51 protein-coding genes and 1 pseudogene (1 of these 52 only partly in view) are annotated in these 56,115 nt (G+C 71.2%); 31 read left to right on the top strand and 21 right to left on the bottom strand.

Annotation, left to right across the window (positions count from 1 at the left end; all coding sequences use genetic code 11):
- The 4 genes in view from ACYVK3_RS10965 to ACYVK3_RS10950 are tightly spaced (at most 22 nt apart) and all read right to left on the bottom strand, a layout consistent with a single transcriptional unit that may run on beyond the window.
- Window positions 1-506, bottom strand: partial view of a Rossmann-fold NAD(P)-binding domain-containing protein gene (locus tag ACYVK3_RS10965; RefSeq protein ID WP_460497350.1) — the beginning only. Its footprint begins 526 nt before the window's first position; only the first 506 of its 1,032 coding nucleotides appear in the window; it begins with the start codon at window positions 504-506; its stop codon lies off the left edge, out of view.
- A 22-nt stretch (window positions 507-528) separates the two neighbouring features.
- Window positions 529-1,815 carry a hypothetical protein gene (locus ACYVK3_RS10960; protein WP_460497349.1) on the bottom strand — a complete coding sequence of 429 codons (1,287 nt, stop codon included), beginning with the start codon at window positions 1,813-1,815 and terminating at the stop codon, window positions 529-531.
- Window positions 1,812-3,035 (bottom strand): sensor histidine kinase, encoded by a 1,224-nt coding sequence (locus ACYVK3_RS10955; protein WP_460497348.1) that lies wholly within the window; start codon window positions 3,033-3,035, stop codon window positions 1,812-1,814. Before ACYVK3_RS10955 ends, ACYVK3_RS10960 begins: the two co-directional genes overlap by 4 nt.
- Window positions 3,035-3,724 (bottom strand): response regulator, encoded by a 690-nt coding sequence (locus ACYVK3_RS10950; protein WP_460497346.1) that lies wholly within the window; start codon window positions 3,722-3,724, stop codon window positions 3,035-3,037. Before ACYVK3_RS10950 ends, ACYVK3_RS10955 begins: the two co-directional genes overlap by 1 nt.
- 16 nt (window positions 3,725-3,740) lie before the next feature.
- On the opposite strand from ACYVK3_RS10950, the pseudogene ACYVK3_RS10945 reads away from it, so the two are divergent.
- From ACYVK3_RS10945 to ACYVK3_RS10930, 4 genes and pseudogenes are all read left to right on the top strand, one after another.
- Window positions 3,741-4,286, top strand: a pseudogene (locus ACYVK3_RS10945) (TIGR04282 family arsenosugar biosynthesis glycosyltransferase); the annotation flags it as partial.
- A 156-nt stretch (window positions 4,287-4,442) separates the two neighbouring features.
- Window positions 4,443-5,141, top strand: coding sequence for a glycosyltransferase family 2 protein (locus ACYVK3_RS10940; RefSeq protein ID WP_460497467.1), 699 nt, complete (start codon window positions 4,443-4,445; stop codon window positions 5,139-5,141).
- 10 nt (window positions 5,142-5,151) lie between these two features.
- On the top strand, window positions 5,152-5,943 hold the full coding sequence (locus tag ACYVK3_RS10935) for an MTAP family purine nucleoside phosphorylase (protein ID WP_460497345.1): 792 nt from the start codon (window positions 5,152-5,154) through the stop codon (window positions 5,941-5,943).
- A gap of 204 nt (window positions 5,944-6,147) precedes the next feature.
- Window positions 6,148-6,306: a hypothetical protein gene (locus ACYVK3_RS10930; protein ID WP_460497344.1), complete on the top strand. Its 159-nt coding sequence runs from the start codon at window positions 6,148-6,150 to the stop codon at window positions 6,304-6,306.
- Between the two features lie 92 nt (window positions 6,307-6,398).
- On the opposite strand, the gene ACYVK3_RS10925 is transcribed toward ACYVK3_RS10930, so the two are convergent.
- Entirely contained in the window at window positions 6,399-7,124 is a 726-nt protein-coding gene (locus tag ACYVK3_RS10925) for an SDR family oxidoreductase (RefSeq protein ID WP_460497343.1), read from the bottom strand.
- A gap of 82 nt (window positions 7,125-7,206) precedes the next feature.
- Here ACYVK3_RS10925 and ACYVK3_RS10920 point away from each other — a divergent pair, with 82 nt between their 5' ends.
- The 3 genes from ACYVK3_RS10920 to ACYVK3_RS10910 all read left to right on the top strand — a co-directional run bounded on the left by ACYVK3_RS10920 (window position 7,207) and on the right by ACYVK3_RS10910 (window position 9,823).
- Entirely contained in the window at window positions 7,207-8,190 is a 984-nt protein-coding gene (locus ACYVK3_RS10920) for a LysR family transcriptional regulator (protein WP_460497342.1), read from the top strand.
- A gap of 112 nt (window positions 8,191-8,302) precedes the next feature.
- Window positions 8,303-8,557, top strand: coding sequence for a hypothetical protein (locus ACYVK3_RS10915; RefSeq protein WP_460497341.1), 255 nt, complete (start codon window positions 8,303-8,305; stop codon window positions 8,555-8,557).
- Between the two features lie 147 nt (window positions 8,558-8,704).
- Window positions 8,705-9,823 carry a PQQ-dependent sugar dehydrogenase gene (locus ACYVK3_RS10910; RefSeq protein ID WP_460497340.1) on the top strand — a complete coding sequence of 373 codons (1,119 nt, stop codon included), beginning with the start codon at window positions 8,705-8,707 and terminating at the stop codon, window positions 9,821-9,823.
- A 21-nt stretch (window positions 9,824-9,844) separates the two neighbouring features.
- On the opposite strand, the gene ACYVK3_RS10905 is transcribed toward ACYVK3_RS10910, so the two are convergent.
- The 7 genes from ACYVK3_RS10905 to ACYVK3_RS10875 are packed head-to-tail and all read right to left on the bottom strand — an operon-like array spanning window position 9,845 to window position 17,519.
- A complete protein-coding gene (locus tag ACYVK3_RS10905; RefSeq protein WP_460497339.1) occupies window positions 9,845-10,846 on the bottom strand; it encodes a sugar phosphate isomerase/epimerase family protein in 1,002 nt (333 codons plus the stop codon).
- A 39-nt stretch (window positions 10,847-10,885) separates the two neighbouring features.
- On the bottom strand, window positions 10,886-11,728 hold the full coding sequence (locus tag ACYVK3_RS10900) for a sugar phosphate isomerase/epimerase family protein (RefSeq protein ID WP_460497338.1): 843 nt from the start codon (window positions 11,726-11,728) through the stop codon (window positions 10,886-10,888).
- Entirely contained in the window at window positions 11,725-12,915 is a 1,191-nt protein-coding gene (locus ACYVK3_RS10895; protein ID WP_460497466.1) for a substrate-binding domain-containing protein, read from the bottom strand. Before ACYVK3_RS10895 ends, ACYVK3_RS10900 begins: the two co-directional genes overlap by 4 nt.
- A gap of 26 nt (window positions 12,916-12,941) precedes the next feature.
- On the bottom strand, window positions 12,942-13,937 hold the full coding sequence (locus ACYVK3_RS10890; RefSeq protein WP_460497337.1) for an ABC transporter permease: 996 nt from the start codon (window positions 13,935-13,937) through the stop codon (window positions 12,942-12,944).
- Complete coding sequence (locus ACYVK3_RS10885) at window positions 13,934-14,941, bottom strand: ABC transporter permease (protein ID WP_460497336.1); 1,008 nt, start codon at window positions 14,939-14,941, stop codon at window positions 13,934-13,936. Before ACYVK3_RS10885 ends, ACYVK3_RS10890 begins: the two co-directional genes overlap by 4 nt.
- Window positions 14,938-16,425 (bottom strand): sugar ABC transporter ATP-binding protein, encoded by a 1,488-nt coding sequence (locus ACYVK3_RS10880; RefSeq protein WP_460497335.1) that lies wholly within the window; start codon window positions 16,423-16,425, stop codon window positions 14,938-14,940. Before ACYVK3_RS10880 ends, ACYVK3_RS10885 begins: the two co-directional genes overlap by 4 nt.
- Window positions 16,422-17,519, bottom strand: a complete 1,098-nt coding sequence (locus ACYVK3_RS10875) for a Gfo/Idh/MocA family protein (protein ID WP_460497334.1) — start codon at window positions 17,517-17,519, stop codon at window positions 16,422-16,424. Before ACYVK3_RS10875 ends, ACYVK3_RS10880 begins: the two co-directional genes overlap by 4 nt.
- Before the next feature lie 107 nt (window positions 17,520-17,626).
- Here ACYVK3_RS10875 and ACYVK3_RS10870 point away from each other — a divergent pair, with 107 nt between their 5' ends.
- The gene (locus ACYVK3_RS10870) at window positions 17,627-18,817 is read left to right on the top strand and encodes an ROK family transcriptional regulator (protein ID WP_460497333.1); all 1,191 of its coding nucleotides are present in this window, start codon (window positions 17,627-17,629) and stop codon (window positions 18,815-18,817) included.
- Window positions 18,818-18,863: 46 nt separating this feature from the next.
- Window positions 18,864-19,406 carry a DinB family protein gene (locus ACYVK3_RS10865; RefSeq protein ID WP_460497332.1) on the top strand — a complete coding sequence of 181 codons (543 nt, stop codon included), beginning with the start codon at window positions 18,864-18,866 and terminating at the stop codon, window positions 19,404-19,406.
- Window positions 19,407-19,461: 55 nt separating this feature from the next.
- Here ACYVK3_RS10865 and ACYVK3_RS10860 read toward each other — a convergent pair whose 3' ends face one another.
- Window positions 19,462-19,896 carry a DoxX family protein gene (locus tag ACYVK3_RS10860; protein ID WP_460497331.1) on the bottom strand — a complete coding sequence of 145 codons (435 nt, stop codon included), beginning with the start codon at window positions 19,894-19,896 and terminating at the stop codon, window positions 19,462-19,464.
- Window positions 19,897-20,088: 192 nt separating this feature from the next.
- Between ACYVK3_RS10860 and ACYVK3_RS10855 the strand changes: the two genes are divergently transcribed.
- The 15 genes from ACYVK3_RS10855 to ACYVK3_RS10785 all read left to right on the top strand — a co-directional run bounded on the left by ACYVK3_RS10855 (window position 20,089) and on the right by ACYVK3_RS10785 (window position 36,157).
- A complete protein-coding gene (locus ACYVK3_RS10855) occupies window positions 20,089-21,189 on the top strand; it encodes an FUSC family protein (protein WP_460497330.1) in 1,101 nt (366 codons plus the stop codon).
- Between the two features lie 95 nt (window positions 21,190-21,284).
- Window positions 21,285-21,701 carry a hypothetical protein gene (locus ACYVK3_RS10850; protein ID WP_460497329.1) on the top strand — a complete coding sequence of 139 codons (417 nt, stop codon included), beginning with the start codon at window positions 21,285-21,287 and terminating at the stop codon, window positions 21,699-21,701.
- A 48-nt stretch (window positions 21,702-21,749) separates the two neighbouring features.
- Window positions 21,750-21,974 (top strand): hypothetical protein, encoded by a 225-nt coding sequence (locus ACYVK3_RS10845; protein WP_460497328.1) that lies wholly within the window; start codon window positions 21,750-21,752, stop codon window positions 21,972-21,974.
- A gap of 200 nt (window positions 21,975-22,174) precedes the next feature.
- Window positions 22,175-24,370: a serine/threonine-protein kinase gene (locus tag ACYVK3_RS10840; protein WP_460497327.1), complete on the top strand. Its 2,196-nt coding sequence runs from the start codon at window positions 22,175-22,177 to the stop codon at window positions 24,368-24,370.
- 19 nt (window positions 24,371-24,389) lie between these two features.
- On the top strand, window positions 24,390-25,664 hold the full coding sequence (locus tag ACYVK3_RS10835; protein ID WP_460497326.1) for a vWA domain-containing protein: 1,275 nt from the start codon (window positions 24,390-24,392) through the stop codon (window positions 25,662-25,664).
- Complete coding sequence (locus ACYVK3_RS10830) at window positions 25,661-26,194, top strand: FHA domain-containing protein (RefSeq protein WP_460497325.1); 534 nt, start codon at window positions 25,661-25,663, stop codon at window positions 26,192-26,194. The genes ACYVK3_RS10835 and ACYVK3_RS10830 overlap by 4 nt, the downstream gene beginning before the upstream one ends.
- Window positions 26,191-27,582, top strand: coding sequence for a hypothetical protein (locus ACYVK3_RS10825; protein WP_460497324.1), 1,392 nt, complete (start codon window positions 26,191-26,193; stop codon window positions 27,580-27,582). The genes ACYVK3_RS10830 and ACYVK3_RS10825 overlap by 4 nt, the downstream gene beginning before the upstream one ends.
- The gene (locus ACYVK3_RS10820; protein WP_460497323.1) at window positions 27,579-28,424 is read left to right on the top strand and encodes a type 2 periplasmic-binding domain-containing protein; all 846 of its coding nucleotides are present in this window, start codon (window positions 27,579-27,581) and stop codon (window positions 28,422-28,424) included. The genes ACYVK3_RS10825 and ACYVK3_RS10820 overlap by 4 nt, the downstream gene beginning before the upstream one ends.
- The gene (locus ACYVK3_RS10815) at window positions 28,421-29,707 is read left to right on the top strand and encodes an MFS transporter (protein WP_460497322.1); all 1,287 of its coding nucleotides are present in this window, start codon (window positions 28,421-28,423) and stop codon (window positions 29,705-29,707) included. Before ACYVK3_RS10820 ends, ACYVK3_RS10815 begins: the two co-directional genes overlap by 4 nt.
- 60 nt (window positions 29,708-29,767) lie before the next feature.
- Entirely contained in the window at window positions 29,768-30,583 is an 816-nt protein-coding gene (locus ACYVK3_RS10810) for a siderophore-interacting protein (protein ID WP_460497321.1), read from the top strand.
- A gap of 61 nt (window positions 30,584-30,644) precedes the next feature.
- A complete protein-coding gene (gene macS, locus ACYVK3_RS10805) occupies window positions 30,645-31,778 on the top strand; it encodes an ATP-binding protein (protein WP_460497320.1) in 1,134 nt (377 codons plus the stop codon).
- Window positions 31,753-32,394, top strand: a complete 642-nt coding sequence (locus tag ACYVK3_RS10800; protein WP_460497319.1) for a transcriptional regulator — start codon at window positions 31,753-31,755, stop codon at window positions 32,392-32,394. Before macS ends, ACYVK3_RS10800 begins: the two co-directional genes overlap by 26 nt.
- 70 nt (window positions 32,395-32,464) lie before the next feature.
- Window positions 32,465-34,279 (top strand): 3-oxoacyl-[acyl-carrier-protein] synthase III C-terminal domain-containing protein, encoded by a 1,815-nt coding sequence (locus ACYVK3_RS10795; RefSeq protein ID WP_460497318.1) that lies wholly within the window; start codon window positions 32,465-32,467, stop codon window positions 34,277-34,279.
- Window positions 34,272-35,078 (top strand): DUF6999 family protein, encoded by an 807-nt coding sequence (locus ACYVK3_RS10790; RefSeq protein ID WP_460497317.1) that lies wholly within the window; start codon window positions 34,272-34,274, stop codon window positions 35,076-35,078. Before ACYVK3_RS10795 ends, ACYVK3_RS10790 begins: the two co-directional genes overlap by 8 nt.
- Window positions 35,079-35,155: 77 nt before the next feature.
- Entirely contained in the window at window positions 35,156-36,157 is a 1,002-nt protein-coding gene (locus tag ACYVK3_RS10785) for a 2-dehydropantoate 2-reductase (protein ID WP_460497316.1), read from the top strand.
- Window positions 36,158-36,173: 16 nt separating this feature from the next.
- Here ACYVK3_RS10785 and ACYVK3_RS10780 read toward each other — a convergent pair whose 3' ends face one another.
- The gene (locus ACYVK3_RS10780) at window positions 36,174-37,364 is read right to left on the bottom strand and encodes a sulfotransferase family protein (protein ID WP_460497315.1); all 1,191 of its coding nucleotides are present in this window, start codon (window positions 37,362-37,364) and stop codon (window positions 36,174-36,176) included.
- Window positions 37,365-37,724: 360 nt separating this feature from the next.
- Here ACYVK3_RS10780 and ACYVK3_RS10775 point away from each other — a divergent pair, with 360 nt between their 5' ends.
- The 3 genes from ACYVK3_RS10775 to ACYVK3_RS10765 all read left to right on the top strand — a co-directional run bounded on the left by ACYVK3_RS10775 (window position 37,725) and on the right by ACYVK3_RS10765 (window position 40,662).
- On the top strand, window positions 37,725-38,471 hold the full coding sequence (locus ACYVK3_RS10775; RefSeq protein WP_460497314.1) for a GOLPH3/VPS74 family protein: 747 nt from the start codon (window positions 37,725-37,727) through the stop codon (window positions 38,469-38,471).
- A gap of 116 nt (window positions 38,472-38,587) precedes the next feature.
- Window positions 38,588-40,036, top strand: a complete 1,449-nt coding sequence (locus ACYVK3_RS10770; protein ID WP_460497465.1) for an APC family permease — start codon at window positions 38,588-38,590, stop codon at window positions 40,034-40,036.
- On the top strand, window positions 40,033-40,662 hold the full coding sequence (locus tag ACYVK3_RS10765) for a GNAT family N-acetyltransferase (protein ID WP_460497313.1): 630 nt from the start codon (window positions 40,033-40,035) through the stop codon (window positions 40,660-40,662). Before ACYVK3_RS10770 ends, ACYVK3_RS10765 begins: the two co-directional genes overlap by 4 nt.
- Here ACYVK3_RS10765 and ACYVK3_RS10760 read toward each other — a convergent pair.
- Both ACYVK3_RS10760 and ACYVK3_RS10755 read right to left on the bottom strand, forming a co-directional pair.
- Window positions 40,647-41,402, bottom strand: coding sequence for a class I SAM-dependent methyltransferase (locus ACYVK3_RS10760; protein WP_460497312.1), 756 nt, complete (start codon window positions 41,400-41,402; stop codon window positions 40,647-40,649). The genes ACYVK3_RS10765 and ACYVK3_RS10760 overlap by 16 nt on opposite strands.
- Window positions 41,403-41,548: 146 nt before the next feature.
- A complete protein-coding gene (locus ACYVK3_RS10755) occupies window positions 41,549-41,734 on the bottom strand; it encodes a DUF1918 domain-containing protein (RefSeq protein ID WP_460497464.1) in 186 nt (61 codons plus the stop codon).
- Between the two features lie 237 nt (window positions 41,735-41,971).
- Between ACYVK3_RS10755 and ACYVK3_RS10750 the strand changes: the two genes are divergently transcribed.
- On the top strand, window positions 41,972-43,222 hold the full coding sequence (locus ACYVK3_RS10750) for an MFS transporter (RefSeq protein ID WP_460497311.1): 1,251 nt from the start codon (window positions 41,972-41,974) through the stop codon (window positions 43,220-43,222).
- Window positions 43,223-43,225: 3 nt separating this feature from the next.
- Window positions 43,226-44,989 carry an ABC transporter ATP-binding protein gene (locus ACYVK3_RS10745; RefSeq protein WP_460497310.1) on the top strand — a complete coding sequence of 588 codons (1,764 nt, stop codon included), beginning with the start codon at window positions 43,226-43,228 and terminating at the stop codon, window positions 44,987-44,989.
- A gap of 57 nt (window positions 44,990-45,046) precedes the next feature.
- On the opposite strand, the gene ACYVK3_RS10740 is transcribed toward ACYVK3_RS10745, so the two are convergent.
- The 4 genes from ACYVK3_RS10740 to ACYVK3_RS10725 form a co-directional block, all read right to left on the bottom strand.
- Window positions 45,047-46,405: a glycoside hydrolase family 1 protein gene (locus ACYVK3_RS10740; protein WP_460497309.1), complete on the bottom strand. Its 1,359-nt coding sequence runs from the start codon at window positions 46,403-46,405 to the stop codon at window positions 45,047-45,049.
- Between the two features lie 26 nt (window positions 46,406-46,431).
- On the bottom strand, window positions 46,432-47,535 hold the full coding sequence (locus ACYVK3_RS10735) for a carbohydrate ABC transporter permease (protein ID WP_460497308.1): 1,104 nt from the start codon (window positions 47,533-47,535) through the stop codon (window positions 46,432-46,434).
- Window positions 47,532-48,512 carry a carbohydrate ABC transporter permease gene (locus ACYVK3_RS10730; RefSeq protein ID WP_460497307.1) on the bottom strand — a complete coding sequence of 327 codons (981 nt, stop codon included), beginning with the start codon at window positions 48,510-48,512 and terminating at the stop codon, window positions 47,532-47,534. Before ACYVK3_RS10730 ends, ACYVK3_RS10735 begins: the two co-directional genes overlap by 4 nt.
- 81 nt (window positions 48,513-48,593) lie before the next feature.
- Complete coding sequence (locus ACYVK3_RS10725; RefSeq protein ID WP_460497306.1) at window positions 48,594-50,036, bottom strand: ABC transporter substrate-binding protein; 1,443 nt, start codon at window positions 50,034-50,036, stop codon at window positions 48,594-48,596.
- A 274-nt stretch (window positions 50,037-50,310) separates the two neighbouring features.
- Here ACYVK3_RS10725 and ACYVK3_RS10720 point away from each other — a divergent pair, with 274 nt between their 5' ends.
- Window positions 50,311-51,501, top strand: a complete 1,191-nt coding sequence (locus ACYVK3_RS10720; RefSeq protein WP_460497305.1) for an ROK family protein — start codon at window positions 50,311-50,313, stop codon at window positions 51,499-51,501.
- Between the two features lie 24 nt (window positions 51,502-51,525).
- Here ACYVK3_RS10720 and ACYVK3_RS10715 read toward each other — a convergent pair whose 3' ends face one another.
- A complete protein-coding gene (locus tag ACYVK3_RS10715) occupies window positions 51,526-53,421 on the bottom strand; it encodes an RICIN domain-containing protein (protein WP_460497304.1) in 1,896 nt (631 codons plus the stop codon).
- A gap of 541 nt (window positions 53,422-53,962) precedes the next feature.
- Between ACYVK3_RS10715 and ACYVK3_RS10710 the strand changes: the two genes are divergently transcribed.
- Window positions 53,963-56,115: rhamnogalacturonan lyase (locus tag ACYVK3_RS10710; RefSeq protein ID WP_460497303.1), on the top strand; the 2,153-nt coding region annotated here is incomplete at its 3' end.

Here is a 56,115-nt window from a genome sequence, read left to right as displayed (position 1 = left end):
TCCTCACGCACCGGTGCCCACGCGAGCTCGGCGCCGCAGCGCCCGCAGCGGGGTTCGAAGCGGCCGGCGTCGAGGTCGGCCCGCCGCCTCGGTTCGGCACGGACGTCGCCGTGCTCGGGGCAGCGGTAGCGGCCCTCGCCGTAGACGACCATGGAGGAGGCGACGACGAGGCGGCCGTCGAAGCCGCGCCGCCACAGCGCCCGCAGGAGGCTCGCCGTGCCGAGGTCGTTGTCGGCGACGTAGTCCGACACGTCGTCGAAGTCGACGCCGAGGCCGACGCGGGCGGCCTGGTGGCAGACGGCGTCGACGCCGTCGACGGCGCGGCGCACGGCCGCCTCGTCGGCGAGGTCGCCGACGATGAGCTCGGCGGCCTCGGGCAGGTGTTCGGGGGGCTCCTTGTGCGCGGCCAGGGAGTCGAGCACGACGACGTGGTCGCCGCGGGCGGCGAGCTGTTCGACGATCGGTCCGCCGATGAATCCGGCTCCGCCGGTCACGAGCACTCGCATGGCTTGCTGCCTTTCTTTCGGGTCACCACTGCACACGCAGCGCGGCGGCGAGGACGACGGCGACGGCCAGCTGGAGGGCCAGCCAGGCCCTCGGCCGGTTCAGGGCGCACCCGGCGAGCAGCACCAGGGGCATGAACGGCTGCCAGATCCGTTCGGTCTCGGACGAGGACATGCCCGAGAGGTCGGCGACGGCGACGGCGGCGAGGCAGGAGCCGACGACGATCCACATGCGCTTGTCGCGCAGCCGCGCGAGCGCGACGGCGGTCGCGGGTCCGAGGGCGAGCGCGAACACCGCCGGGTTGGCGATCAGGAAGTACCAGTAGCCGCGCACGGACGCCACACCCGCGTAGTAGCGCACGCGGGTTGCCCGCAGGCCTTCGAGCCACCAATAGCCCCACAGCAGCGGCGCGAGGACCACCAGGGCCGCGACGGCGCCTCCCGCGAGGAGCACGCCCCAGCGTCGGCGCCACACGGCGACGACGATGACCGGGATGGCCAGCAGCGCACTGGAGAACGACAGCATGAGCGCGGCCCCCGCCAGCAGGCCGCCGACCGCGGTCAGCCAGGCCGCGCGGGCGCCGGTCCGGTTCGTGGCCAGGACGAGGCAGGCGACGGCGGCGAGGGTGACGCCGCCGAAGACGATGTCGGCATTGGTGTGCCAGAACGCGGCCGGGGCGATCACGAGGAACGGCGCGGCCCGCCTCGCGAGCCGCTCGCCGGCCACGTCCCGGGCGATGGCCAGCGCCGCCGCGATGGCGGCGGCGACGGCGAGCATCGTGACGGTGTTCTCGAACAGGATGCCCCTCAGGCCGATCTGCGCGGCGGCCCACAGGAACAGCACCAGCCCGGGCGGGTGGGACTGCATGTGGACGGGAAAGGCCCCTTCGAGCTGGATCCCGGTGTATGTCTCCAGGAACGGCGCGACGCCGCCGGCGTCGTCGACGAAGTGGATCGGCTCGCCGTAGTGGTGGTGGAGGTCCTCCCAGGTGCCGGGGTGGGAGTGGGCGTGGGCGAGCGCGAGGCTCATCGCGACGCCGGCGAGGGCGGTGGCGGTGACGACCCAGCGCCATCGCCGGCGGGCGGCGATCGTCGGCAGGACCGCGATGAGGAGGGCGCCCACGGCGATCGGGACGAGCAGGCGGCTCTCCAGGTGCCATTCCCAGCGTCCGAACAGGGGCATCGCACCGAGTTTGAGGCCTTCCTCGGTGGCGGCGTCCTTGTACTGGCCGAGCAGCCACACCGCGGCGAGGAACAGCGCCCAAGCGGCGAGGACGGCGGCGTCCAGCGTCACCGTGCGGCGGTCCGTCACCGGTGCCCTCCGACCGGGAGGCGGACGGTGAAGCGGCACCCGCCGTCCCGGTTGGCGACCGAGACGGTGCCGTCGTGGGCCTCGATGAGTCCGCGGGTGATGGCGAGGCCGAGGCCGCCGCCGCGGTCGTCGCGCTGGCGGGCCTCGTCGCCGCGGAAGGCGATGTCGAACACGCGCGGCAGATCGGCGCCGGGGATGCCGCCGCATTGGTCGGTGACGTGGACGAGGGCCGCGTCACCGCGGCCGGCCGTCTCGATGACGACGGTGCCGCCGGCCGGTGTATGGCGGATGGCGTTCTCGAACAGGTTGTCGAGGGCGCGGCAGAACTCGCGGGCGGAGACCTCGACCGGCGGTGTGGCGCTGATGCGCTCTCGCAGGTCGACGCCCTTGAGTTCGGCGGCGACGCTGACGCCGGCCAGGGAGTCGGCGACGGCGTCGCACAGGTCGATCTTCTCGGCGCCGAGCCGCAGGGAGCCGCTGTGGATGCGGGAGAGTTCGAACAGGTCGTCGACGAGGGCGGTGAGGCGTTCGGCGTCGGTGCGGATCTGGGAGTGGTAGCGCTTGACGGTGGTGTCGTCGTCGACCACGTCGTCGTCGAGCGCTTCGGCCATCGCTCGGATCGTGGCGAGCGGGGCGCGCAGGTCGTGTGAGACCCAGGCGATGAGTTCGCGCCGTGAGGCCTCGAGGGCGCGTTCGCGGCGCTGCGACTCGTCGAGGCGGCGGGAGACGTCGGCGAGTTCGGCGGCGAGGACGGCCAGTTCGCCGGGGCCGGTGACGGCGGGGGCCAGCCCGGTGGTGATGCGGCCGTCGACGCCGACCATGGTGCGGGCGTAGGCGCCGACCTGTTTGGCGCCGGTGTCGATGTCGTCGCCGAGCTGCCAGGCCGCGCCGAGCGCGACGCCGGAGGCGACGATGAGGACGACGAAGAGGACCACCAGGTCGTGCAGGGAGATGAACATGGCCAGCGCGGCGGTGACGACGCCGGTGGCGGCGACGAGGACCGAGGACAGCGCCACGGTGAGGGTCTGCATGCGGGCGGGCCGGGTACGCAGCAGGCGCAGGACGACGCCCCCGATGAGACTGGCGACGGCGGAGGCGGCGGCGGCGATGGTGATGAGGATGGCGATGTCCCTGGCCGGGAAGTCGAAGGCGACGGCGATCGCTCCGGCCCCGAGGATCGCGATGAGCAGGAACAGCACGGAGCCGAGGTAGCGGCGCATCAGGCCTCCCAGCGGTAGCCGACGCCGCGGACGGTCTTGAGGTGGCGCGGGCGCGAGGCGTCGTCCTCGATCTTCTCGCGGAGGCGGCGGACGTGGACGGTGACGGTGGAGGTGTCGCCGATGCTCCAGCCCCACACGGTCTCCAGGAGCTCTTCGCGGCGGAAGGCCCGGCCGGGGTTGGTCAGGAAGCACACGAGCAGGTCGTATTCCTTGGTGGTGAGGGTGACGGGCTCGCCTTTGCGGCGCACCTCGTGTGCGAACGTGTCGATCTCGATGCCGCCGCCGGTGAGCAGTTCGGCGGCGCCGGCGACGGTGCCGGCGCGGCGCAGGACGGCGCGGACGCGCGCGGCGAGCTCGCGGGGCGAGAACGGCTTGGTGACGTAGTCGTCGGCGCCGAGGTCGAGGCCGGCGATGCGGTCGTTCTCCTCGCCGAGGGCGGTCAGCATGACCACGGGGATTGCGGTGGCCTGGCGCAGGCGGCTGCAGACCTCGAAGCCGTCCATGCCGGGCATCATCAGGTCGAGGACGACGAGGTCGGGCAGGGTGGCGAGGGCGCGCTGGAGGCCGGCGGCGCCGTCGGGCGCGTAGTCGACTTCGAAGCCTTCGCGGCGCAGGTAGCGGGCGACGACGTCGGCCAGGGCGGGATCGTCGTCGACGACCAGTACGCGCGGGTCGGCGTCGGAGCTCATGGAAGAAGGATGACCGATGGCGGACCGCCTCGTCATGCGTTGGACCAAGACTTTCGCATACCGTAAGATTTCCCGGCCCCGGCGGACCGGCCGGGTCAGTAGCATCGGCCCCATGCAGCGGACCCATCTGCTCGTTCTCGCGAAGGCGCCGGTCCCGGGCCGGGTCAAGACCAGGCTCGTGCCCCCGTTGAGCACTGTGGAGGCCGCCGCGGTGGCGGAGGCGGCGCTCGCCGACACCTTGGAGGCCGTCGCGGGGTGCGGGGCCGATCGGCGCCTCCTCGCGCTCGACGGCGAGCCGGGGCCGTGGCTGCCGGAGGGCTTCGAGGTCGTGGCGCAGGCCGAGGGGACGTTCAACGAGCGCCTGGCGGCGGCGTGGGCGTATGCGGGCGGGCCGGGACTCCAGATCGGCATGGACACGCCGCAGGTCACCGCGGAGCTGCTGGACGCCTCGCTGGCGGTGGTCGCCGGCGGCGAACGGGAGGCGGCGCTCGGATTGGCCGAGGACGGCGGCTGGTGGGCGCTCGGCATGGCCCGACCGCACCCCGAGGCGTTCGTGGACGTACCGATGAGCCGCGGCGACACCGGGCTGCTCCAGCGGCGGCGGTTGCACGCACTGGGACTGACCGTGGCGGAGCTGCCGGTACTGCGCGACCTCGACGACGCCGATGACGCGGTCGCGATCGCCGCGCTCGCGCCGGCGACGCGGACGGCGCGGCGGGTGCGGGCGCTGCTGCCGTCCCCGGCGGCGGCGGTGGACGTGGTCCTGCCGGTCCTCAACGAGCGCGAGGCGCTTCCATGGGTGCTGGAGCGGATGCCCGAGGGCTGCAGGCCGATCGTGGTCGACAACGGCTCGGAGGACGGCTCGGCTCGGCTCGCCGCGGAACTGGGCGCCGAGGTGGTGGCCGAGTCGCGGCGCGGTTTCGGCGCGGCCTGCTTCGCCGGGCTCACGGCGGCGACGGCGCCGGTCGTCGCGTTCATGGACTGCGACGCCTCGCTCGATCCGGGCGACCTGCGGGCGGTGTGCGAACCGGTGCTCGCCGGCGAGGCGGACCTGGTGCTGGGCGCGCGCGAGGCGGAGGCCGGGGCCCTGCCGGTGCACAGCCGCGTCGCGAACCGTTATCTCGCCGGGCGGGTGCGGCGGCTGTGCGGGGCGCACCTCACCGACATCGGGCCGATGCGCGCGGCGCGGCGCGAGGCCCTGCTGGAGCTGGGCATCGGCGACCGGCGCTCGGGTTGGCCTCTGGAGATGGTGCTGCGCGCCGGGCTCGCCGGGTGGCGGATCGCCGAGGTGCCGGTCCCCTACCGGGCGCGGGTCGGCAAAAGCAAGGTCACCGGCACCGTCGGTGGGACCGTCAAGGCCGTCAAGGACATGCGCGCCCAGCTCGCTCGGGCCCGCACGGCGGTGCGCGAACGATGAGGAGCAGCAGTTGCACGACCAGATCCGAGCCGACGTCGGCGTCTTCGGCGGCACCGGCTTCTACGCCTTCGCCGACGACGCCCGGACCGTGGCGCTCGAGACCCCGTGGGGCGCGCCTTCCGCGCCGGTCACCGTCGCCGCGTTCGAAGGCGGCGTACGTGTGGCGTTCCTGCCGAGGCACGGCACCGACCACCGCTTCCCGCCACACCGGGTCAACTACCGCGCCAACGTGGACGCGATGCGGCGGCTCGGGGTCCGTGCCCTGGTCTCGCCGTTCGCGGCCGGCTCCCTGCGGCCCGAGATCCGGCCCGGGGAGTTCGTCGTGGTCGACCAGGTCGTCGACCGGACGTGGGGACGGGCGTCGACGTTCTACGACGAGTTCGCGGACGGCCCGGTGCACACCCCGTTCGCCGAGCCGTACGACCGGCGGCTGCGCGGGGTGCTGCTGGAGGCGGCGGCCGAGGTCGGCGTGGCCGCCCACGACGGCGGCACGGTGGTGGTCGTCAACGGACCGAGGTTCTCCAGCCGCGCCGAGTCCGCGTGGCATCGGACCGCCGGGTGGCACGTGGTCAACATGACCCAGTCGCCGGAGGCGGCGCTCGCGGCCGAGGCGGGGATCCCGTTCGCGGGGATCGCGCTGGTCACCGACTACGACGCCGGGCTCGACGAGGACCCCGACATCGAGCCGGTGACCCAGGAGGCCGTGTTCGCGGTCTTCGAAGCGAACCTGGGCAAGGTCCGTCGGCTGTTGGCGGCGGCGATCCCGAAACTCGCGACTTTCGCAGATGAACCTCATATATAGGTGATTATCGATCTCTTTGGGCGATAGGATCCCCGTAGGTCAACGTGCTCGCCGCACATGTGGCGGGGAGGTGCCCGAAGGTGTCGGCGGCGCCCGGATCGAGGCGGCGGCCGCGGCGTCGATGTCGCCGGGCACGCTCACGGCCACCGCGGACCGCGGCAGCGGGCCGAACACGAGCTTCCGAACGCCGCCGAGGGGTCCAAGATGACACAACTGCAGGCAGTCCTCTATCTGATCGCGATCGTGCTGATCGCCGCGTCGGCGCTGCCGTTCCGCCGCGCCCGCGGCGTGAACCTCGCCCTGCTGGGCGCCGCGTTCGCCCTGCTGGCCTTCGCCCTTCCGACATTCAACGCCGTGCTGTAACCGCCTCCCGGCACCGGTCGAGAGACCGGTGCCGGCGTCTGCGGTGGGAGGCGGCACCGGCCCGCACCGCCACTCCCCCATGTCCCGCCGGATCACCAGGGGACGACGCCCTCCTCGTCGAAGAAGCCGCCGCGCGGTCCGTCATCCGGCAGGGTGGCGAGCCGGATGGCGATCGCGGCCCCTTGCTCGGGCGTCCGCGGCGCGTTGAAGCCGGTGAAGTCGGTCGCCACGTAGCCGGGGCAGGCGGCGTTCACGATGACGTTCGTGTCGGCGAGTCGGCGGGCGTACTGTGCCGTGACACTGTTGAGCATCGACTTCGACGATGCGTACGCCGCCATGATCGGGCCGGTCTGCAGCGTCAGCGAGCCCATATTGCTCGACATGTTGACGATGCGCGGGGAGGCCGCGCGGGCGAGCAGCGGGAGCATCGCGTTCGTCACCCGAACGACCCCGAACACGTTCGTGTCGAGGACGGTGCGGACGACATCGAGGTCGAGCGTCGTCGGGTCCTGTGCGCCACCGTCGGTTCGGCCGGCGATGCCGGCGTTGTTGACGAGCACGTCGAGCCGCCCCGCCTGCCGCTCGATGGCCGCCGCGGCCGCGGTGACGCTGTCGTCGGAGGTGACGTCGAGAGCGACCCCGAACGCGTCGACGCCTCCGGCGCGCAGACGCTCGACGGCCTCCTCCCGTCTGCCGTCGTCGCGCGCGCCCACGGCGACCGTGAAGCCGATCGCCCCCAGACCCTGTGCGATGGCGAAACCGATACCCTTGTTCGCGCCGGTGACCAGCGCCGTCTTCGTGTCATTCACCCGGTCCATGCTCCCGAGCCGCGCGCTCGTCGTCCAAGACCGATGCGGCACGCTGTGATACTCACCAGGTATCAGCCCGTATGCTGCTCACATGGACGATCTCGAGACCCGTGAGCTCCGGTATTTCGTGGCCGTCGCCGAGGAACTGCACTTCGGACGCGCCGCCGATCGGCTCGGCATCGCTCAGCCGCCGCTCTCGCGCGCGATCAGCCGCCTGGAGCGGCGGCTCGGCGTCCGGCTCCTTGACCGGGACCGTCGTGGCGTGGCGCTCACCGACGCCGGCAGAGTGCTCCTTCGGGAGGCCGGAGCGGCCCTCGACGCGGTCGCGGCCGCCGCGCGTCGGACGCGGCGCGCCGGGGATCCGCAGCGGCCGCTGGTGCTCGCGACCAAGGCCGGAGCCTCCCACGAGCTGCTGCGACGGCTCCTCGACACGCTTGCGAGCGAACCCGAGGCGGCATCGATCGACGTCCTCCTGTGCGAGGTCGGCGAGCAGGCGCGGCTGCTCCGCGACGGGAGCGCCGACGTGGCGCTCATGCATCGCCCGTTCGACGACCTCGCCGGGTTCGACACCGAGGACCTCTACGTCGAAGGTCAGGTCGCGATCCTTCCCGCCGGGCATCCGCTCGCGTCACGCGCTCAGCTCACACTGGCGGAGGTCCGCGACGTGCCCGACCTTCCGATGGCTCGATGGCCCCGGCTCGACGGCTCCTACCCGGAGGGGCCCGGCCCGGAGGTGCACACCCAGTCGCAGCTCGCTCAACTCGTGGCACTCGGCAGAACACTGCTGGTCATCCCCGCGTCCAGCCGCGCTTGGCAGTGGCCCGAACACGTCGCGGTGCCCGTCGTCGACGCGCCGAACGTCACCACGGTGATCGCATGGCCGTCAAGCAGTCGCTCTCAGGCTGTCGCATCGCTCGTCCGCTCGGCGGGCAGGCTCAGCGACACCATGCCGCAGTCGCCCGAGGGCCGTGTGCTCCTCGGCCGCGGAGCGCGCGGCGAGACTCCGACGCCGCGGCTCAATGGCGTCCGGGCCGGGGCGTCCGGACTCGAAGGCACGGACTCCACTGGCGCATGAGGACGGTCGTCACTGCTTGAATCCTGCGGTTTCCAATGCGATGGCCGCGGCCCTACGATGGTCGGTATTCGCCTGACACTCCGGCTCGAGATGGGGTTCCGCTGTGGGAGCGTTGCAGCCTTGGCATGTTGTCGTCCTGCTCCTCTGCCCGCTGTTCGTCACCGCGATCGTCGCGGTCCTCGCGTGGCTCGTGATCTATCTGATCCGCAGGTCGAAGCAGCCACCGGCACCGCCGTACGAGCGCGAGCAGGGTCAGGCTCCATATCCGCCGCACCACATGCCGTCCGGTCCCTCCGAGGAGCGTGGTGACGGGGCCACCGATTCCGGCGATGGCCCCGACGACGGATCGGACGACCGGGGCCGTTAGGCATCCCCATTGTCGGAGGCAGCGCTCGCCGACGTGTTCCCGGTGCTGCCCGCCGCCTCGCTCGGATCGCCGATAACAATTTTTTGATAGTGCCATTGTATATCAATGAAACATCTGTATTGTTATCAACGATAACAAGGAGGCACGATGAAGACCATCAGAGCAACGGCCGCGAGCCTGGCGCCAGCGGCCCTGGCATTGGCGCTGGCATTGAGCGCCTGCACGTCCGCCTCGGGGCCGCCGGAAGGCACCCCGACCCAGGAGCACCCGCCGCCCGAACCCGGAACGCTCACCGAACTCACCACCGGACTCGACTCACCTTGGGGGCTCGCCTTTCTGCCCGACGGCTCGGCTCTGGTCTCCTCCCGCCTGACCGGTGCGATCTCGCGCGTCCCGGCGGACGGCGGCGACGCCGAACTCGTCGGCACGGTTCCCGGGGTGGCGACGAGCAACGAAGGCGGCCTGCTCGGTCTGGCGACGTCGCCGGAGTTCGCGAGCGACCGCACCGTCTTCGCCTACGTCTCAGCCGCACCCACGAACCAGATCGTCGCCCTGCGCGTCGGCGAGGACTTCGAGTCGCTCACCCGGGAGCGAGTGCTGCTCGACGGCATCGAGACCGCCGACCGCCACCACGGCGGACGGCTCCGCATCGGCCCGGACGGGAACCTCTGGATCGGCACCGGCGACGCGTTCGAACCCGAGAACGCCGCCGACGACGCCTCACTGAACGGCAAGATCCTGCGAATCGGACTCGACGGCTCCATTCCCGACGACAATCCGTTCGGCGACGCCGTCTACTCCACCGGTCACCGCAACGTCCAGGGCATCACCTTCGGTCCGGACGGGACCGTCTACGCCTCCGAGCTGGGCCACCGCACCTGGGACGAGGTGAACGTGCTCGAGGCCGGCGCCGACTACGGCTGGCCGCAGACCGAGGGCGTCGAGGGCGACACCGGCCGCGAGCCGATCTTCACGATCCACCCCGACGACGCCTCGCCTTCGGGCGTGGCCTATGCCGACGGCTCGCTCTGGATGGGCGCGCTCGGCGGACAGCGCCTGTGGCAGCTGCCCGTCGACGGCCCCCAAGCGGCGGGCGACCCGATCGCTCACTATGTCGGCGAGTTCGGCCGCATCAGGACGGTCGAGCGCGCCCCCGACGGCGCACTGTGGCTGGTCACCTCGAACACCGACGGGGCGACCTGGGGCGGCACCGAACCGCGGCCGGGCGACGACCGCATCCTGCGCCTCGAACTCGCGGGCGACTGACCGAGGCCCGTCGCGGTCCGGTCAGTCGGAGCCGAAGGCGGCGTCGAAGGCCGACTGCGGCGGGTCGAAGGTCAATCCGCGCACGAAGGCGACCGCCTCGGCCGCGCCCCTGAGGCGGTCCATGCCCGCGTCCTCCCACTCGATCGAGATCGGACCGTCGTAGCCGATCGCGTTGAGCACGCGGAAGCAGTCCTCCCAGGGCACGTCGCCGTGGCCGGTGGAGACGAAGTCCCAGCCGCGCCTCGGGTCGCCCCACGGCAGGTGGGAGGACAGGCGGCCGTTGCGCCCGTCGAAGCGGCGGCGGGTGTCCTTGCAGTCGACGTGGTAGATCCGGTCGCGGAAGTCCCACAGGAACGCGGCCGGGTCGATGTCCTGCCAGACCATGTGGCTGGGGTCCCAGTTGAGGCCGAAGGCCTCGCGGTCGCCGACCGCTTCGAGCGCCCGCACCGTCGACCAGTAGTCGTAGGCGATCTCCGAAGGGTGGACCTCGTGGGCGAAGCGGACGCCGACCTCGTCGAAGACGTCCAGGATCGGGTTCCAGCGCGCGGCGAAGTCGTCGTAGCCGGCCGCGATGGTCGCCTCGGGGACCGGCGGGAACATCGCGACGTACTTCCAGATCGCCGAGCCGGTGAAGCCGACGACGGTGTCGACGCCGAGCCGCGCGGCCGCGCGGGCGGTCGCCCGCATCTCCTCGGCCGCGCGCCTGCGCACCCCTTCGGGATCGCCGTCGCCCCAGACGTGGGCGGGCACGATCGATTGGTGCCGCTGGTCGATCGGGTCGTCGCACACCGCCTGGCCGACGAGGTGGTTCGAGATGGCCCACAGGCCGAGCCCGTGCTCGTCGAGGAGGGCCTTGCGATCGGCCACGTAGTCGTCGTCGACGGCGGCCCGGCGGACGTCGAGGTGGTCGCCCCAGCAGGCGATCTCGAGTCCGTCGTAACCCCAGTCGGCGGCGAGGCGGCACAGCTCCTCGAAGGGCAGGTCCGCCCACTGGCCGGTGAACAGCGTGATGGGTCTCGGCATCGGTCAGGCTCCTCGGGTGGTTCGGGCCGATCGTTTCGGTCAAGGTTCCAGGCTTCTCAGGTAGCGCAGTCCGTCGACGGCGATGGCGTCCTGCGTGGGCGCCAAGGGCCGCCAGATCGAGGCGGCGGTGGCGATGGTGGCGTTGTGCGCGGTGAACGATTCGATCACCACCGGTCCGGTGTACCCCGCCCCGTCCAAGGCATCCAGGATGCCGGGCCAGTCGAGGTGATCGCGGCCCGGCGCGCCGCGGTCGTTGGCGCTGACCTGGACGTGGCCGATGCGCCCGGCCGCCCGCGCGATCGCGGCCGGGATGTCGGTCTCCTCGATGTTCATGTGGTAGACGTCCAGGGCCAGCGCGCACCCGGCCAGCCCGTCGAGCGCCTCCAGGGCCTGGTCGACGGTGTTGACCAGGCTGGTCTCGTAGCGGTTGAGCGGTTCGACGGCGATCGTGACGCCCCGTTCGGCGGCGTAGTCGGCCACCGGCGCGAGGTGCTCGCGCAGTTCTCGATAGGCGCCCGGCCGGTCCGCGATGCGCCAGGTGCGGCCGACGGAGGCGTACGCGGGGCCGGCGATGACCGGCGAGCCGACCCGGGCGGCGGCGTCGACCACGCGCCGCAGGTAGCGCTGCGTGCCCGCGACCTCGTCATCCGAGGCGGCGACGAGTTCGCGGCCCGGTCCCATGACGAGGACGACGGTGGCGTCGAGTCCGAGCCCGGCGAGCAGGTCCGCGGCGCGCGCGGGGTCCCAGTCGCCGGGGGCCTCGACGGGCAGTTCGATCGCGTCGAAGCCCCAGTCGCGCACGCGCACCGCGAGCCGGGCCAGGGCCTCGTCGTCGAGCGGCGAGGCCCAGACCCAGGTGTTGACGCCGATGCCGCGGGTCAACGGTCCCGCCAAGCGTCGGGGAAGCCGGGCAGGTCCTCGCCGCCGAACTTGGCGTAGTGGAGTGAGGGCATGTCGGCGTTGCGTTCGAGGTATTCGTCGAGGTCGGCCTCGGTGATCGGCTCTTGGGGCAGGACCCATTCGGCGGGCACCTGCTCGCCGTCCAGGATCATCGTTGCGGCCAGGACGGGCGTGCGCCACTGGAAGTTGGAGTAGACCGGGGCGACCGCGGTCATGCCGGTCTCCTTCCACTTGCGCATGAACGACAGCTCGTCCTCGCCGGTCATGACCGGGTAGGGCTGGCCGGCGTCCTCGAAGGCCTCGATGGCGGCCACGGCGCCGTCGCCGGCGTCCATCCAGATGCCGTCGACCTCGCCGCGCTGGAGGTATTGGGTGACGATGTTCTTGATCTCGGCGGCGTCGCCGCCGGTGAACTCGTCGCCGAGGATCTCCAGCTCGGAGTCGGCGAAGATCTCCTGGGCGGCGGCCCAGCGGTGCTCAAGGACGTCGACGCCGGGCAGGATGCGCAGGGCCAGGACGGTGGAGCCCGGTTCGAGGTTGTCGACGAGGAATTCGGCGGCGTCGGCGCCGAAGGCGTAGCCGCCGATCGGGTGGATGAAGGTGACGGCGCAGTCGGTGTTGACGCCGCGGTCGAACACGATCACCGGGATGCCGGAGTCGCAGGCCGCCTCGACGGCGGGCGTGAGCGTCGCGGTGGTGGACGGCGAGATGATGAGTGCGTCGCACTCCCCGGAGTCGATGAACGCCTGGATGTCGGAGATCTGCTGGTCGTCGTCGTCGGCGGCGTCGGAGTGGCGGAAGTCGCCGATCTGACCGGAGTCCTGGAGGACTTCGACCTGCTGCTGCATGGTGATCCAGCCGGTGACGCGCCACGGGTTGGAGACGGAGGCGTTCGAGAAGCACACGGTGGCGTCGCCCTCTTCGCGGGCGAACTCGGCGGTGTCGACCCATTCGGGCTCGATGGCCTGGAGCCAGGGCTGCTCGGGGTCGCCTTCGGGTTCGATCTCGCGCTGGGCGAGCTGTTCGGCGTAGTCGGCCTGGACGAACCATTCGTCGCCGCTGGATTCGGCGGTGGTCTCCTCCGATTGCGGGTCGTCTATCTCGTCGGTGGTGCAGCCGGTGGCCAGCAGCAGCCCGAGGGCTGCCGCGGAGGCGGCGGCGAGGCGCATGGTGTGCATGGTTCGGAACCTTCTTCTCATGAGGGAGTTACGGACGCGAGGGCGGGCCGGGTCCTGCGCCTGGCGGCGTAGGCCACGGCGGCGATGATGATGACGCCCTGCACCGTCGGCCGGAGCGTGGACGGGAGCGCCATCTGGTTGAACAGCGTGAACAGGGCTTCGATGGTCAGGGCGCCGGCCATGGCGGCGATGACGGCGCCCCGGCCGCCGCCGAGGACGACGCCGCCGAGGACGACCGCGGTGATGACGGTGAACTCCAGACCCTCGCCGACCTGGGCGCTGACGCCGGCGAAGCCGCCGATGAGGACTCCGGCGATCGTCGCCGACAATCCCGAGAGGACGAATGCGGCGGTCCGGACCGTGTTGACGCGGGCGCCGGAGCGTTCGGCGGCGAGGTCGTTGTCGCCGGTGGCCATGAGGATGCGCCCGAAGCGGGTGCGCATGAGCCACACGGCGGCCGCTCCGGCGGCGATCATGATGAGCAGCGCCCATGGGATCTGGCCGACGACGGGCACGCCCTCGATGCCGTGGCGCCCCGGTGTGCGGAAGGCCTCGGACAGGCTCCCGGTGGGGGCGCCGCCGGTCCACAGCCTGATGGCGCCGTACAGGACGAGCAGCATGCCGAGCGTGGTGATGAACGACTGGACCTTGAGGACGGTGGTGATGAGGCCGTTGACGAGGCCGACGCCGAGCCCGAACAGGAGCATGATGCCGAGGACGGGGAGGGTGTTGGCCTCCTCGCCGTCGATCAGGCGGGCGGCGATGACGACCTGGGCGCCGACGAGGGCCCCGACGCTGAGGTCGAAGTTGCCCGAGACGATGACGAAGTACTGGCCGGCGGCGAGGATCACCAGCGGTGCGGCCTGCTTGAGGAACGCCATGAGCGAGGGCCCCTCGAAGAAGCCGGGGTTGATCGCGAAGACCCAGGCGAAGATGGCGACGAGGAGCGCGAAGACGGTGCCGGTGCCGCCGCCGAAGAGCGCCGAGGCGGCGCTGCGCAGACGCTGCATCATGATCTCCCCTCGTCCGAGGCGGCGGCGAAGCGCGGCCGTCTGGCGGTGCGGTTGAGCTGGCGCCTGGCATAGATGGCGACGGCGGTGATGATGACCGCGCCGCGCAGCACGTCCTTGGCGAACGGGTTGACCTGCATGACGTTGAAGACGGTGTCGAGGACGGCGAGGATCGCGACGCCGGCGATGGTTCCCGCGATGCCGCCCTTGCCGCCGAGCAGGAGGGTGCCGCCGAGGACGACCGCGGCGATCGCGTCGAGCTCGTAGAGGTTGGTGTAGGCCTCGGCCGAGCCGGTGCCGAAGCGGGCGGCGAGCAGGAGCCCGGCGGCTCCGGCGCACATGGCGCACAGGATGTGCGCGGTGATGAGGGTGCGCCTGGTGCGGATGCCGGACATGCGGGCGACGTCGATGTTGCCGCCGACGGCGTACATGTGGTGGCCGGTCCTGGTGGCGCGCAGGAACCAGATGCCGGCCGCGGCGACGGCGAGCATGACGATGGCGGAGATGGGGATGAAGCCGATGCGTGTGTAGCCGAACTGCTGGAAGACGGTCGGCACGTCGCCGGCCGGTCCCCGGTACTCGGTGTCGAGGTAGCCCTTGATGATCAGGCCCATGCCGAGGGTCGCGATGAACGGGTTGACGCCGCCGAAGGTGACGATCGCACCGTTGGCCGCGCCGATGAGTCCCGAGACGGCCAGGACGGCCGCGATGGCGAACGGGATGCGGCCGACGTCGCCGTCCATGGTGGTCGCGGCGACCAGGCTGGAGAGGGCGGCGACGTAGCCGACGGACAGGTCCAGTGACCGGCACAGGATCACCAGGGTCATGCCGATGGCGAGGAAGCCGGTCAGGCTGGTGCGGGTGAACATGTCGACGAGGTTGCCGGTCGAGAAGAGGTTGCCGCCGTCGATGGCGACGGCGGCGCCGCCGAGTGCGACGACCCCGGCGAGCGCCAGGTAGATGAGCGCGGTGGTGTCGAGCCGGCGCGGCGCGGCGAGCGTGGTCATGCGCCGCTCCGTCCGGTGGCGTAGGCCATGACCTGCTGCTCGGTGGCGTCGGCGGGGAGCTCGCCGCAGACGCGCCCGTCGTGGAGGACGACGATGCGGTCGGCCAGGCCGATGAGCTCGATGAGCTCGGAGGTGATGAGCAGCACGGCGAGTCCCTCGGAGGCGAGGGAGCGGATGACCGAGTACAGCTTGTGCTTGGCGCCGACGTCGATGCCGCGCGTGGGCTCGTCGAGGATGATGACGCCCGGTTCGGCGGCGAGCCACTTGGCGACGACGACCTTCTGCTGGTTGCCGCCCGAGAGGTACTGGACCTCCTGGTCCTCGCCGCGGGCGACGAGGTCGAGGCTGGAGAGGATGCCGCTGACGCGGGCCAGGCGCCGCCTGGAGTGGACGCGGGCGTTGGCGTCGAGGACCATGCGGGCGTTGGCGCGCACCGATTGGTGCATGGCGAGCCCCTGGGCCTTGCGGTCCTCGGTGACCAGGGCGATCCCGGCGGCGATGGCCTTGCGGGGCCGGGTGATGCGCCGGACGCGCCCGTCGACGGCGACGGTGCCGCGCGTGAACGGCTCGATCCCGAAGACCGCCTCGGCGATCTCGGTGCGGCCCGAGCCCTGGAGTCCGGCGATGCCGACGATCTCGCCCGCCCGCACCTGGAGGTCGATGCCGTCGACCTGGGCGTTGCCGCCGCCGGCGATCTCCAGGCGGACCTGCCCGATGTCGGTGTCGGGCAGCCGCTCGGGGAAGACCGTCTCGATGCGGCGGCCGACCATCGCGGTGACGAGTTCGTCGGGGGTGATGTCGGCGGTGGCGACGCAGTCGACGCGGCGCCCGTCCTTGAGGATGGTGATCCGGTCGCACAGGTCGAAGATCTCGCGCAGCCGGTGGGAGACGTACAGGACGGCCACGCCCCGCTCCCGCAGCCGGTCGATGAGCCGGTACAGCAGCTCGACTTCGGCGTCGGCCAGTGCGGCGGTGGGCTCGTCCATGCAGATGAGGTCGGCGCCCTGGGAGAGGGCCTTCGCGATCTCGACGATCTGCTGGTGCGCGACCGACAGCGAGCCGGCCTTCGCGGTCGGGGCGAGGTCGGCGACGCCGAGGTCGGCGAGGATCTCGGCGGTCTGGGATCGCATGGCGCGCCGGTCGATGAAGCCGCGGCGGCGCGGCTCGCGTCCGAGGTGGATGTTCTCGGCGACGCTGAGGTCGGGCAGGAGGTTGAACTCCTGGAAGACCGTGGAGACGCCGGCGTGCTGGGCTTGGAGGGGGTGGGTGAAGGAGACGGCCCGGCCGCCCAGTTCGATGGTGCCGGCGTCGGCGGTGTGGACGCCGGCGAGGATCTTCATCAGCGTGGACTTGCCGGCGCCGTTCTCCCCCACCAGGGCGTGGACCTCGCCCGGCTCGACTGTGAGGTCCACGGAGGTCAGGACGGGGACGCCGAGGAAGGCCTTGTCGATGCCGCGCATGGCGAGCACCGGGGTGGTGGTCATCGGTCCACCTCCGCCCATTCGCGGGTGCGGGCGGACCGCTCGACGGCCTCGGCGATGCGCGTGGCGCGCAGGCCGTCGGCGAAGACCGGGAGGCCGTCGGGGGTCACTCCGGCGATCGCGGCGCGCGTGTCGGCGATGAAGTCGTTGAAGCAGTCCTGGTAGCCCTGGGCGTGGCCGGCGGGGACGCGGGCGAGGCGTGCGGCGTCGGGGCTGAGCGTGTCGGGGTCGCGCATGAGGACCGCGTTCGCGTCGCGGGCGCCGAGCCAGAGCGTCTCGGGCTGCTCCTGGTCGAAGGCGACGGTCGCCTCGGTGCCGGAGACCTCGAGGAAGAGGCGGTTCTTGCGTCCGGCGGAGACCTGGCTGACGACGGTGGTGCCGACCATGCCTCCTGCGGTCGCGAACTGGAGGGTGACGATGTCCTCGGTGGACACGTCGCGGCCGCCGCGGCGGCGGTTGGCGGTGGCGAGCTGGGCCGCCACGGCGGTGATGCGGTCGCCGGTGACGAACTCGAGCAGGTCGCACCAGTGGGAGCCGATGTCCCCGAAGGCGCGGAGGGCGCCGCCCTTGGCGGCGTCGACGCGCCAGTTGTCGTCGCCCGGGCGCAGCAGCCAGTCCTGGAGGTAGGACCCGTGGGCGAGGGTGAGGCGGCCGATCGCGCCGGCGGCGACGCGGGCGCGGGCCTCGCGGACCATCGGGTGGAAGCGGTAGACGAAGGGCACGGCGGCGACGACGCCCGCCGCGTTCGCGGCGTCGGTCATGGCGCGGGCGGTGGCGGCGTCGGTGGCGAGGGGCTTCTCGCACACGACGTGCTTGCCGGCCTCGATGGCGGCCAGGGCGAGCGGGGCGTGGAGGTGGTTCGGCGTGCAGATGTGGACGACGTCGGCGGCGGCGATGAGCTCGTCGGTGTCGTCGTAGACGGTCTCGGCCCGCAGCGACGCGGCGGCCTCGGCGGCCCGTTCGGGGGTCGAGCCCGAGATCCCGGTGATCTCGCCCCCGGCGACGGCGATCGCGTGGGAGTGGACCCGCCCCATGAAGCCGGTGCCGATGATGGCGGCCCGGTAGGTCGTCGGTCTGCTGATCGTGACTTGAGCCATACGCCGACCCTAGGCCAGACTTATGACGAAGCACAAGCAAAAGTTGTGCGATGTTATGAAATAGTGACGTTGTCAGCCCGATATATTCGGTGTGATTCACTGGTGATGTGACAGAAGATGCGACCGCGCCGCGCCGACCGGCCTCGACGCCGACCGGAGCCGGCACGCTGCTCCAGCTCCTGCGCGACGGCGCGCCCCGGACTCGATCGGAACTGTCCACCCTCACCGGCCTGGCCCGGTCCACGGTCACCGGGCGCATCGACGCCCTGCTCGCGGCCGGTCTGATCGCGCCGTCCGGGGAGACCGCCTCCACCGGCGGGCGCCCGCCCGCCACCTTCGCGTTCAATCCTTCGGCCCGCATCACCCTGGGCGCCGACCTCGGCGCCACCCACGCCCGGCTCGCCATCACCGACCTCGCCGGAAAGGCCCTGGCCGCCACCAACGCCGACCTCGACATCGCCCTCGGCCCCGAAGCGGTGCTCGACTGGGTGATCGACCACGGCCACAAGCTCCTCGACGAGGTCTCCCGTCCCGCGTCCGAGCTGCTCGGCATCGGCATCGGCCTGCCCGGCCCGGTCGAGCACTCCACCGGGCGCGCCGTGAATCCGCCGATCATGCCCGGCTGGGACGGCTTCGACGTCCCCGACTACGTCCAGGACCGCATCCGCGTCCCCGTCCTGGTCGACAACGACGTGAACATCATGGCGCTCGGCGAGCACTTCTCGGCCTGGTCCGACGACCAGCATCTGCTGTTCATCAAGGCCGCCACCGGCATCGGCTGCGGCATCATCGCCGGCGGCCGGGTCTACCGGGGCGCCCAGGGCGCGGCCGGCGACATGGGGCACATCAAGGTCTCCGGTGCCGACGCGCACTGCCGCTGCGGCAACACCGGCTGCCTCGAAGCGGTCGCCTCGGGTGCGGCCATCGCCGCGAAACTCACCGAGCAGGGCATCGACGCGCACGGGTCGCTCGACGTCGTCGAGCTCGCCCGCTCCGGCTCGGTCCCGGCACTGCGGCTCGTGCGCCAGGCCGGGCGCGACATCGGCGAGGTCCTCGCCGGGGCCGTCAACTTCTTCAACCCGTCGGTCATCGTGATCGGAGGTTCGCTCGCGCTGGCCGGCGACCATCTGATCGCCGGGGTGCGCGAGGTGATCTACCAGCGTTCGCTCCCCTTGGCCACCAGGCATCTGCGCATCGCGGCGGCCCGGACCGGGGAGAGCAGCGGGGCGATCGGGGCGGGCGTGATGGTCATCGAGCACGCCCTGCACCCCGACCGCCTCGACGCGATGCTGCGCTAGGCGAAGCGGACTTCCATGCGGGGGTGGGGATCGATACGATGCGGCCATGACCACTGAACGAGCCGAGCTCCTGAGCGTCCTGCGCGTCGCGACCAATCGGCTGGTCGCCGCGATCGGGCGCCTGTCCGAGGAGGAGGCACGCGAGCCCTCGCTCCTGCCGGGATGGACGCGCGGCCACGTCCTCACCCACGTCGCGCGCAACGCCGACGCCTTGAGGAACCTGCTCGACTGGGCGCGAACCGGGAGGGAGACGCCGGCCTACCGGAACGCCCGGGCGCGCGACGCCGACATCGAGGCCGGAGCCGACCGCTCGGTGGACGACCTGCGCGACGACGTCGCCGAAACCGCCGAGGCGTTCGCGGCCGACGCCGACATGCTGACCGACGCCGCTTGGCAGACCGAGGTCCGCGTCATGGACGGGCCGCTGTTCCGCGCCTCGCTGATCCTCCCCCGGCGCCTCGCCGAGGTGGAACTGCACCACACGGACCTGGGCGTCGGCTACGGGGCCTCGGAGTGGACGCCGACCTTCGCCAGGATGGACCTGCCTGAGCCGATGCGGGCGTGGAGGGACGAACGGAAGACGTGGTGAGCTGATGGCGGCCGGCTCGCCTGCCGAACCGGCCGCCATCAGGGAGCTCGGACGTTCAGCGCCGCGACAGCAGGGCGCGGGTCCGGTCCCGGCGGCCCCAGGCGATGAACACGAAGAGCGCGAGCAGGATCAGTGGCGTGGAGACCGGCCAGTGGCCGTCGACGACCACGGCGTTGGTGTAGGCCGCGCCGATCATGAGCAGGGCGAGGCCGATGGCGGCCAGGCCCGACAGGTGCGGGATGACCAGGCCGATCGCACCGGCCAGCTCGACGGCGCCGATGAAGACCCGGAACCAGTCGCCGGCGCCGATGAGCGCGAAGCCCTCGACGGCGTCGGACTGCCCGAACAGCTTCGGCGCGGCCGAGGCGAACGCGAAGAACGCGGCGAGGAGTCCTTGCAGGATCCAGAGGGTGATGTGCAGGGCACGGCCGGGGCCGGCGTTGACGGCGGTGTCCCCGGGGTTGTTCACGGTGGTGTTCTCGGTGGTCATGGCAATGGTTCCTTCCGGCGGTGATCGGGTGTCGATACTGGTGCAGACGACGCCGGGCACGCCGATTCATCGCCGCGCCGGGACGGGTTTCCCGTGGGCGGCGGTGGCCGGGCGCACCGGCTCGGGCATGGGTGCGAGACGGCCGGAATGGGTATTCGGCGACTCGTGCGAGTTCGATCCCTATGGAATGCCGTGGCCGCCGACGCGCGTGCGGCCCTGCGATTCGCCCGAGAGGTCCCGCGGCACGACAGCATCGCCAGCGAGACCGCGACGCAGGCGCTCAAGTGCGGCCTCGCGGCGCTCACCGCATGGGCCATCGCGGCCCATCTGCTGCAGCTGCCGATGCCGTATCTGGCGCCATGGGCGGCGCTGGTCATGGTCAGGACCACGGTGTACTGGTCGGTGGTGTCGGGTGTGAGGCAGGTGACGTCGGTGGGGCTCGGCGTCGTACTGGCCTATGTCATCGCCGTGGCCACGCCCGGCAAGGAGGTGGCGCTCGCCGTGGCGGTGCCGATCGCCGTCCTGCTCGGCAAGTGGCGGCGCCTCGACGACCAGGGACTGTACGTGCCGTTCACGGCGCTGTTCATCATCACCGCCGGGAGCATCGAGGACACGTTCCTGCTCGGGCGCCTGGCGGAGACGGGACTCGGCGCCCTCATCGGCACCGCGGTGAACCTCCTGATCTTCCCGCCGGTGCGGGTGCGCACCGTTCGCGACGCCGCCTGCAAGGCAGGCGACCGGGCGCAGCAGGTGCTGCGCGACATCGCACGCGGGATGCGGAGCGAGCCGGACGAACAGGTCTCGCGCGAATGGGTGGACAGCGCCACGAGATTGGACGACAGTGTCGCCGAGGCACGCCTGGCGCTGGAGCGCGGCCAAGAGAGCCTGCGCTTCAATCCGCGCCCGACCATCACCGGCGACGCCACCTCCGTGGAACACCTGCACGTCGCCGCGGTCCGCCTCGATCGCGTCGCGAGTGCGATCCAGGCCGTCGCCAACCCGCTGCACGGTGTCAGCCGCAGTGATCTCCCCTACGAGTCGCTCGACGGGGGCTTCAGCGAGCACTACACGTACTTCCTGGACGCCGCGGCCGAAGCGCTCGGTCAACGGCTCGAGGCCTGGCTGCAGGGAGACGACGAAGGCGACGAGGAGACCGACTCGCGCCTGACGGAACTGCTCGACGCCGCCGAGCACGACGCCGGCCCGCTGCACGACCAATCGCCGCTGGCCGCCGAACTCAAAGGCGCGCTGCTCGTGGCCGCCCGCAGGCTCGTGCGCGACCTGTCGGCCTGAGCAGGCACGGAAGGCCCGCAGCGGGCGTCACGATTAGGCACTGCGTCCGGGGGTACGGCTTTCCGGGTAATCGTTTCGAGCCGAGGGGGGACGCCATGACGGCGGATTCGGACAGCAGCAAGCAGCAAGGCCAGGAATCCGGCGGCGTTCGCGGGGGCGAGCAGCAGTCGAAGTCGGTGCGGTACGCGCAGGAGGTGACCTCGCCCGATGAGCGGCCCGAGCGCGAGGGACGCTCCCTGGTGACCACGAACCACGAAGTGATCCGCGGCTGGGCCGAGGACCGGGGGGCCGCGCCCGCCACGGTCCCGGGGACCGAACACGACGGCCGTCCCGGCGTGCTGCGCTTCGACTTCCCCGGCTACGGAGGAGACGACCTCGAAGAGATCTCCTGGGACGAATGGTTCACGACGTTCGACGAGCGCGGACTGAACTTCCTCTACCAGGAGGAGACGAAGGACGGCGAGAAGAGCAACTTCTTCCGCCTGGAGAACCCGTCCCGCGAGGACGCCTGAAACTGCGCGCCGCAGCGGGCGGACGACCGCCGATGAGGAGGCAACACGGTGACACATCATCAGACCGGCACCTATGACGTCGAGTACAACCTGGTCAGCGTCCTGTACCACACGCTGAACGAGGCGGAGACGATCCAGAAGTACATCGACGACGCCAAGTCCGCCGGCGACGAGGACGCCGCGCGGTTCTTCGCGGAGGTGCAGGAGGACGACCAGACCCGTGGCGAACGCGCCAAGGAGCTGCTCGGGAAATATCTGAGCACGCGGAGCTGAACCGACGGCGACGAGGACGACCCGGGCGCAGCCAACGCCCGGGTCGTCCTCGTTCGGTGGCATGCACGGGTGGCGGCTTCTCGGTAGGCTGAACGACCACGGCGATCCCCAGTCCCGTACGCCCGCCCCCGGAGTTGGTTCATGCCACCTGCGAGACCCGGACCGATCCGCCTTCCCGTGCCCCCGCGGGGGGCGATGCCATGACCGAGGTCGCCTACTGCACGCTGCCGCGCTGTCCGGCGGACGGGCTCGGCGTCCTCGATGAGGACGGCGAATGCGAGGTCTGCGGGCGCGATCCCGCCGAGTACGTCGACGAGCCGCCTCCCGAGCCGCCTCGCCCGCGGACGTTCGACGAGGACGCCTTCGCGCGCGAGGCGCCCAGCGACGTCCACACCCCCGGCAGACTCGGCACCGGCCTCGCCGACGTCCCCGGCGCCCCGGTCCTCGACCCGACCACCAACCTGCTCAGCGACCCGGTGGTCCCCGAGGACCGCCGCCAATGCCCCAACGGTCACGAAGTGGGGCGCTCCTGCGCGGGACGCCCGGCCCGGCTCAAGGGCGCCTGCGACCGCTGCGACGCCCCGTACGACTTCACCAGGACCCTCGCCAGAGGCGAACTCGTCGCCGAGCAGTACGAGATCGAAGGGCTCATCGCACACGGCGGCATCGGCGGCGTCTACCTCGCCGTCGACCACCACCTCGAGAGCCGTGTCGTCCTCAAAGGGCTGATCGACCCGGAGAACCCGGCGGCGCTGCGCGCGGTGCGCGACGAGCGCCACTACCTCGTCACCGTCAACCACCCCAACATCGTCGACATCCACAACTACGTCAAGCACCGCGACCGCGCTGACGGCGCCGAGCACGACTACCTCGTCATGGAGTACGTCGGCGGCCTCGCGCTGGACGACCCGCGCCACCCCGGATGGGCCGGGGGGCGGACCATGCCCGCCCACTGGGCGATCCCCTTCGCCTTGGAGATCCTCGCGGCCTTCGAGTACCTGCACTCGAACGGCATGGTCTACTGCGATCTCAAGCCCGCCAACGTGATCCAGTCCGGCAATCAGCTCAAGCTCATCGACCTCGGGGCGATGCGCCGCATCGGCCGCGCCGGCGGCGACATCTGGCGCACCCCCGGCTACAGCGCCCCCGAGATCGGCCGGTCCCACCCGCCGGACGTCGCCTCCGACCTGTACACGGTCGGGCGGACCCTCGCCGTCCTCACCCTCGGTTTCCGGCCCGCGATCGAGGTCGGCGGCGAGATCCGCGAGGTCCCCCTCCCGCCGCCTCCCTCGGGCTACAACGAATCGCTGCACCTGCTGCTCCAGCGCGCCTGCGCGCCGAGGCCGGCCGAGCGGTTCGGCTCGGCCGCCGAGATGGCCGACCAGCTCACCGGCGTGCTCCGGCAGATCCGCGCGCAGATCGACCAGCGGTCGTACCCGGCGGTGTCCGTACACTTCGGACTCGAACGCGGCGCCCTCGCCAGCGCGCTCGCGGACTCGGCCGAGACGGTCTTCGCCGAGCCACGCGCCGAGGAGGCGCGCGGCTCGCTGCCGGTGCCGCAGGTCGGCGACCCGGCCGATCTCGCCGCACCGGCCCTGGCCGGACTCGCCCTCCAGCCGGCCGCGCGGACGCGCGAGCTCATCGAGGCCCTCCCGGCGACGAAGGAGGCGCGGCTGGCGCGCATCCGGCTCGCCGCCGAACTGGGCAAGAGCGACGCCGCCTCGCTCATCGATCGGGCACGTGCCGACTTCGGCGACGACTGGCGGCTCGACTGGTACCGCGGCGTGGCCGCGCTCGGCGGCGACGCCTCCGAGGCGTTCGCCCGCTTCACGGCGGTGCGCCATCGCCTCCCGGGCGAACTGGCGCCGATGCTCGCGCTGGCGGTGTGCGAGGAGCTGCGCGGATCACCCGCGTGGCGAGCGGCAGCGCTGTACCGCACGGTCTGGCGCACCGACCACAACCACACCAGCGCGGCGTTCGGGCTCGCCCGGCGCTCCGATTCGATCGCCGAGCGGCTGTCCACATTGTCGGAGGTGCCGCATTCGTCGAGCCACTACCTCGACGCGCAGCAGGCGTTGATCGCCGAGCGGGTGCGCGGTGAGTCCGATCTGGACGCCGTGGTCGCCGCCGGAGCGCACCTGGACAACCTCGGCGGCCTCGACGCCGCCCGGGCCGCGCTCATCGAGGCCGAGGTGTGGCGGGCGGCGCTCACGGCGGTGCGGGACCGGGCCGAGGACCCAGGACGCACCATTCGAGGCGTGGCCTTGACGCGCAACGACGTCGGGCAGGCCTATGAGGCCGTGCTGCGCCGCGTCTCGGCCGGATGCGAGTCACCGCTGACGCGGTGGGCGCTCGTCGGCGCGGCGAACCGGTCCCGGCCCAGGACCTGGCTGTGAAGCTCCGAAGGAGGACGACATGACCGACCCTTCCGGGTTCTCGCTCAGCGTGGCGCAGAACCCCTATCTGGCCCCCGAGGAGACGGGGATGGACGCGGTGCTCACCGTCGAGTTCGCACCGTCGAGCGGCGGCGAATCGGAGGTCGCCGAGGTCGTCGTGATCGACCGCTCCACGTCGATGACGGGGCCGAAGTTCGAGGAGGCGAAGCGGGCGGCGAAGGCGGCGCTCGGCGCGATCCGCGAGGACGCCTACTTCGCGCTCATCGCCGGCGGCACCAGCGCCGTCGAGCTCTATCCCGGTGGCGGCGCCCTCGCGAAGGGGACCGAGCGCCACAAGCGCACCGCCGCGAAGGCGGTCGACGCGATGAAGATCGGCAGCGCCACCTCGATCGGGGCGTGGCTGCGCCGCGCGGCCGAGGTCGTCTCGACCAGGCCCGGAGCGATCGGCCACGTCCTGCTGCTGACCGACGGCCAGGTCAACCAGCCGCACGGGGAGTACGAGGCGGACTTGGAGTTCTGCCGGGGCCGCTTCGCCTGCGACGCGATCGGGATCGGCACCGGCTGGAACGCCGACGAGCTCAAGCGGATCGCGGACCTGTTCCACGGCACCCGCGAGTACTGCCGGGACCTGCCGGATCTGGGCCGGTTCTTCACTGCCGCGTCGCAGCGGGCGATGGGCCGATCCGCCGACGAGGTGGAGCTCGTCGTCAAGGGGCCGGCCGGGTTCTCGCTGGAGGGACTGTGGCAGGTGTACCGCACCGAGAGCGACCTGCTCCCCCACGGACGGGCGTCGGGGGCGCGCAAGACCGCGTTCGACCTGGGCTCGTGGGGGGACGAGAAACGTGAATACCTGCTCGCGGTCCGGTTCCCGCCCAGCGGCGTGGGGACGGAGCAGCAGATCGGACTCAAGCTGGTGCGCGGCGGCCGGGACGCCGCCGTGTCCAAGGTCCGGGCGCTGTGGACCGATGATCCGGCCAAGAGCACGGCGTTCCACCCGTCGGTCGTCCACTACCGCACGCAGTTGGAGGGGATCGAGCACATCCGGGAGGGATTGCGGCACTGGCATCGGCGCGACCCCGGCGCCGCGACGCACCACCTGCTCACCGCGCTCGAGCGCGCGGAGGCCGCCGGCAACGAGGCGCAGGCCGAGAGCATCAGGGCGTTCCTCGATGTCGACGGGCAGGGCAACACCACGATCCGCACCGGAGTCACCGAAGCGGACGCGCTGTGGCTGAACACCAGGAGCGACTACACCGTCCGGACGCCGACCTCGCCGGAAGGCGGCACGGGATGACGAAGGTGTGCGCGAACGGCCACGAGACCGAGGGCGCCGTCCAGTGCGAGTGCGGCAGTACGGCCCTCATCGAGGTGCCGCACCTCGGGACCCGGCCCGGTACGGGGCCGATGCGGTTCGAGGCGGTCATCACCGCTGACAGGGACTTCTACGACCGGCTCGGCAGGGCACCCGGGGCGGACGACCCGGTGTCGTTCCCGCCGCATGCCCCCGAGCGGACGGTGCCGCTGGACCGCGACGTCGTCTACATCGGGCGCAGCGAGGCGGGCGATCCGGAACCGCGCCCGCCGATCGACCTCGGCGAGATCCCCGCCGCCGACCTGGGCGTCTCGCGGCGCGTCCACGCCATCCTCAAACGCCACGGCGACGAATGGACCGTTCACGACCCGGGCTCGGCCAACGGCACCCGTGTCGACGGGCAGAAGCTCGAACGGAACGTCGAGACACCGCTGGACGCCGAATCGGTGGTCCACATCGGCCTGTGGACGGCGATCAGGATCCGCGAGCGACGGGACGGGGACCGGCGATGACCATCGTGCGCGACCGGGGCGGGGCCCGGGGACTGCCCGACGCCGACGCCGCCGCCTTGAAACGGCTCGGCATCGAGCGCGGCAGCGGCGGGCCGCAGGCCCTCATCGCCCAGGCCACCGCGGTCGTCGCGGCCCTCGCGGTCATGTTCGGCACCCTGTACTACGCCGTGGACGCCGCGGACCGATCGCTCGAGACCATCGGCCACGCCTCGGGGCCGCAGGTCGTGGCCACCACCGACCTGTACTACGCGCTCAGCGACGCCGACTCCCAGGTCGCCACGGTACTGCTCGTCGGCCCGGACACGGCCCTCGCCGACGCCGCGCGCGAGCGCTACGAGCAGCGGCGCGGCGACATCGCCGCCGCCCTGCTGGAGGCGCACCGGCTCGCCGGCTCGGCCGCCACCCAGCGGGCCACGATCGAGTCGGTCATGGCCCGATGGGGCGAATACGAGCAGGCCGCGGCCGTCGCACTGCTGCTGGCCGAGCGTGCCGCCTACGCCTCGGGCGAACCGCCGCCGGAGGTGCTGGACGCCTACCGTGACGCCACCGACCTCATGAGCGGCCGTATCCTCCCCCAGGCGTACAACCTGACACTCGAGAACGCCACGATCGTCCGCGGGTCGTACGACGACGCCCAGGGGCGCATCGGCTTCGGCTGGTGGGCGGTCGCCGTCACCGGGCTCGCGGCCCTGGCGCTCCTGATCGGACTCCAAATGTTCCTGGCGCGCGGATTCAGGCGGGTCTGCAACCCGTCCCTCGTGGTCGCCACCGCGGTCGCGGTGCTCTACCTGTTCACCGGGCTGACCGTGCTCGACACCGAGCGCGTCGCGCTCGCCGAGGCCAAAGAGGACGGCTTCGACGCCGTGCTCTCCGTGGAACGGGCCCAGGCGATCTCCAACAGCCTCCACGCCGACCGCGTCCGGTACCTGCTCGACGAGGGCCGCGACGACGTCTACGAGCAGACCTACTTCGACAAGACACAGCAACTGGTCTACCTCGAGGCCGTGAGCCTCGCCGGCTACCAGGAGCGGCTCGGCGCGGTCGACGGCGAGGCCGTCCTGACGGGCCTGGTCGGCGACGGGCTCGACGGATCGGCCCAGAGCGAGCGCGTCCTGGAGGCCTACACCGCGCTCATCCTCGCCGACGCCCGGATGCGTGAGGGCGAGGGCGGGCCCTCGCCCAGGATCGCCCCGGTCGACCAGGCCCGCGGCGAATACGAGGAGGCGCTCGGCGAACTGTCCGACCGGCACCTCGAACGGTTCGAGGCGGCCATAGCCGAGGGCGAGGACGCCATCGCCGGCTTCGCCTTCCTGCTCATCGCCGCGATGGTGTCACTCGGCGTGTTCACCTTCAGCGGCATCGCCCCGAGACTGCGGGAGTACCGATGAGACGACGGCATACCGCGGTCCGACGGGCGCTGGCCGCGCTCTGCGCGCTGCCGCTGGCGACCCTGGGCGCCTGCGCCGGCGACGACGATGAGTCCATCCTGGACAAGGAGGAGCTCGTGATCGGGCTGCGCTACGACCTGCCGCGCGTCAGCCTCCAGACCGACGAGGGCTTCGAGGGCTACGAGGCCGACGTCGCCCGCTTCCTCGCCGAGCAGCTCGGCAAGGACGCCGAATTCGTCCCCATCGACCTCGACGAGCGCGAACCGATGCTGCTGTCGGGCGAGATCGACCTCGCCGTCGCGACCTATTCGATCACCCAGGAGCGCAAGCAGACCATCGACTTCGCCGGTCCCTACGTGGTCGAGCACTTCGACATCCTCGTCCGGGCCGACAACACCCGGATCACCGAGCTCGAGCACCTCGCGGGCGAGACCGTGTGCGAACTCGAAGGCTCCAACGCCATCGACCGGCTCACCAAGGAGCACGGCATCAGGGCGCACGTCCGCGAGGTCCAGAGCTACGACGACTGCGTCGGCCTGCTCGGCACCGGCGAGATCGACGCGATCGCCACCGACGAGTTCGTGCTCGCCGGCCTCGCGGAGGCGGCTGACTTCGAGACGCGCCTGGCCGGAGCCCGATTCTCCCAAGAGCGCATCGGCATCGGCATGCGCGAGGGCGACACCGCGGGCTGCGAAGCGCTCAACCGGGTGATCACCGAGATGTACGCCGAGGGCCCCTCGGGAGGCGACAGCCACGCCACCCTGCTGCTGGAGAAATGGTTCGAGGGCACCGTGGTCGACCCGTCCCAGATCCCCATCCCCCAGTTCGAAGGATGCGCATGACCGCCACCGCCACCCCCGCCGGCGCCGCTCCGGCCAGGACCAGGTCGCCGCGCGAGATCATCGGCGCCTGCGCCGTCGGCACCTCCTTGGCGTGGTACGACTTCTTCCTCTACGGCACCGCCGCCGCCCTGGTGTTCCGGCCGCTGTTCTTCCCCGGCTCGGACCCCGCCACCGGGACGCTCCTGGCGTTCGCCACCTACGGGGTCGGATTCGTCGCGCGCCCCATCGGCAGCGTCGCCTTCGGCTATCTCGGCGACCGGGTGGGCCGACGCAACGTCCTCGCCGTCACGCTGCTGGTCATGGGCATGTCGACGTTCCTCATCGGCATCCTCCCGACGCACGCCTCCATCGGCACCGCCGCGCCGGTCCTGCTCGTGGTCCTGCGGTTCGTGCAGGGCCTGAGTCTCGGCGGCGAATGGGGCGGCGCGGTCCTGCTGTCGATGGAGCACTCCTCGCGGCGGCGATGGGGCCTGGCCGCCTCGTGGGTCCAGTTCGGCGTCCCCGCCGGGAACATCGCCGCCGTCGGAATCCTGGCGTTCGCCGCCTTCGCGCTCGACGACGCGGCCTTCGCGACATGGGGCTGGCGACTCCCGTTCCTGTTCTCGGCCGCGCTCGCGCTGGTCGGGCTGTGGATCAGGCGCAATATCGCCGAATCGCCGATGTTCACCCGCCAGCATGACATACCCGACAATCCGCTCCACGAGGTGTTCCGGACCCACAAGCGGGCTCTGACCGCGTCGTTCTGCGCCCGCATCGGCGTCGATGTCGCCTTCTACATCTTCACGCTCTACGTGCTCACCCACCTGGCCGACCAGCTCGATCTGGGCGAGAGCGTCGGCCTCGTGGCCGTCGTCATCGGCTCGGCGGTGCAGCTGGTGCTCATCCCCTGGTTCGGGAGCCTGTCGGACGCCTTCGGGCGCAAGGGCATCGCCGCCGCCGGCGCCGCGGCGGCCGCGGTGTGGGCCTGGGTGTTCTTCCCCCTGCTGGACACCGGGCGAACCGCCGCGATCATCACCGCGGTCACCGTCGCGCTCGTCGCGCACGCCGCCATGTACGGGCCGCAGGCGGCGTTCATCGCCGAGATGTTCCCGACCAAGGTGCGCTACTCGGGCACGTCGCTGGGCTACCAGCTCGCTGGCGTGCCCGGCGGAGCGCTCGCCCCGATCATCGCGATCGTGCTGTTCGAGCGGTTCGGTTCGACGGCGGCGATCTCGCTGTACACGACGCTGGCGCTGGCGGTCACCGTCGTCGGCCTGGCGATCGCTCCCAAGCCCGTCCGCTGACCGCAGGGGCGGAGCCGAGCTAAGGTCTGCCGTAGTGACCGGATCCGGCGAAGGAGTGCGATGGCCGAGCCTCGTGGACGAAAGAACCCCCGCGTGCGCACCGCCGAGGTGATGCGGACCGAGCGGCTCACCCCCCACATGGTCCGCGTCGTGCTCGGCGGGCCCGGCCTCGAGGGATTCGACGTCGGCGAGTGCACCGACCACTACCTCAAGCTGCTGTTCCCCGCGGCGGGGGCGACCTACCCCGAGCCGTTCGACCTCCAGCGCATCCGAGCCGAACTGCCGCGCGAGGCATGGCCGCGCACCCGCACCTACACCGTCCGACGCTGGGACCCGGCCGAGCGGGAACTGTGGGTCGATTTCGTCCTCCACGGCGGCGAGGGCCTCGCCGGGCCGTGGGCGGCCGCCGCGAAACCCGGCGACGTGCTGCGCTTCACCGGGCCCGGCGGCGCGTACGCGCCCGATCCCGAGGCCGAATGGCATCTGCTGCTGGGCGACGAGGCCGCGCTCCCGGCGATCGCCGCGACGCTCGAACAGCTCCCGGTCGGGGCCAGGGCGCGGGTCCTCATCGAGGTCGCCGGCCCCGAGGAGGAGCACAAGCTCGACTCGCCGGCGGACGTCGACCTGCGCTGGCTCCACCGAGGGGCGGCCCGCGTCGGCGAGCGCCTGCTCCGGGCGGCCCGCGCTCTCGACCTGTCGGGAGACGTCCACGCCTTCGTGCACGGCGAGGCCGGCTTCGTCAAGGAGCTGCGGCGCCTGCTGGCCAAGGAGCGCGCGCTGCCGAAGGAGCGCCTGTCGATCTCCGGCTACTGGCGGCTCGGTCAGGACGAGGACCGCTGGCAGGCCACGAAGCGGGAGTTCGACCCCACGCATTGAGACGCCGCACTGAGGCGGTACTGAGGCGGTGCGCTGAGCGCCTTGCTGGGAGAATGCCCGCGTGGGCATACAGACGCAGCTGCGGCGCGCGATCGCGGTGTTCCGCTTCGCCGCCCTGGGATATCCGGTGGTCCTGTGCGCCCTCATGTTCGACTCGCTCGAACGCCCGCTGCCGGCACTGGCCCTCATAGCGGCGCTCGCCGCCTGGACCGGCGCGCTCAGCTACCTGTACGCCCACCGCGGGCACCGCCCCCTCCTGCTCCACGTCGATCTCGCCGCCACCGCCGCCGCGGTCGTCGTCTCGGCGTGGGCGCTCGAGATCGACCACGCGACCCTGACGATCTCGATCGGACCGTGGCTGGCCGGGGCGGTGCTGTCCTGGGCGGTCGCGTGGGGCCGGCGGCGCGGCGTGATCGCCGGGGCCGTCATCGCGGCCGTCGGCGTGGTGTTCAGGGGCGGCGCCACCGAGAACAACTTCTCCGAGGCGGTCCTGCTCATCCTGACCGGGCTCATGGTCGGGCACCTGACGCGGCTCGGCGTCGAGGCCGAGGAGCGGCTGCGCCAGGCCGCCGCCCGCAGTGCCGCCGCGCGAGAGCGCGAGCGGCTCGCCCGCGACATCCACGACTCGGTCCTCCAGGTCCTCGCGCTCGTCCAGCGGCGCGGCAACGAGATCGGCGGTGAGGCGGCCGCGCTCGGGCGCCTCGCCGGCGAGCAGGAGGCGGCGCTGCGCTCGCTCATCACCTCCGAGTCGTACCGGCACCCGCTCGACGGGCAGCGGGACGTGCGCGAGCTGCTCGCCCGCCACGCCGGCGAAGCGGTGACGGTCGCGACGCCCGCCGCGCCGGTGCGGCTGCCCGCCCGCACGGCGCAGCAGCTCGACGCGGCGGTCGCCAGCGCGCTCGACAACGTGCGCGACCACTGCCCGACCTCGACGCGCGTGTGGCTGCTACTGGAGGACGACGGCGAGGCGGTCACGGTGACGGTCAGGGACAATGGGCCGGGAATGGGGCCGGAGCGGCTCGCCGAGGCCGCCGCCGCGGGCCGGCTGGGCGTGGCCCAGTCGATCGAGGGCCGGATCGCCGAGCTCGGCGGCACGACCGCCGTGGAGTCGGCCCCCGGTCAGGGAACGGAAGTCGAGATGCGGGTTCCGCGCCCGCGAGGGAGGGCCGATGGCGACGCTCATCGTGGTCGATGACCACCCGATCTGGAGAGAGGCGATCGGCCGCGACCTGACCGCGGCCGGACACGAGGTGCTGGCGTGCGTCGGGGAGGGCCGCCGGGCGCTGGCCGCGATCCGGCGGCTGCGCCCAGAGGTGGCGATCCTCGATCTCCAACTGCCGGACCTGTCGGGCGTGGAGGTGCTGCGCGGACTCGACGAGGACTGCCCCACCGAGGTGCTGGTGCTGTCGGCCAGCGGCGAGTCGGCCGATGTGCTCGAAGCGGTCAAGTCGGGCGCGCGCGGGTATCTGGTGAAGTCGGCGTCGGTCGCGGAGCTGGTGGACGCGGTGGAGCGGATCGCCTCGGGCGACACGGTCTTCACGCCTGGTCTGGCGGGCCTGGTGCTGGGCGAGTACCGGCGCTTGGCGAACGCCGAGGCGCCCGAGGAGCGTCCGAGCCTGTCGGACCGCGAGACCGAGGTGCTGCGGTTGGTGGCGAAGGGTCTGACATACAAGGAGATCGCCGCGCGGCTGTTCTTGTCGCATCGGACGGTGCAGAACCACGTGCAGCGGACGTTGAGCAAACTCCAGCTGCACAATCGGGCGCAATTGGTGCGGTATGCGATCGAGCACGGCATCGACGGCGAGCATTGAGTACGTTCGGGCGCCGATTTGAGTAGGAGAGCCGATGCGGTGGGTGCTTCGCAAGGGGCTCAATGGAGGCATGACTCAGACCGCCTTCATCACCGCCGCCGGAGCGTACCTGCCCGGCCCTCCGGTCGCCAATGACGAGATCGCCGCGCGGCTCGGCGGCGTCGACGCGCGCGGCGACCGGCTGCGCCGCCGCATCCTGGCCGCCAACGGCATCACCTCGCGCCACTACGCGCTCGACGAGCAGGGGCGCACCACCGAACTCAACGAGGAGCTCGCCGCCGCGGCGCTGCGCGAGGCCCTGGCCGATCGGCGCGTCGGCGCCGAGGAACTCGACATGCTCGCGACCGCGACCACGCAGGGGGACCTGCTGGTGCCCGGGTTCGCGTCGATGGTGCACGGGCGCCTCGGCGGCGGTCCGATGCAGCTGCTGTCGGCCGCGGGCGTGTGCGCTTCGGGCCTCGCCGCGCTCGACGCGGCCGTCGCGAAGGTCCGGCTCGGCGAGATGGACCGAGCGGCGGTGGTCGGCTCGGAGCTGTCGAGCCGCTGGCTGCGGCATTCGCGCTTCAGCCGTGGCGAGGCCGACGCGCACTTCCTGCGCTGGATGCTCTCGGACGGCGCGGGCGCCGTCATCGTCGAGCCGAGGCCGCGCCCGGACCGTCCGTCGCTTCGCGTCGACTGGGTCCGGAGCGTCTCCCTGGCGCACGAGCACCGGGTGTGCATGCGCGCGGGTATGGGCGACGAGCCCGAGCCGCGGGCGGGCCAGACGTGGCAGGATCTGGGCACCGCGGCGGCGGCCGAGAACGCCGGGATGATGCGCTTGCGCCAGGACACGAGCGCACTCGGAGCGCTGGCCGAGGCGGGGCTGCGCGAGTTCAAGGAGCTGACCCGGGCGGGCCTGATCGACCTCGACCGACTCGACCACGTGCTGTGCCACTACAGCACGAACGCCTTCCGCGACATCATCTTCGACCAGATCGCGCAGTCCGGGGCGGCGCTGAACACGGACAAGTGGTTCTCCAACCTCGAGACGCGCGGCAACACGGGCGCCGCGTCGATCTTCATCGCGTTGGAGGAGTGCTGGCGGACCGGCAGGTTCGAACCGGGCCAGACGGTGCTGCTGGCCGTGCCCGAGTCGGGCCGCTTCTCCTTCGCCTTCGCGCACCTGACCTGTGTGGACTCCGCGGAGGAGGCGCCTTCCCCCGCGCCGGCGCGGACCTCGGTCAAGGCCGGCGGCAATGTCATGTCCCGGCTGGACGCGGTCTGGGAGGACTTCGAGCGGCGCCTGGCCGAGGCGCCGGTGATGCGCCGCCTCGCCGACGGCTCGGTGACGATCGAGGACTACCGGCGGCTGCTGTTCAATCTGCGCCAGCAGGTGGCGGACGGGGCCAGGTGGATCGCTCGGGCCGCTTCGAACTTCTCGGTCGACCATTTCGAGCTGCGCAGCGCCGCGATCCGCCACGCCGCCGAGGAGCACCGCGACTTCATGATGCTCGAACGCGACTTCGCCGCATGCGGCGGCGCGCTCGAGGAGATCCGCTCGGGCGAGAAGAACATCGGCTCGGAGGCCTTGTCGGCCTACATGTTCCACACCGCGAGCGCACCCGATCCGATCGGGCTGCTCGGCGCGATGTTCATCATCGAGGGGCTGGGCACCGGCGAGGCGGCCACTTGGGCGGAGCGGTTCAAGCTGCTGCTGGGCCTGCGCGACGACCAGGTGTCGTTCCTGGCCTATCACGGCGAGGCCGACGACGACCACTTCGCGAAGCTCCAGGCGATCCTCGCCTCGGACCTCATCGACGAGGCGGCGGCCGACGCGATCGTCAAGACCGCCAAAGTCGTCGCAAGGCTGTACGCGCTCCAGCTGGAGGAGCTGGACCATGTCTGACCCGTCGCTGTGGGACGCCGTCGTCGCCGACCCCGCGATGCCGCTGGAGCCGGGTGTGGCACGCATGGTCGCCGACGACCAGCGCCGCTGGACCCGCGCCTGGCTCTACCCGGTCGCCCGGCCGATCTCGCGGCTGCTGGTGGCGATCATCGTGGTCGCCAAGCGGCTCACGCCGATCCGCTGGACCGCGCACACCGCCATGGACTTCCTGTGCCTGTGGTTCCTGCGCCGTTTCGTCTCGCCGCTCGCCGTCGAGCTGCTCATCAGGCACTTCGTCATCGAGACGAACCTGCTCAACTTCATCGTCCGCAATGCGGGCGACTCGGGCATCGAACCGGTGACGCTGCGGCCGACCGGTCTCGCCGGGCTCGGCGACCGCGCCGTGATCGAGCACGACATCAACGTCTACGACGTCCTCGCGGCGCTCGGCCCTGGGCCGGTCCGCGCTCGCGCGCTCGACTTCGAGGGCCTCGAGGTGCCGCCGCTCGATCCCGAGCCCCACCGCCGCCGCCTGCTCAAGCTGGACATCCAGACCGCGCTGTGCCTGATGAACCTGCCGTTCGCGCTGTGCCTGACACCCGAGGAGTACCGGCGGGCGGTGCACTCCATGCGCTTCGACGACTCGATGCTGGCGATCTTGGCCGAGTTGACCGGCGACGCCACGTTCCTGCGGTGGCAGAGCGGGGACCTGGCGATCCGCGTCGACTCGAACACCGACGTCCCGGCGGCGGTCTACCGGCACGCCGTGGTGTGCGAGTACGCCCACGCCCGGCTCGTCGCGCTCGCCGCGGAATCGTGAGCGGCTGCTCGCCTTCGCGGTGGTGGGTGAACCGAGACGGCTGGAGTCGCGGCGGTGCGCGCGGTAGCATCCGCCCGATGAGGATCTGTGTGTACGGTGCGGGGAGCGTCGGCTGCTATGTCGGCGGCCGGCTCGCCGCGGCCGGCGGCGACGTCGTGTTCGTCGGCCGCGAGCGCGTGGCCCGGCAGCTCGCCGGGCACGGGCTCACGCTCACCGATTGGCGCGGCACCGAGCGGAACGTGCCCTCGCCGCGCTACGAGACGGCGCCGGAAGCGGTCGCGGAGGCGGATCTGGTGCTCGTCACCGTCAAGTCGGCGGACACCGGCCGGGCGGGCGAGGAGGTGGCGCCGCGGCTGAAGCCGGGCGCCGTCGTCGTCAGCTTCCAGAACGGCCTGCACAACGCCGAGGAGCTGCGCGAGCGCCTGCCCGGTGCCACGGTGCTGCCGGGCATGGTCGGGTTCAACGTGGCGGGCCGGGGAGCGGGCTGGTTCCACGGCGCCACCCAAGGCGATCTCGAAGTGCAGGCGCATCCGGCTCTGCGGGCGTGGGCGGAACTCTTCGAGCGCGCGGGGCTGCCACTGGCGACCCGCGGGGACATGCCCGGCGTGCAGGCCGCGAAGCTGCTGCTCAACTTGAACAACGCGATCAACGCGCTCTCCGGTCTGCCGTTGAAGGAGGAGCTGTCGCGGCGGACCTACCGGCGGTGCCTGGCGACGGCACAGCGCGAGGCGCTGACCGTGTTCGACGCGGCCGGGGTCGCGCCCGCCAGGCTCACGCCGGTGCCGCCACGCTGGATGCCCGCGCTGCTCGGCGCGCCCGACGCGGTCTTCACCCGCGTGGCGGCCCGGATGCTCGCGATCGACCCGCTGGCGCGGTCGTCGATGTGGGACGACCTTGAGGCGGGCCGGACCACCGAGATCGACTACCTCAACGGCGAGATCGTCGTGCTCGCGCACCGGCACGGCGTCGGGGCGCCGATCAACGGCCGGCTGGTCGCGCTCGTCCGCGACGCCGAGGCCGGAGGGCGCCGCGACTGGACCGGCGAGGAGCTCCTCGCCGCATTGCCCGCCGGTCGGTGACCGTCCAGGGCCCGTCCTAGCGTCCCGCCATGCCGATATTGAGGTTCGCGACGAGCTTCGTGTAGTCGCCGAAGGCCCGCTCGACTTCGCCGAGGTCCAGACCGTAGCGGGCGACGCCGTACTCGTGCCGGCGGTCGGCTGCGGGACGGGCGAGCACGCGCTCCAGGTTGTCCGCGTCCTTCTCGGTCCACGTCGCGCCGAGCGCGGCGTACAGCCGCGGCACCTCGGTGCGGGGGTCGGAGTTGAGCAGGTGGTAGGGCACGTCGACGATCGCGTCGCCGGGCAGCGCCATGCGCGACCGCCTGCCGCGCTCCACGGATTCGGTCAGGAGCTCGAGCGCCAGAGCGCCGATCGCGTGAGGGTCGGGGCGGCGCAGGTACATCGACCACGCCGTCTCCATGAGGCTGCACAGCGAGCCGATCGCGGTGGTCGGGTCGCGGTGCGTCCATACGAAGGTCGCGTCCGGGAAGACCTCCCTGATCACGTCGAGGTCGGCGACGTGCGCGGGGTACTTCAGCACCCACCGCTTGGGCTCGCGACCGTGCTGGAGCACCTGCAGGACCCGCTTGAGGTACTCGTAGTCGGGCCGAGTGTCGCGCTCGGCCAGCCAGGCCCGGTACTCGGGCATGGGGGCGCGGAGGATGAGGTGGTAGGTGCCGTGCGGCAGCACGAACATCGACTCTTCGGGGCTGTTGACGCGGATGGGGTGGATGACCTCCCACGACGGGGCGATCATCGAGATGAACCGCGCCCGCTTCTCCAGGGCGCTCACTCGCGCCGCGATCACCGCGGGGTCGGTCTCGAGGTCGGTGTGCGCCATCTCCCACAGCGTCGGGCCCCTGTGCCCGTCGGAGGCGGCGAGGATCTTGTGTGCCAGCGTGGTCGCGGTGCGCGGCAGGCCGATGACGAACACCGGCGAGTCGATCCGCTCCCGCGCGATCGCGGGCTCGGTCGCGATGAGGTCGTTGACCCGCAGGCGGTTCGCAAGGCGCTGCTTGGCGTCGTTCATGGCCGCCTGCCATCCGAGCGGCGTCAGTCCGGGCTCGTCGGCGAGACATTCGAGCACGAAGCCGAGCTCTTCGGCGAACGTCTCGTCACCGTCGGTCGACAGCCGGGTCGACTTGGCGACGTCCCGCACCGCCCTGTCCCATGACCGCTCCGGATTCCGCATGCCGCGCGAGGCGGGCGTCAGGAGGAGATTGAGCATTCTCGCTGTGTTCGTGATCCGACGCATGGGGGGTGCGTTCCTCTCACCGGGCAAGGCCCATAAGGGATGGTGTGGTCCTGTGATGCGAACAGATTACTCCCCGAAGGCCACCGGACGGGTGGGCGGCGCCCGCTGCGCTGCGTCACACGAAGACCACGGACCCCTTGGGAAACGGACGTTGACATAGGCATCCGACCAATTCGAGTTTCTTGCCGCCAGCCCTTGCCAACTAGACACCGAACCGGTTAGCTGGGCAGAGTGGGCGACGCTATGACACAACAAACGTATCCGTTACCGGACGGGCATCTCGATGCCAGACGCCCCGTCCGCCGAAGCTCCCGTGCGACCTGCGAAAGGCCCATGAACCGTCCCCCGGAAACTCCGCCAGGCATTCCCGCCCGCGATGACAACGCCGCAATACCCGAACTCCGACGGCGCTCCCCCGAGGGCAGGAAGGCGGGTCTGGAGCTCGCCGACGAGCTCGTGCTCTGCTGCCTCGACCAGCTCAACTGGCGACCGGCCGTCCGACCGCGCATCATCGGGCTCGGGCTCGGCGCCTGCGTGCTCGGCCAGCTCCTCGCGTTCGGCCACGTGCAGTTGGTCGGCAAGACGGTCGTCCTGTCCTACACCGCGCAGCCGCCGACGACCGTGCTCGCGCTCGAGACGTGGGAGGCGGTCAAGGCCGAGCACACCGCGCAGCCGCTGAAGACGTGGCTGCTCTACCTCGCCGAGCAGGGCATGGGCCCCGGCGGCGTCTTCGTGCGTGTCACCGAGCGCATGGCCTCCCGCGGGATCATCGCGATCGAGCGGCAGGGCGTGCTCGGCCGCCGCCTCGCGTATGTGCCGAGCAATCCGACCGAGGGCGCCTGGCCCTTCGCGCGCCTCCACCAGAACCTCAACCGCGACCACCTCGGCGCGCCGGCCGGCCGCGACGCGTTCTTGATCGGCCTGCTGTCCCGCATGGGCTTCGACCAGCGCCTCGCCGACACCGACATCGGCCGCACCCGCCTCAAGCAGGCCGTCGACGGGCTCGAGGACCCGATCCGGAAGCTCCTCGACCACCTCGACGTCGTCGTGGGTCAGGCCGCCATGACCAGGCGACCGTAAGGCGCCTTCTACTGTCCTGTCAGCACCATTCGAAGGGATCCTCCCCCGTGTCCGTCACCCCCCGACCCCAGGTCGGCTCGATAGCCGATCGGCTCGCCGCCGACCGTCTCGGCGTCATGGGCCTCCTGCACTTCTCACTCACCGCGGCCACGCCGCTGACCGTCATCGCCGGCGTCACCGTCACCGGCTGGGCGCTCACCGGCCAGATCGGCATCCCGGTCGCGTTCGCCGCCATCGGCGCGGTCCTCGTGCTGTTCTCGGTCGGCTATACCACCATGGCCAGGCACATCGCGAACGCGGGCGCGTTCTACGCCTTCGCCTCCCGCGGCATCTCCCCCACCGCGGGCGTCGGTGCCGCGCTCGTGGCGCTCGTCGCCTACACCGGGCTGTCGATCGGGCTCTACGGGCTGCTCGGCGTCGCCGCCGCGCCGCTCCTCGAATCCTGGTTCGGCTGGGACGTCGCCTGGTGGGCGCCGGCCGGTGTGCTGTGGCTGCTCGTCGCCGTCCTCGGTACACGGGCGGTCGACGTCAACAGCAAGTTCCTCGCGGTCCTGCTGAGCCTCGAGATGGCCATCATCGTCGTCTTCAGCGCCTCCAACTTCGGCCACCCGGCGGGGGGGACGTTCCGCTTCGACGCACTCGACCCGACGCTGCTGTTCACCTCCACGGCGGGCGCGCTCCTCGTCCTCGGATTCCTCGGCATGGTCGGCGTCGAGATGCCGACCGTGTACGCCGAGGAGACCAAGAACCCCAGGCGCACGGTGCGCACCGCGACGGTCCTGGCGATCCTCATCCTGGCCGTGCTGTACACGCTCGCGTCATGGTCGATGACCGTCGCCGTGGGCCCCGATCAGATCGTCCAGGCCGCCCGCGAGGCGGACTTGGGGGTCTTCTTCGGACTCATCGGCGAACAGATGGGCTCCACTGTGGCGACGACCGCCGAGGTGCTGCTGGTGACCAGCGTGGCCGCCGCCGCGATCTCGTTCCACAACACCGTCGCCAGGTACGCCTTCGCGCTGGGCCGCGAGCACGTCCTGCCGGCCTCGCTCGGACGCACCTCGGCCCGAACCGGGGCGCCGACGCGCTCGTCCCTGGTCCAGTCGGCCATCGCGCTGGTCGTGCTCGTCGTCTACGCGGCGACCGACCTCGACCCGCTCGTGGACCTGTTCTACCTGTTCGGCACCTCCGGGGGCTTCGGCATCCTGGTGCTGGTGACGATCTCCTCGGTGGCGGTGGTGGCGTATTTCGTCCGCGATTCGCACGGCGAGTCGGACTGGAGCACCCGCTGGGCTCCGGCGCTCGCCGCGCTCCTGCTCGCGGCGGTCACGGTCATGGCGATCGCCGACTTCGGCGACCTGCTCGGCGCAGCCCCGGGCTCGCCGCTGCCTGCGGCGATCATGTTCATATACGTCGTGGTCGCCGCGATCGGCGTCGCCTGGGGCCTGGTGCTGCGCCGGGCCAAGCCCGAGCTCTACCGCCGCATCGGCGCCGGGCCGCAGGCCGCGATCGACGAGTCCGAACCCGGACCCGACTCCGAACCGGTGCCGGCTGGGGAACGCCCGTGATCGTCGCGACCGACTACTCCGGTGACGCCGAGGCCGTCGCCGACCGCATCGCGAGCGCGTTCGCGACGCTCGCGGTCGCCGAATGGCTCGTCCCCGGCGACCTCGCCGAGCGGCACCGGCTCCTGGCCGGCCAGTTCGCGATGCTCGTCGGTCCGGCCCTGGACGGGCACGGGCACGTCGACGCCGCGATCGACGAGGGCGGTTCGCTCGCCGGCGTCGCCGTCTGGTTCGACTACACGAAGGGCCCCATACCGGGCCCGCCCGACTACGAGCGGCGCCTGGAAGCGCTGTGCGGCCCGCGCCTGCCCCGGTTCCAGGCACTGGACGCCGCGTTCGAACGCGGCCATCCCGACCCCGAACAGCGACCGCACCAGCACCTGGCCTTCTGCGCGGTCGCGCCCGAACACCAGCGCAGGGGTCTCGGATCGCAGTTGCTCTCGGTGGGGCTCGACCGGCTCGACCGGCTCGGTGCCGCCGGCTACCTGGAGGCGGCGAACCTACCGCTGACCGACTGGTACGGCAAGCACGGCTTCGAGCGGCGCGAAGCGCTCCGGCTCCCCGAAGGGCCGTCCATGTATCCGATGTGGAGGAATGTGCCCACTGCCGCGGCTCAGCGGCAGCGGTAGTAGACGAAGCCCTTCGCGAACTCGAAGCGATCGTGGCGTGCGAAGTGCGCTTCGAGTTCGCGGCGGGCCTCGGCGAGGACGTCGTCGAACGCCTCGTCGTCGCAGTCGAAGAAGGTGCGTATGGAGGCGAGGTAACGCAGGAGCGGCTCGGGTCCGGGCACCGAGACGGTCCCGGTCTTCTCGATCCGCTCGACCGAGGCGAACGCCGCCTCGAGGTAGCCGGGCGCGTTGGCGCCGTCGAAACGCGCCACCTCGGCTTCCGGGCGGAAGGCGGCCTCGCCGAGCACTGAGGCGATCGCCGCGTTCCACAACTCGTACATCGCGGCCATGTCGCCCTCGACGTTGGTCGAGACGAGCAGTGTCCCGCCCGGTTTGAGGACGCGGCGGAACTCGCCGACGGCCTTCGCGATGTCGGGCACGTGGTAGAGCATGTGCATCGCCAGCACCGCGTCGACGCTGTCGTCGGGGTACGGAACGGCCTCGGCCGCGGCGACCATCACCGGCGGCTCGACCTCGGTGAGCATGCCCGGGGACAGGTCGATGCCGACCACGGTGGCCTCGGGGTGGTCGGCCCGGAGCCGGTTGACGTAGCGCCCGTAGCCGCATCCGACGTCGAGGAGGTAGCCGAGTGCCGAGGGGAGGAGGCCGGCGGCGGTGTCGACGGGATCGAAATCCGGAGTGCGGTAGCGGTAGAGGTCGACGCGGGCCTTGAGATGGTCCGCGTCGCGGTAGTTGCTCATATTGAACCGACCGTCGAGCGCCATCGAGGAACCGCTCTGTTCGCTGAGACGGCAACGCTATCCGGCCCCGCGCGAGGGCGCCAGTGGACGGCGGGACTCGGCCGGGGGGGGGGGGGGGGGGNCGGCGCGGTGTCCCGCGCCGCGCCTCACTCGGCGGGTTCCACGACGCAGTCGGATTCGGGGACGACGAGGGTCTCATGGCCGTCGTCGTGCCGGACCCGGTACGGCGGTTCGCCGTCTTCGCCGAGCACCGCCACCACCTCCGCGGTGTGCTCCTTCATGCCGACCTGGCGCCCGCGGAAACGCAGTCGGTCGCCGACGTTCGCGCGCACAGTCCTCACCACCGTTCGACGATCGGTTTCGTGTCCTCTCTTCGGATGGTAGAGGGCCGGCCCGGGGCGCGGGCCCGCTCGCGCGAGCCGGCGGGGCCGGTGAGTTCGGCCACGTTGGCCCGAGGAGCGGGAAATTGATGAGGCCCCGACCGCCGGTACCGCTCTAGTCTGGGAACCGGCTTTCCTAGCCGCCCGGCAAGTCCCGAACGCACCCGTGAACGCCCTGGAGCCGCCCACGTGATCGCCACCGCGCCCCGCACCGCCCCGGACCGGTTCTCCGGGCCACGCATGGTCGTCGTCGCGACCATCGCCATGGGCCTGACGGCCCCCGGCCAGACCGCGTCCATCTCCGTCTTCCTCGACCCGATGATCGCCGACATCGGCGTCAGCCGCACCGTCATCTCCACGGCCTACATGATCGGCACGCTCACCGGCGCACTGGCCCTCCCGTGGATCGGGCGCGCCGTCGACAAGTACGGCACCAGGCGCGCCATGGCCGTCATCGCCGCGCTCTTCAGCGTGGCCTTGGTCGGTCTCTCCTTCGCCACGAACATCATCGGCCTCGGCGCGGGCTTCATCGGCATCCGGATGCTCGGCCAAGGGGCGCTGGGCCTGTGCTCGGCCACGCTGGTGTCACGTTGGTACGAGAAGCGGCGCGGCACGATCCTAGGCCTCCAGGGCGCCATCGGCGGCGGCATCATCTCCGTCTCTCCGGTGGTCCTCGAACGACTCATCTCGGCGACCGACTGGCGCACCGCCATGCTCGTCGAGGCCGCCGTCGTCGCGGTCGTCGTCATCCCGCTGTCGGTCCTCTTCGTGCGCAACCGCCCCGCCGACGTCGGCCAGTTCGTCGACGGCGACCCGGCCAACGGCGAGCAGAGCCGGGCGGAATGGGGCATGACCCGCGGTCAGGCCATGCGGCACCCGTACTTCTGGGTCCTGGTCGCGACCGTCGGCACCGCCGGCTTCTTCGGCACCGCGATCGGCTTCCACCAGATCGCCCTGCTCGGCGAGCGGGGCCTGTCGGCGACCGAGGCCGCCGCGAACTTCCTGCCGCAGACCGTCGCCGGGACCGCGGCGACCCTCGTGCTCGGCTACCTCGTCGACCGCGGACGGCCCCGGCTTCTGCTGGCCGCCTCCATGCTCGGCTTCGCGCTCGCCGTCGTCTGGGGCACCGCCGTCGAGCCGGGATGGTCGGCGATCGGCTTCGGCATGGCCATCGGCGCGGCCGGGAACGCGCTGCGCGCCATCGAGGGCGGTATGACCCCGCGACTGTTCGGCACCGCGCACATCGGCGCGATCCGGGGCGTCGTCGCCTCCGCGACCATCGCCGGCACCGCGTTCGCGCCGATCCTGTACTCGCTGTTCTACTCCTGGACCGGCTCGTTCCAGCTCGTGCTGTGGCTGTCGACGATCGTGCCGCTGGGCGTCATGGTCGCCGCCCTCATCACACCGCTCCCGCACCCCGAACGGAAAGAGGCCCGCTAGCCGATGGAGACCATCGCCCTCGACGGACGGCATCCGCTCACATCGGTCGCGCGGGCGCTGCGACCCAGCCGCAAGCGCCTGGGCCTGTCGGTGATCGTCTTCGCGGTCAAGGACAGTCCGCTGTGGCTGACGCCGGTCATCACCGGCGCCGCCATCGACATCGTCGTGGACGGCGGCCCGGGCTCCGCGCTCGCCTGGCTCGCGATCGGCGCGGCGCTGCTGGTCGGGCAGAACCTCGTCACGCACGTCTGGTTCACGCACCTGTACATGGGCGCGGTCCGGTCCCTCGGCGCCGACTTCCGCAACGCGCTCGCGTCCCGGTTGCAGTTGCTGTCCATCGGCTTCCACTCGCGTTCCAACGCCTCGATCATCCAGAGCAAGGTCGTGCGCGACGTCGAGAACGTCGAACTCATGTTCTCCCAGTCCGGCGGCCCGGGCCTGTCGGCGGTCTTCGTCTTCACCGGCGCGATCACCATGACCGCGGTGACCGTCCCGCAGTTCCTGCCGGTGTTCGCGCTGTGCCTGCCGTGCGGCGTGGGCGTGTGGTGGTTCACCCGCCGCCGGATCCAGCGCCGCAATCAGGAGTTCCGCCGCGAGATGGAGTATTTCTCCTCCCGTGTCGGCGAGATGGCCGCGCTCATGCCGATCACTCGCGCCCACGGCCTGGAGCACGTCGCGGCCGAACGGGTCGCGCAGGTGGCCGAGGAGGTGCGCCACCGCGGCCTGCGGCTCGACGTCCTCAACGGACGGTTCGGCGCCGCCAGCTGGGTCACGATGCAGCTGCTGTCGGTCGGGTGCCTCCTGCTCGCCGCGACGGTCGCGCTGCTCGAATGGGCCCCGATCACGCCGGGGCAGGTCGTCGTCCTCGGCACCTACTTCTCGATGCTCACCGGAGCGGTGAGCGCCGTGCTCAACCTGCTGCCGATCGCCGCGCGCGGCACCGAGTCGGTGCGCTCGATCGCCGAGGTGCTCCAGGATCCGGACATCGAGCACAACGACGGCAAGCCGACGGTCGACCGCGTGGAGGGCCGGATCGAGCTGTGCGACGTGACGGTGCGCTACCCCGACGGCGGCACACCCGCGCTCGACGGCGTCGATCTGGACATCGCCGCGGGGCAGACCGTCGCGCTCGTCGGCCCCTCCGGGTCGGGCAAGTCCACGATGATGAACACCGTGCTCGGGCTCATCCGCCCCTCCTCCGGCACGGTCCGGCTCGACGGCGCGGACATGGAGGAGCTCGACATGCGCTCGGTGCGCCGCCACGTCTCGGTGGTGCCGCAGGACTCGGTGCTGTTCGAGGGATCCGTCCGCGACAACATTACCTACGGCCTCGGGCGCGTCGACGACGAGCCGGTGCGGCGCGCGCTGCGGGACGCGAACGCGCTCGACTTCGTCGAGGCCCTGCCCGACGGCTGGGACACGGTCGTCGGCGAGCGGGGGGCGCGGCTGTCGGGCGGCCAGCGGCAGCGGCTGTCGATCGCCCGGGCGCTCATCCGCGACCCGCGGATCCTGTTCCTCGACGAGGCCACCAGCGCGCTCGACTCGGAGTCCGAACGACACATCCAGGGCGCGCTGGAGACGCTGATGCGCGGCCGCACCACGCTCGTGGTCGCCCACCGGCTCTCCACGATCCGGAACGCGGACGTGATCGTCGTCCTCGAAGAAGGCCGGATCACCGAGCGGGGCACCCATGAGGAGCTGCTCGAGCGCTCGGGGCGCTACGCGCGGACGTGGGGCGTGCAGCACGACGGCATCGCGGCGGCTTGAACGCCGCGCTCGCCGCCGCGCGCGCCGGTCTCCCGGGGCGCGCGGCGGCGCGGTGCGTCACTGCCCGGCGAGGGAGGCGCCGCCCGAGGCGATCACGCCGCGGTACCACTCGGCGCTGCGTTTGAGGGTGCGCCGCTGGGTCTCGTAGTCGACGTGGACGAGGCCGAAGCGCTTGGAGTACCCCTCGGCCCACTCGAAGTTGTCCAGAAGGGACCACACGAAGTAGCCGCGCAGGTTCACGCCCTTCTCGATCGCCTCGCCCGCGGCGCGGAGGTACGCGTCGAGGTAGTCGATCCGGGCGGCGTCGTCCACCGCTCCGTCGGGGCCGACCACGTCGTCGAAGCACGCGCCGTTCTCGGTGATGTAGACCGGCAGGTCGGTGTATTCGGCGGCGACGCGTTCGAGGACGCGGCGGAGGCTGTCGGGGCTGATCTCCCAGCCGAAGCTGGTCACCGGGCCCTCCGGGGGCAGGCCGCGCCCGCCCAGGTGCGCGTCGCCGTCGTCGGCGGCGATGCGGAAGCGGTGGTAGTGGTTCACGCCGACGAAGTCCAGCGGCGCGGCGATGGCCTCCAGATCCCCCTCGGCCACCGCGTCGAACGCGCCGGTGTGGCGGTAGTGCGCGACCATGTCCTCCGGGTAGCTGCCCTTGAACAGCGGATCGAGGAACATCCGGTTGCCGTTGCCGTCGGACAGTCGCGCGGCGGCCAGGTCGTCCGGGCCCTCGCCGGCCGGCTCGATGTCGGTCATGATCACCGAGCAGCCGATCCTGGCGGCGGGCCGCGCGGCCCTGATCGACTCGACGGCGAGCCCGTGGCCGAGGTTGAGATGGTGGACCGCGCGCAGCGCCGCCGCCAGGTCGCGGCGTCCGGGGGCGTGGACCCCCTGGTGGTATCCGAGGAAGGACACGCACCACGCCTCGTTGACGGGGATCCAGTCCCCGACCAGGTCGCCGAGCGCGGCGGCGGTGCGGCCGGCGTAGTCGGCGAAGCGGTGGGCGGTCTCGCGCTCGGGCCAGCCTCCCTCGTCCTCCAGGGCCTGCGGCAGGTCCCAGTGGTAGAGCGTCACCACCGGGCGGATGCCCCGCGAACGCAGATCGCCGAGCTGCGCGCGGTAGAAGTCGACGGCGGCGGGGTTGAGCTCGCCGCGGCCGTTCGGCTGGAGCCGCGCCCACGAGACCGACATGCGGTAGGCGCGCAGGCCGAGGCCCTCGGCGATCGCGAAGTCCTCGCGCCAGCGGTGGTAGTGGTCGCAGGCGACCGCGCCGGTGTCGCCGTCGCGGGTCTTGCCGGGGGTGGCCGCGAAGGTGTCCCAGATCGACGGCGACCGGCCGTCGGCCTCGGCGGCGCCCTCGATCTGATAGGCCGCGGTGGACGCTCCCCAGAGGAAGTCCTCGGGGAACGGGCTGGCTTCGGTCATACGGGTGTGCTCCTCGGTTGGACGGTTCACTTGTCGACTCCGGACACGACGATGCCCTGGACGAAGACGCGCTGGGCGGCGAGGAAGATCGCGACCGGCAGCACGAGCGCCAGCAGGGCGGCGGCCAGGATCAGGTGCGGTTCGGAGTTGTAGACGCCGCTGAAGTAGCTCAGGCCGACGCCGATCGGGACGATGTCGCGGTTGCCGGCGAGGTACAGCAGCGGTTCGAAGAAGTCGTTCCAGGCGTAGAAGAAGTGGAACAGGCTCACCGCGGTCAGCGCCGGGACCGATTGGGGGACGATGACCTTCAAGAAGGTGCGGATCGGGCCGGCGCCGTCGATGCGGGCGGCCTCCTCCAGTTCCCTGGGAACCGTCAGGAAGTACTGTCGCAAGAGGAACACGTTGAAGGCGTTGGCGAACAGGTGCGGCACGATCAAGGGCAGGTAGGTCCCGATCCAGCCCATCTGCAGGAATACCGCGTACTTCGGCACCAGCGTGACCGCCGGGGGCAGCAGGATCGTGGCCAGCAGCAGCCCGAACAGGGCCCCCCGGAAGGGGAAGCGGAAGCGCGCGAAGCCGTAGGCGACCACGGCCGAGGACACGACGGTGGCGACCACGGTGGTGATGGCGTAGAACAGCGTCCATCCGGTCAGGCGCAGGAAGTCGAGGGTCTCCCAGGCCTCGGCGAAGTTGCCCCACTGCGGCGCGAAGCCGACGACGGGTTCGAGGGTGCGCCAGCGCCCTTCCCATTCGAGGGGGCCGGCGCCGGGGTCGGCCGGGTCGATGAAGACGCTCGATTCGCGCCCGGGTTCGATCAGCGCGAGTTCGCGGACCGTCCCGTCGGGCATGGGCACGGAGTAGACGTCGTACTCCTCGCCCTCGTACTCGAAGACCTCGGCGGCCACCGGCAGGATCGGCGAGTTCGGGTTCGAGACGCCGTCCTTGTCCTTCAGGGCGGTGACGGCCCCGTAGCCCAGCGGCATGAGGAAGATCGACACGAGCAGGAACGCGCCCAAGGTGGTGCACAGCGTCCACATGATGGTCTTGCGGCGGCGGCGGATGACGGCTTCGCCGCTCGGACGTTCGCCGGCGCGGGCCGGCTCGGTGCGTTCGGGGGCTTCGACGGTCATGACCGCTCCGATCCGTAGTGGACCCAGTACCGGGCGGTGCCGAACAGCAGGGCCGTGAGGACCGCGACGACGAGGAAGATGAACCAGGCGAGGGCGGCGCCGTATCCCATGTTCCCGAACACGAACGCCTGCTCGTAGAAGTGAATGAGGAGGAACCGGCTGGAGCCGTCGGGGTGGCCGCTGGCGCCGAAGAGCACCCAGGGCACCACGAAGTACTGCATGATGAGGACCGATCCGATGACGAGGTTGTAGAAGATCACCGGCGAGAGCAGCGGCAGGGTGATGCTCCGCAGGCGCCGCCACCAGCCGGCGCCGTCGATGGCGGCGGCCTCGTAGAGCTGGGTGGGGATGCCCTGGAGGCCGGCGAGGTTGATCATCATGGCGTTGCCGACGCCCCACAGGCCGATGAAGCTGAAGGCGAACAGGACGAGCACGGGGTTGTCGAACCAGCGCAGGCCGGAGGTGCCGGTGGCCTGGACGCCGGTGAGGCCGATGAGGCGGTTGAGCCAGCCGGTCTGGGGATTGAGCACCTGCTGCCAGATCAGGATGCCGGCCACCAGCGGGATCATCGACGGGGCGTAGAACATGAGGCGGAAGAAGTTGCGGCCCTTGAGCCTGGCCGAGTTGAGCAGCAGGGCCAGCCCGAGGGAGACCACGAGGCTCAGCGGCAGGAACAAGACGGTGAACCGCAGGGTCACCAGCAGCGACGACCAGGTGTGGGGGTCGGACAGGGCGCGTTCCCAGTTGCTGAGGCCGACGAAGGTGGTCTCATCCGGTGCGGTGAGCTCGAAGTCCAAGGTGGAGAAGACGAGCGAGGCGAGGATGGGGAGCATCCAGAAGAGGATGAATCCCACGACCCACGGCGAGATGAAGGCGAAGCCCCAGCGCGCCTCGCGCCGCTGCATGGGGCTGGCGGGCCGCTTGGCCTGGCGCGGGCGGCGCCGGGCGGTGAGCACCGCTTCGGTGAGTTCAGACATGGCGTCCTTTCGAGGAGTCCGCCGGGCGGGTCGTCCGCGGGCCGCGGATCGGCCCACCCGGCGGTTCGAGCAGCGGTGGGGTCACGCGGCGTCGAAGACGGCCTGGAGGTCGTTCCTGAGATTCTCGAGTTCGGCCTCGATGTCCAGGCCCGGCTCCTGGGCGAACCTGGTGGCGTATTCGGCGATGGCGGCCTCGGCTTCGAGGAAGTTGGGCATGCCGCCCTCGTGGGAGGGGTTGTCGACATAGGACATGCCCTCGACGGCGACGTCCCAGTTGATGTCCTGCCCTTCGAAGTTGGCGTCGCCGACGCGGTCGAAGTAGCCGTCCTGGAGGCTGATTCGGGCGGGCATGCCGCCGTAGGTGGCCGTGAGTTCCTCGGCGGCGTCGCCGATGAGGTGGGTGAGGACCGTGAACGCCTCGTCGGGGTGCTCGGTGTCGGCGGTGATGGAGAAGGTGTCGGCGTGGAGCTTGGCGGTGACCTCGCCGTTGTAGGACGGAACGGCGGCGGTGTCCCAGTTGCCCTCGAAGGCCGCCATGCAGCAGGTGGCGTACCACAGGTGGGTGTAGCCCATAGCGAGGTTGCCCGACTCGAACCAGGAGCCGGCGCCCATCATGTCGGAGTCGCCGTAGGGGCCGTTGGGCATGAAGCGGTCCTCCCACATCCCCTCGTAGTACCACTGCTGGGCCTCGGCCCAGTGCGCGGGGATCTGGGCGTTGCCTTCGTCGTCGACGAGTGAGCCGGCGCCGAAGAGGGTGGACTGGGCGCGGAGGTCGGCGAAGACGTTGCCGAATCCGAATTGGACGATGTTCTCGGGATCGAAGGCGGGATCGGTGGCGTCGTTGCCCTCGGCGTCGACGGTCAACCGCATCGCGAGCTCGGTCATCGTCTCGATGTCCCAGGGCCGCTCGGTGCCCTCGGCGTCGACGTAGGGCGCGCCGTATTCCTGGGGCGGGTAGGGCAGGCCGGCCTCGTCGAACAGGTCGAGGTTGATGTACATGAAGGAGGGGAAGACGGCGAAGGGCAGACCGATCTGGCCTTCCTCCTCGATCTGGTAGAAGTCCACGAGCGCCGGGTCGAAGTCGGAGAGGTCGTAGTCGTTCTTCTCGATGTACGGCGTGAGGTCGAGCCAGGCTCCCGGGAACGTGGAGCGGCCGCGGATGCCCATGGGTCCGACGATGTCGGGCGCGTCGCCGGTGGCGATCTGGGTGCTGAGGATGTCGGGGGCCTGGTCGGCGTCGACGATCTCGAGCACCAGCTCGATCTCGTCCTGACTGGCGTTGAACTCCTCGACGATCTGTTCCTGGGCGGGGATGGTGGGGGCGTCGGAGCCCGCGCCCATCCCGACGAACCAGCGGATCTCGACGCGGTCGGAGGCGCTCGCGCCCCCGCCGTCGAGGCAGGCCGCCGCCACCAGGGCGGTGCAGCCGCCCACGGCGATCGCGCGGAGGGCCGCCGCGCCGCGCCGTTTCGCGGCGGTTCGGGCGCCTGAGGGGGTGAGGCGGTTGAGAGGTTCGGTCCTCATCTATTGCTCCTTGGTCCAGACCGCCGGCGGGCCGGCGGTTCGGGAGGGATATTCCGGAAGGTTCCTTTATGAATATTCAGGGGACACGCCGCCGGGCTTGGGATGCAAGCTGCGGCGATGCCCGGGTCTCAGCGGTCGGGGGCGGGTCGGCGGTACGCTTGGGCTGTCGTACACGACTTACTTATAAGACTTATATTAAGTAGATCGACCAACGCCGTCAATCTCCACGGGGTAACGGCATGGTCGCGGACCTATAACGAGTGACTGGTGAACTATGGAACTCCCGCGGCAGAAGACCACGCGAGATCTCAAGCTCGGCAACCGGATGCGGCTGCTGCGGACGCTGTACTTCGACGGCCCGCTCACCCGTCGCGACCTCTCCCCCGTCACCGGGCTGAGCACCGCCTCGATCAGCAACGTCACCTCGGAGCTGCTCGCCGAGGGCGTGCTTCGGGAGGCGGGCAAGCTCGAGTCCGACGGCGGCCGCCCGCAGATCCTGCTCGACGTCGACCCCGGCCACGCGCACGTGGTGGGCGTCGACGTCGGTGAGACCCACGTCCGCGTCGAACTGCTCGACCTCAAGCTCGCCGAGCAGTCGAGCGCCCAGTACGCGCTGGCGCCGGGCCGGCACGACCCGGCCACCGTCGTCGACCACATCGTCGCCGGAGTCCGCCGCGTCCTGGACGACTCCGACGGAACGCAGGTGCTGGGCGTGGGGGTGGGGATGCCGGGCGTCGTGGAGTACGGACCGGACGGCGTCATCCACGCCAAGGCCTTCGGCTGGGACGAGGTTCCGCTGGGACGCCTGCTCATGGAGCGGCTCGCCCCGCTCCCGGTCCACGTCGACAACGGCGCCATGACGATGGGCCAGGCCGAGCTGTGGTTCGGGGCCGGGCGGGGCGCCGGCAACGCCGTCATCGCGCTCATCGGCTCGGGCGTCGGTTCGTGCATCGTCGCCGACGGCGGCCTCTACCGGGGATCGGCAAGCAGCGCCGGGGAATGGGGACACACCACCGTCCAGGTGCGCGGCCGAGGTTGCCGGTGCGGGTGCCGCGGGTGCCTGGAGGCCTATGTCGGCGCCGAGGGGGTCCTGGAGCGGTACCTGGCCGCCGGAGGAGCGGTCGACTTCTCCGAGCTCAGTGAGGAGTCGGCCTTGGAGCGGCTCCTGGACGACCCCTCCGAGGCAGCGCGCGCCGTGGTCGACGAGACGGTCGAATACCTGGGGGCGGGCCTGGCGGACCTGCTCAACCTGTTCAATCCCGAACTCATCGTCATCGGCGGATGGGCCGGGCTGATGCTGGCGCAGCGGCGGATGGACGACATCGTGGCGGCGGCCGGCTCGTACGCGCTGCACCAGCCCTTCCAGCGGGCGACGATCGCGCCGGGCCGACTCGGCCCGGACGCGGTCACCAAAGGCGCGGCGACCCTGGTGATCGAGCGTTTCCTCAGCGGCGAGCGGGATTGAACCCGCCCGCCGCGGTGAGGGGGGTCAGTCGGCGGCCAGACGCCAGCGCTGGTTCGCGCCGCCGGTGTGATCCCATTGCTGGATCGAGGCCCCGTTGGCCGCCGAGACGTCCTTCACATCGAGGGCCTTGCCACTGCGGCGGTTGATGATCGAGAACGTCCCCTCACCGAGCGGCGTCACGCTCCACTGCTGACTCACGCCGCCGTGGGCGTCCCACTGCCGGATCAGCGCGCCGTTCGCCGTGGAGGCGTCGGTGACGTCGAGCACCTTGCCCGAGGACAGCGAGACGATCCGCCAGTATCCGTCTCCTGTGGATTCGAAGCGCCAGCGCTGGTTGGCGGCGCCGAAGTCGTCCCACTGCTGGATGAGGGCGCCGTTGGCCGCCGAGGCGTCGGTGACGTCCAAGACCTTGCCGCTGTGGGCCGATTCGATCGCGTAGGAGGCCCGCGGATCGATCTCGCCGCCGGGAGGCTCGGAGGCCCGGCCTTCGCTCCAGGTGAACGTGGCGACGGCACCGGCCGGCAGTCGATATCCGAATTGACGGTCGCCTTGGGAGACGGTGAAGTCGGCCGCGGAGGCGCCGGCGTTGAGCGCCAGCAGCGCGATGGTGCCGTCCGGGTTCTTGAACGCGACGGTCTCGATGCCGCCGGGCCGGGTGGTGGAGTCGACGCGCACCGCGCCGGGGCGGACGAACTTGCTGACGTGGCCGAGCACGTAGTACTCGACGTTGTAGGCGAGCCGGCCGGTCTGGGTGTCCACGGTGACGACGCCCCGGCAGTCGGCGCAGCCGCCGTTGGTCGGCCCGAAGTCCTGGTCGAGCGCCATGTTCCACAGTGTCACGCTCTTGGCCCAGTTCCTCGTGGCGCCGATGATGAGGTTCTGCGTGTTCCACTTCAGGTTGCCGGCGAAATCGGTGGCCCATTCGCCACCGGAGCATTCGGTGAACCACAGGCCCTTGTCGGGGTGCGCGTCGTGGACCTGTTGCTGCGCCGAAACGTCGCCCGCGTAGCAGTGGAAGGCACTGCCGGCGAGGTACCGATTCGCCTCGGGGTCGTTCAGGACGTTGACGGCGTAGTCCGGCTCGTCCCAGTTGTGGTCCCAGGCAATGACGGCGGTGCCGCTGCCCTCGAGCGCCGGGCCGAGGTGGTCGCCGACGAATGCGGCCTGGTCCTGCCAGGACATCCGCATCGTCGGATAGGTGGAGGATTCGTGGTGCGGTTCGTTCTGCGGAGTCAGGGCGTAGATCGGGAGCCCTTCGGCCTCGTAGGCGGCGACGAAGCGGGCGAGGTAGTCGGCGTAGTCGTCGAAGCGATCGGAGGCGAGCCGTCCGCCGAAGAGCGAGCCGTTCGTCTTCATCCAGGCCGGTGCGCTCCAGGGGGTGCCGACGATCTTGACCTCGGGGTTGAGGGACTTCGCCTGCCGCAGGAGGGGAACGATGTAGTCGCGGTCGTGGTCGATCGAGAAGTCGCCCGCATCGCAACAGGTGTCGTCGTAGGTGTAGTCGGCGCCGCCGACGGTGAAGTCGCTGGCGCCGAGCGGCTGTCGGACCATGCTCAGGCCGATGCCCGAGTCGGGGTCGAACAGGTTCCGCATGAGCTCGTCGCGCCGGGACCGGTCGAGTCGGTCGTGGACCAGCCACGCCGCGGAGTCGGTGAACGAGGCCCCGAAGCCGTCCATGACCTGGTAGCTCGTGTCCGCGTCGACCTCGATGACGGTGCCGCCGCCTCCGGATCCGAACGGCACGGAAGGCTGTTGTTCGAGCAGTGCGGTCTGGTCGGCCGTGGTGAGCCAGACATCGGCTGCTGCCTCGGCCGCCTGGGCCGAGGGCCAAAGGCCCGAGCCGAGGGCGGTCGCGGTGAACACGGCGAGACCTGCGCCGATGGCCGTCGTTCGGATGGTACGGAGTCGTGAATGTCGCATCGGAGCTTCCTTCCGCGTGCCCGGGCCGAGGCCCGGAGCGATACACATCACACTTATATATAAGACTTATATTAAGTGAGACATGCAGAGGAGTCAATATCTACGATCCCCTGAGACCTTCGAGGCGGTGTCGTCAGTGCCCGCAGTGGTCTTCGAGCCGCGCTCGCGCCGACGGCCGCGACCGAAGTGCCGGGGTTGCCGCTGCTGAAGCCCCCGGGCGCGTCCCGATCGTCGCGGCCAGGATGCCGTGGTCGCGCGCCGGACGGGCGGTGGCCGGGTCGAACGGCGACACATGCTCGCGCAGGGCCGGCCCGTGGAGCGGGCAGCCGAGACGACGCTCGACCCGGCGGTGTACGGGCGCGCAGGCGCGGCGGCATCCGGATCGGCGTCTTCGATCGCACATCAGGTTGACACGAGGCTGGCTCGTCGATAGCCTTCGATGTGTTAAATCGTTTCAATATCGGCCGGCAGCTGCGCGTCCCCGCACGCCGGATTTCGGCGCGCTCCCGTCGGCTTCGCGCGATGACAAGGAGCCCCTTCGATGAGTCCCCCCAAGCAGCTCACCCTGATCGCCGCGGTCGCGCTGGCGACCGCAGTCACAGGTACGGGCGCCATGAGCCCGCAGGCGGCGCACGCCGACCCCCGATCCGACTCCCCCGCTCAGGGCAGCGGTGTTCAGCTCGAGCATCTCGATCGCGGCCTGGTCGCGGCGAGCACCGATGACGGTGTCTTCCTCAGCTGGCGACTGCTCGCCGATGAGGTGTCCGGTTATAACGATTCAGGTCTGACCGGTGCCGACTTCAACGTGTACAAGGACGGTGCGCTGCTTGCCACTGTTACCGATAGCACGAACTACCTCGACGCCGAGGGCGGTGGCGATTCGCAGTACCGGGTCGTGGCCGTGGTCGACGGCGAGGAGGTCGACTTCTCCGACTCGGTGAGCCCGTGGTCGGCGTCCTACCTCGACGTCCCGCTGCAAAAGCCCGCGGACGGCGTCACCCCCGCCGGAGAACCCTATGGATACGAGGCCAACGACGTCAGCGTCGGCGACCTCGACGGAGACGGCGACTTCGAGTACATCGTCAAGTGGTACCCGACGAACTCCAAGGACGTCTCGCAGGTCGGCTACACCGGCCCGGTCTACCTCGATGCGTACACGCAAGGGGGCGAGCTGCTGTGGCGGATCGACATGGGTGTGAACATCCGGGCCGGGGCGCACTACACGCAGTTCAACGTGTACGACTTCGACGGCGACGGCAAGTCCGAGGTCATGGCGAAGACGGCGCCGGGCACCAGGACGACCTCCTACGTCGACGGCGGTGAGGAACGGTTCGTCACCTTGCCGGAGGACGACGTCGAGGCGGGCGTGTCGCACGAGGACGACTACCGGCTCAGCGCCGAGGGCTACTACGACCACCTGGTCGGGACGTTCATGGGCTGGCACGAGCACCCCGAGGTCGTCAACGGCGACTGGCCGGCCACGATCGAGGCCGCCCTGGGCGCCGACGAGCAGTTCGACTTCGCCTACCCGCTGTCCCGAGAGGATGCGGAGCGCCTCGCCGACCACTTCATCGACGTCTACGCGCCGTCTCGGTCGAGCAGGAACCAGCTCCGCGACTTCGAGGGCTTCGTGCTCTCGGGCCCGGAGTACCTGACAGTGTTCGACGGCGCGACGGGCCTGGAGGCCCAGACCGTCGACTTCCCGGTCCAACGCGGTGACGACGGTCTGATGTGGGGCGACTACGCCATGTCCCGTATCGAGCCGGGCAACCGCGTCGACCGCTTCCTGTCCGCGGTGGCCTACCTCGACGGCGAGCACGCCTCGGCGATCTTCGCCCGCGGCTACTACACCCGTGCCACCATCGCCGCCTTCGACTGGGACGGCGAGGAGCTCAGCCAACGCTGGCTCGCCGACTCCGGCCACGCCCCGATGTCCAACCCCTTCAACGACGGCCCGCACGGCGTCGAGGGACCCGATCCGGAGTGGGGCACGCTCACCACCCAGGGCAACCACTCGATGGGCGCCGCGGACGTCGACGGTGACGGCAGACAGGAGATCGTCTACGGCGCCGCCACGCTCGACGACGACGGCTCGCTGCTGTACTCCTCGTACGACTACGGCCCGCCGGAGTCGAACGTCGCCGGCGAATACGTCAAACTCGGACACGGCGACTCCCACCACCTCGGGGATCTCGATCCCGACCGCGCGGGCCTGGAGATCTTCTCGGCCTTCGAAGGCGGCACCTGGGCGCCCTACGGCTACGCCATGCGGGACGCCGCCACCGGCGAGGTCCTCTGGGGCGGCTACACCGGTGTGGACACCGCCCGCAGCATGGTCGGCGACATCGAACCCGCCATCGCCGGGCTCGAGGCCTGGGCCGCGAATCCCGACCTCGAGGTGGAGGGCGAAGGCGAGGAGGGCCTGTTCACCGTGACCGGCGAACCGATCGGCGCCGACGGCCAGCCCGGCACCAACATGAGCATCCGGTGGGCGGCCGACATGACCACGCAGACCGTCCGCGGTCTGTCCACCGATGTCGACGAGACGCCCACGATCGAGGACTGGCAGGACGGCACCGTCTTGGAGGCCACGGGGACCCTGACCAACAACTGGAACAAGGGCAACCCGAGCCTGGTGGCCGACGTGTTCGGCGACTGGCGCGAGGAGCTGCTGCTGCGCACCGAGGACTCCTC

It is taken from the genome of Glycomyces tarimensis (genome assembly GCF_054776215.1).
The sequence above is the reverse complement of the archived record's forward strand: the minus strand, read 5'-3'. Positions and strand labels throughout refer to the sequence as shown.

Excerpts from the sequence above, each read along its gene's own strand:
- ACYVK3_RS10760 (WP_460497312.1), bottom strand. The coding sequence starts at position 41,402 with ATGAGCAACTACCGCGACGCGGACCATCTCAAGGCCCGCGTCGACCTC.
- ACYVK3_RS10840 (WP_460497327.1), top strand. The coding sequence starts at position 22,175 with ATGACCGAGGTCGCCTACTGCACGCTGCCGCGCTGTCCGGCGGACGGG.
- ACYVK3_RS10740 (WP_460497309.1), bottom strand. The coding sequence starts at position 46,405 with ATGACCGAAGCCAGCCCGTTCCCCGAGGACTTCCTCTGGGGAGCGTCC.
- ACYVK3_RS10835 (WP_460497326.1), top strand. The coding sequence starts at position 24,390 with ATGACCGACCCTTCCGGGTTCTCGCTCAGCGTGGCGCAGAACCCCTAT.
- ACYVK3_RS10725 (WP_460497306.1), bottom strand. The coding sequence starts at position 50,036 with ATGAGGACCGAACCTCTCAACCGCCTCACCCCCTCAGGCGCCCGAACC.
- ACYVK3_RS10875 (WP_460497334.1), bottom strand. The coding sequence starts at position 17,519 with ATGGCTCAAGTCACGATCAGCAGACCGACGACCTACCGGGCCGCCATC.
- ACYVK3_RS10880 (WP_460497335.1), bottom strand. The coding sequence starts at position 16,425 with ATGACCACCACCCCGGTGCTCGCCATGCGCGGCATCGACAAGGCCTTC.
- ACYVK3_RS10905 (WP_460497339.1), bottom strand. The coding sequence starts at position 10,846 with ATGCCGAGACCCATCACGCTGTTCACCGGCCAGTGGGCGGACCTGCCC.
- ACYVK3_RS10810 (WP_460497321.1), top strand. The coding sequence starts at position 29,768 with ATGGCCGAGCCTCGTGGACGAAAGAACCCCCGCGTGCGCACCGCCGAG.
- ACYVK3_RS10775 (WP_460497314.1), top strand. The coding sequence starts at position 37,725 with ATGAACCGTCCCCCGGAAACTCCGCCAGGCATTCCCGCCCGCGATGAC.
- ACYVK3_RS10920 (WP_460497342.1), top strand. The coding sequence starts at position 7,207 with ATGGACGATCTCGAGACCCGTGAGCTCCGGTATTTCGTGGCCGTCGCC.
- ACYVK3_RS10715 (WP_460497304.1), bottom strand. The coding sequence starts at position 53,421 with ATGCGACATTCACGACTCCGTACCATCCGAACGACGGCCATCGGCGCA.
- ACYVK3_RS10860 (WP_460497331.1), bottom strand. The coding sequence starts at position 19,896 with ATGACCACCGAGAACACCACCGTGAACAACCCCGGGGACACCGCCGTC.
- ACYVK3_RS10720 (WP_460497305.1), top strand. The coding sequence starts at position 50,311 with ATGGAACTCCCGCGGCAGAAGACCACGCGAGATCTCAAGCTCGGCAAC.
- ACYVK3_RS10865 (WP_460497332.1), top strand. The coding sequence starts at position 18,864 with ATGACCACTGAACGAGCCGAGCTCCTGAGCGTCCTGCGCGTCGCGACC.
- ACYVK3_RS10930 (WP_460497344.1), top strand. The coding sequence starts at position 6,148 with ATGACACAACTGCAGGCAGTCCTCTATCTGATCGCGATCGTGCTGATC.
- ACYVK3_RS10790 (WP_460497317.1), top strand. The coding sequence starts at position 34,272 with ATGTCTGACCCGTCGCTGTGGGACGCCGTCGTCGCCGACCCCGCGATG.
- ACYVK3_RS10910 (WP_460497340.1), top strand. The coding sequence starts at position 8,705 with ATGAAGACCATCAGAGCAACGGCCGCGAGCCTGGCGCCAGCGGCCCTG.
- ACYVK3_RS10830 (WP_460497325.1), top strand. The coding sequence starts at position 25,661 with ATGACGAAGGTGTGCGCGAACGGCCACGAGACCGAGGGCGCCGTCCAG.
- ACYVK3_RS10815 (WP_460497322.1), top strand. The coding sequence starts at position 28,421 with ATGACCGCCACCGCCACCCCCGCCGGCGCCGCTCCGGCCAGGACCAGG.
- ACYVK3_RS10780 (WP_460497315.1), bottom strand. The coding sequence starts at position 37,364 with ATGCTCAATCTCCTCCTGACGCCCGCCTCGCGCGGCATGCGGAATCCG.
- ACYVK3_RS10895 (WP_460497466.1), bottom strand. The coding sequence starts at position 12,915 with ATGCGCCTCGCCGCCGCCTCCGCGGCAGCCCTCGGGCTGCTGCTGGCC.
- ACYVK3_RS10885 (WP_460497336.1), bottom strand. The coding sequence starts at position 14,941 with ATGACCACGCTCGCCGCGCCGCGCCGGCTCGACACCACCGCGCTCATC.
- ACYVK3_RS10770 (WP_460497465.1), top strand. The coding sequence starts at position 38,588 with ATGGGCCTCCTGCACTTCTCACTCACCGCGGCCACGCCGCTGACCGTC.
- ACYVK3_RS10850 (WP_460497329.1), top strand. The coding sequence starts at position 21,285 with ATGACGGCGGATTCGGACAGCAGCAAGCAGCAAGGCCAGGAATCCGGC.
- ACYVK3_RS10785 (WP_460497316.1), top strand. The coding sequence starts at position 35,156 with ATGAGGATCTGTGTGTACGGTGCGGGGAGCGTCGGCTGCTATGTCGGC.
- ACYVK3_RS10735 (WP_460497308.1), bottom strand. The coding sequence starts at position 47,535 with ATGACCGTCGAAGCCCCCGAACGCACCGAGCCGGCCCGCGCCGGCGAA.
- ACYVK3_RS10800 (WP_460497319.1), top strand. The coding sequence starts at position 31,753 with ATGGCGACGCTCATCGTGGTCGATGACCACCCGATCTGGAGAGAGGCG.
- ACYVK3_RS10925 (WP_460497343.1), bottom strand. The coding sequence starts at position 7,124 with ATGGACCGGGTGAATGACACGAAGACGGCGCTGGTCACCGGCGCGAAC.
- ACYVK3_RS10890 (WP_460497337.1), bottom strand. The coding sequence starts at position 13,937 with ATGATGCAGCGTCTGCGCAGCGCCGCCTCGGCGCTCTTCGGCGGCGGC.
- ACYVK3_RS10730 (WP_460497307.1), bottom strand. The coding sequence starts at position 48,512 with ATGTCTGAACTCACCGAAGCGGTGCTCACCGCCCGGCGCCGCCCGCGC.
- ACYVK3_RS10950 (WP_460497346.1), bottom strand. The coding sequence starts at position 3,724 with ATGAGCTCCGACGCCGACCCGCGCGTACTGGTCGTCGACGACGATCCC.
- ACYVK3_RS10825 (WP_460497324.1), top strand. The coding sequence starts at position 26,191 with ATGACCATCGTGCGCGACCGGGGCGGGGCCCGGGGACTGCCCGACGCC.
- ACYVK3_RS10745 (WP_460497310.1), top strand. The coding sequence starts at position 43,226 with ATGGAGACCATCGCCCTCGACGGACGGCATCCGCTCACATCGGTCGCG.
- ACYVK3_RS10955 (WP_460497348.1), bottom strand. The coding sequence starts at position 3,035 with ATGCGCCGCTACCTCGGCTCCGTGCTGTTCCTGCTCATCGCGATCCTC.
- ACYVK3_RS10820 (WP_460497323.1), top strand. The coding sequence starts at position 27,579 with ATGAGACGACGGCATACCGCGGTCCGACGGGCGCTGGCCGCGCTCTGC.
- ACYVK3_RS10795 (WP_460497318.1), top strand. The coding sequence starts at position 32,465 with ATGACTCAGACCGCCTTCATCACCGCCGCCGGAGCGTACCTGCCCGGC.